53 protein-coding genes and 1 tRNA gene (1 of these 54 running past the window's edge) are annotated in these 57671 nt (G+C 36.9%); 28 read left to right on the top strand and 26 right to left on the bottom strand.

What is annotated here, in order from left to right:
- Positions 1-158: 158 nt before the first annotated feature.
- Together FFS26_RS19300 and FFS26_RS19305 are read left to right on the top strand one after the other, a co-directional pair.
- Positions 159-956 carry an SH3 domain-containing protein gene (locus tag FFS26_RS19300; RefSeq protein WP_137905853.1) on the top strand — a complete coding sequence of 266 codons (798 nt, stop codon included), beginning with the start codon at positions 159-161 and terminating at the stop codon, positions 954-956.
- 254 nt (positions 957-1210) lie between these two features.
- Positions 1211-2053 carry a prephenate dehydrogenase gene (locus FFS26_RS19305; RefSeq protein ID WP_137905854.1) on the top strand — a complete coding sequence of 281 codons (843 nt, stop codon included), beginning with the start codon at positions 1211-1213 and terminating at the stop codon, positions 2051-2053.
- 108 nt (positions 2054-2161) lie between these two features.
- Here the strand turns inward: FFS26_RS19305 and FFS26_RS19310 are convergent, their stop codons facing one another.
- The 7 genes from FFS26_RS19310 to FFS26_RS19340 all read right to left on the bottom strand — a co-directional run bounded on the left by FFS26_RS19310 (position 2162) and on the right by FFS26_RS19340 (position 9026).
- Positions 2162-3580, bottom strand: coding sequence for an L-serine ammonia-lyase (locus tag FFS26_RS19310; protein ID WP_110009219.1), 1419 nt, complete (start codon positions 3578-3580; stop codon positions 2162-2164).
- Between the two features lie 100 nt (positions 3581-3680).
- Complete coding sequence (locus FFS26_RS19315) at positions 3681-5024, bottom strand: ammonium transporter (protein ID WP_137905855.1); 1344 nt, start codon at positions 5022-5024, stop codon at positions 3681-3683.
- Positions 5025-5107: 83 nt separating this feature from the next.
- Positions 5108-5773 (bottom strand): alpha/beta hydrolase, encoded by a 666-nt coding sequence (locus FFS26_RS19320; protein WP_137905856.1) that lies wholly within the window; start codon positions 5771-5773, stop codon positions 5108-5110.
- 108 nt (positions 5774-5881) lie between these two features.
- Entirely contained in the window at positions 5882-6508 is a 627-nt protein-coding gene (locus tag FFS26_RS19325; protein ID WP_137905857.1) for a YceI family protein, read from the bottom strand.
- Positions 6509-6586: 78 nt separating this feature from the next.
- The gene (locus FFS26_RS19330) at positions 6587-7153 is read right to left on the bottom strand and encodes a YceI family protein (RefSeq protein ID WP_137905858.1); all 567 of its coding nucleotides are present in this window, start codon (positions 7151-7153) and stop codon (positions 6587-6589) included.
- 143 nt (positions 7154-7296) lie between these two features.
- Positions 7297-8346 (bottom strand): glucokinase, encoded by a 1050-nt coding sequence (locus FFS26_RS19335; RefSeq protein ID WP_110009214.1) that lies wholly within the window; start codon positions 8344-8346, stop codon positions 7297-7299.
- Positions 8347-8462: 116 nt separating this feature from the next.
- The gene (locus tag FFS26_RS19340; RefSeq protein WP_062671310.1) at positions 8463-9026 is read right to left on the bottom strand and encodes a hypothetical protein; all 564 of its coding nucleotides are present in this window, start codon (positions 9024-9026) and stop codon (positions 8463-8465) included.
- Between the two features lie 399 nt (positions 9027-9425).
- Here FFS26_RS19340 and FFS26_RS19345 point away from each other — a divergent pair, with 399 nt between their 5' ends.
- Positions 9426-10808 (top strand): DUF1800 family protein, encoded by a 1383-nt coding sequence (locus tag FFS26_RS19345; protein WP_137905859.1) that lies wholly within the window; start codon positions 9426-9428, stop codon positions 10806-10808.
- Between the two features lie 169 nt (positions 10809-10977).
- Positions 10978-12162 (top strand): DUF1501 domain-containing protein, encoded by a 1185-nt coding sequence (locus tag FFS26_RS19350; protein ID WP_110009212.1) that lies wholly within the window; start codon positions 10978-10980, stop codon positions 12160-12162.
- Positions 12163-12453: 291 nt separating this feature from the next.
- Here FFS26_RS19350 and FFS26_RS22625 read toward each other — a convergent pair whose 3' ends face one another.
- The 3 genes from FFS26_RS22625 to FFS26_RS19360 form a co-directional block, all read right to left on the bottom strand.
- Positions 12454-12591, bottom strand: coding sequence for a hypothetical protein (locus FFS26_RS22625; RefSeq protein ID WP_167348772.1), 138 nt, complete (start codon positions 12589-12591; stop codon positions 12454-12456).
- A 106-nt stretch (positions 12592-12697) separates the two neighbouring features.
- Entirely contained in the window at positions 12698-13717 is a 1020-nt protein-coding gene (locus FFS26_RS19355) for a helix-turn-helix transcriptional regulator (RefSeq protein WP_137905860.1), read from the bottom strand.
- Positions 13718-13781: 64 nt separating this feature from the next.
- On the bottom strand, positions 13782-14117 hold the full coding sequence (locus tag FFS26_RS19360; protein WP_137905861.1) for a HopJ type III effector protein: 336 nt from the start codon (positions 14115-14117) through the stop codon (positions 13782-13784).
- A gap of 156 nt (positions 14118-14273) precedes the next feature.
- Here FFS26_RS19360 and FFS26_RS19365 point away from each other — a divergent pair, with 156 nt between their 5' ends.
- Together FFS26_RS19365 and FFS26_RS19370 are read left to right on the top strand one after the other, a co-directional pair.
- Complete coding sequence (locus FFS26_RS19365) at positions 14274-15656, top strand: RtcB family protein (RefSeq protein WP_137905862.1); 1383 nt, start codon at positions 14274-14276, stop codon at positions 15654-15656.
- A gap of 294 nt (positions 15657-15950) precedes the next feature.
- Positions 15951-17705 (top strand): hypothetical protein, encoded by a 1755-nt coding sequence (locus FFS26_RS19370; RefSeq protein WP_137905863.1) that lies wholly within the window; start codon positions 15951-15953, stop codon positions 17703-17705.
- A 260-nt stretch (positions 17706-17965) separates the two neighbouring features.
- On the opposite strand, the gene FFS26_RS19375 is transcribed toward FFS26_RS19370, so the two are convergent.
- The 3 genes from FFS26_RS19375 to cobT are packed head-to-tail and all read right to left on the bottom strand — an operon-like array spanning position 17966 to position 20292.
- On the bottom strand, positions 17966-18520 hold the full coding sequence (locus FFS26_RS19375; protein ID WP_137905864.1) for a histidine phosphatase family protein: 555 nt from the start codon (positions 18518-18520) through the stop codon (positions 17966-17968).
- Positions 18505-19287: an adenosylcobinamide-GDP ribazoletransferase gene (locus FFS26_RS19380; RefSeq protein WP_137905865.1), complete on the bottom strand. Its 783-nt coding sequence runs from the start codon at positions 19285-19287 to the stop codon at positions 18505-18507. The genes FFS26_RS19375 and FFS26_RS19380 overlap by 16 nt, the downstream gene beginning before the upstream one ends.
- Positions 19288-20292 carry a nicotinate-nucleotide--dimethylbenzimidazole phosphoribosyltransferase gene (gene cobT, locus FFS26_RS19385; protein WP_137905866.1) on the bottom strand — a complete coding sequence of 335 codons (1005 nt, stop codon included), beginning with the start codon at positions 20290-20292 and terminating at the stop codon, positions 19288-19290.
- A gap of 277 nt (positions 20293-20569) precedes the next feature.
- Here cobT and FFS26_RS19390 point away from each other — a divergent pair, with 277 nt between their 5' ends.
- Both FFS26_RS19390 and FFS26_RS19395 read left to right on the top strand, forming a co-directional pair.
- Positions 20570-21322 carry a DNA polymerase beta superfamily protein gene (locus FFS26_RS19390; protein ID WP_137905867.1) on the top strand — a complete coding sequence of 251 codons (753 nt, stop codon included), beginning with the start codon at positions 20570-20572 and terminating at the stop codon, positions 21320-21322.
- A 113-nt stretch (positions 21323-21435) separates the two neighbouring features.
- Positions 21436-23886: a S8 family peptidase gene (locus FFS26_RS19395; RefSeq protein ID WP_137905868.1), complete on the top strand. Its 2451-nt coding sequence runs from the start codon at positions 21436-21438 to the stop codon at positions 23884-23886.
- Here the strand turns inward: FFS26_RS19395 and FFS26_RS19400 are convergent.
- On the bottom strand, positions 23883-24968 hold the full coding sequence (locus FFS26_RS19400) for an AAA family ATPase (protein ID WP_228449463.1): 1086 nt from the start codon (positions 24966-24968) through the stop codon (positions 23883-23885). The genes FFS26_RS19395 and FFS26_RS19400 overlap by 4 nt on opposite strands.
- A gap of 55 nt (positions 24969-25023) precedes the next feature.
- Here FFS26_RS19400 and FFS26_RS19405 point away from each other — a divergent pair, with 55 nt between their 5' ends.
- The gene (locus FFS26_RS19405; protein WP_137905869.1) at positions 25024-26121 is read left to right on the top strand and encodes a DNA polymerase beta superfamily protein; all 1098 of its coding nucleotides are present in this window, start codon (positions 25024-25026) and stop codon (positions 26119-26121) included.
- A 197-nt stretch (positions 26122-26318) separates the two neighbouring features.
- On the opposite strand, the gene FFS26_RS19410 is transcribed toward FFS26_RS19405, so the two are convergent.
- Positions 26319-26660, bottom strand: coding sequence for a TfoX/Sxy family protein (locus tag FFS26_RS19410; protein ID WP_137905870.1), 342 nt, complete (start codon positions 26658-26660; stop codon positions 26319-26321).
- Positions 26661-26996: 336 nt separating this feature from the next.
- Between FFS26_RS19410 and FFS26_RS19415 the strand changes: the two genes are divergently transcribed.
- The 6 genes from FFS26_RS19415 to FFS26_RS19440 all read left to right on the top strand — a co-directional run bounded on the left by FFS26_RS19415 (position 26997) and on the right by FFS26_RS19440 (position 35001).
- Complete coding sequence (locus FFS26_RS19415) at positions 26997-27512, top strand: DUF2975 domain-containing protein (RefSeq protein ID WP_137905871.1); 516 nt, start codon at positions 26997-26999, stop codon at positions 27510-27512.
- A 1-nt stretch (position 27513) separates the two neighbouring features.
- A complete protein-coding gene (locus FFS26_RS19420; protein ID WP_002980904.1) occupies positions 27514-27717 on the top strand; it encodes a helix-turn-helix domain-containing protein in 204 nt (67 codons plus the stop codon).
- A gap of 198 nt (positions 27718-27915) precedes the next feature.
- Positions 27916-28788 carry an ABC transporter ATP-binding protein gene (locus FFS26_RS19425; protein ID WP_137905872.1) on the top strand — a complete coding sequence of 291 codons (873 nt, stop codon included), beginning with the start codon at positions 27916-27918 and terminating at the stop codon, positions 28786-28788.
- A gap of 2 nt (positions 28789-28790) precedes the next feature.
- The gene (locus FFS26_RS19430) at positions 28791-32033 is read left to right on the top strand and encodes an ABC transporter permease/M1 family aminopeptidase (RefSeq protein WP_137905873.1); all 3243 of its coding nucleotides are present in this window, start codon (positions 28791-28793) and stop codon (positions 32031-32033) included.
- A gap of 103 nt (positions 32034-32136) precedes the next feature.
- A complete protein-coding gene (locus FFS26_RS19435; protein WP_137905874.1) occupies positions 32137-32577 on the top strand; it encodes a MarR family winged helix-turn-helix transcriptional regulator in 441 nt (146 codons plus the stop codon).
- A 6-nt stretch (positions 32578-32583) separates the two neighbouring features.
- A complete protein-coding gene (locus FFS26_RS19440; RefSeq protein ID WP_137905875.1) occupies positions 32584-35001 on the top strand; it encodes a TonB-dependent receptor in 2418 nt (805 codons plus the stop codon).
- A 318-nt stretch (positions 35002-35319) separates the two neighbouring features.
- Here FFS26_RS19440 and FFS26_RS19445 read toward each other — a convergent pair whose 3' ends face one another.
- Positions 35320-37575, bottom strand: coding sequence for a polyribonucleotide nucleotidyltransferase (locus FFS26_RS19445; protein ID WP_137905876.1), 2256 nt, complete (start codon positions 37573-37575; stop codon positions 35320-35322).
- A gap of 438 nt (positions 37576-38013) precedes the next feature.
- Here FFS26_RS19445 and FFS26_RS19450 point away from each other — a divergent pair, with 438 nt between their 5' ends.
- Together FFS26_RS19450 and FFS26_RS19455 are read left to right on the top strand one after the other, a co-directional pair.
- Complete coding sequence (locus FFS26_RS19450) at positions 38014-39435, top strand: sugar MFS transporter (RefSeq protein WP_137905877.1); 1422 nt, start codon at positions 38014-38016, stop codon at positions 39433-39435.
- Positions 39436-39559: 124 nt separating this feature from the next.
- The gene (locus FFS26_RS19455) at positions 39560-39919 is read left to right on the top strand and encodes a DUF4260 domain-containing protein (protein WP_137905878.1); all 360 of its coding nucleotides are present in this window, start codon (positions 39560-39562) and stop codon (positions 39917-39919) included.
- Between the two features lie 386 nt (positions 39920-40305).
- Here the strand turns inward: FFS26_RS19455 and rpsO are convergent, their stop codons facing one another.
- Positions 40306-40575, bottom strand: a complete 270-nt coding sequence (rpsO, locus tag FFS26_RS19460) for a 30S ribosomal protein S15 (RefSeq protein WP_034692246.1) — start codon at positions 40573-40575, stop codon at positions 40306-40308.
- Positions 40576-40748: 173 nt separating this feature from the next.
- Between rpsO and FFS26_RS19465 the strand changes: the two genes are divergently transcribed.
- From FFS26_RS19465 to FFS26_RS19480, 7 genes are all read left to right on the top strand, one after another.
- Positions 40749-41297: a pyruvate decarboxylase gene (locus FFS26_RS19465; protein ID WP_110009193.1), complete on the top strand. Its 549-nt coding sequence runs from the start codon at positions 40749-40751 to the stop codon at positions 41295-41297.
- Positions 41298-41637: 340 nt separating this feature from the next.
- The gene (locus tag FFS26_RS22630) at positions 41638-41778 is read left to right on the top strand and encodes a bacteriocin-like protein (protein WP_171006355.1); all 141 of its coding nucleotides are present in this window, start codon (positions 41638-41640) and stop codon (positions 41776-41778) included.
- Between the two features lie 34 nt (positions 41779-41812).
- Positions 41813-41959 carry a bacteriocin-like protein gene (locus FFS26_RS22635; RefSeq protein ID WP_171006356.1) on the top strand — a complete coding sequence of 49 codons (147 nt, stop codon included), beginning with the start codon at positions 41813-41815 and terminating at the stop codon, positions 41957-41959.
- 150 nt (positions 41960-42109) lie between these two features.
- Positions 42110-42259 carry a bacteriocin-like protein gene (locus FFS26_RS22640; protein ID WP_171006357.1) on the top strand — a complete coding sequence of 50 codons (150 nt, stop codon included), beginning with the start codon at positions 42110-42112 and terminating at the stop codon, positions 42257-42259.
- A 347-nt stretch (positions 42260-42606) separates the two neighbouring features.
- Positions 42607-43929: a magnesium transporter gene (gene mgtE / locus FFS26_RS19470; protein WP_110009192.1), complete on the top strand. Its 1323-nt coding sequence runs from the start codon at positions 42607-42609 to the stop codon at positions 43927-43929.
- Between the two features lie 26 nt (positions 43930-43955).
- Positions 43956-44696: an ABC transporter substrate-binding protein gene (locus FFS26_RS19475; RefSeq protein ID WP_137905879.1), complete on the top strand. Its 741-nt coding sequence runs from the start codon at positions 43956-43958 to the stop codon at positions 44694-44696.
- A 47-nt stretch (positions 44697-44743) separates the two neighbouring features.
- Positions 44744-45211, top strand: coding sequence for a cupin domain-containing protein (locus tag FFS26_RS19480; RefSeq protein ID WP_137905880.1), 468 nt, complete (start codon positions 44744-44746; stop codon positions 45209-45211).
- Positions 45212-45262: 51 nt separating this feature from the next.
- Here the strand turns inward: FFS26_RS19480 and FFS26_RS19485 are convergent, their stop codons facing one another.
- Positions 45263-45712 carry a GAF domain-containing protein gene (locus FFS26_RS19485; protein ID WP_137905881.1) on the bottom strand — a complete coding sequence of 150 codons (450 nt, stop codon included), beginning with the start codon at positions 45710-45712 and terminating at the stop codon, positions 45263-45265.
- A 13-nt stretch (positions 45713-45725) separates the two neighbouring features.
- A complete protein-coding gene (locus tag FFS26_RS19490) occupies positions 45726-47153 on the bottom strand; it encodes a nicotinate-nucleotide adenylyltransferase (protein ID WP_079240911.1) in 1428 nt (475 codons plus the stop codon).
- A 54-nt stretch (positions 47154-47207) separates the two neighbouring features.
- Between FFS26_RS19490 and FFS26_RS19495 the strand changes: the two genes are divergently transcribed.
- Both FFS26_RS19495 and FFS26_RS19500 read left to right on the top strand, forming a co-directional pair.
- Complete coding sequence (locus FFS26_RS19495) at positions 47208-47975, top strand: MBL fold metallo-hydrolase (RefSeq protein ID WP_137905882.1); 768 nt, start codon at positions 47208-47210, stop codon at positions 47973-47975.
- 92 nt (positions 47976-48067) lie between these two features.
- Positions 48068-48147 (top strand) — tRNA-Leu (locus FFS26_RS19500).
- Between the two features lie 265 nt (positions 48148-48412).
- Here the strand turns inward: FFS26_RS19500 and FFS26_RS19505 are convergent.
- From FFS26_RS19505 to FFS26_RS19525, 5 genes are all read right to left on the bottom strand, one after another.
- Positions 48413-49990 carry a Na+/H+ antiporter gene (locus tag FFS26_RS19505; protein WP_137905883.1) on the bottom strand — a complete coding sequence of 526 codons (1578 nt, stop codon included), beginning with the start codon at positions 49988-49990 and terminating at the stop codon, positions 48413-48415.
- A gap of 83 nt (positions 49991-50073) precedes the next feature.
- Entirely contained in the window at positions 50074-50607 is a 534-nt protein-coding gene (locus FFS26_RS19510; RefSeq protein ID WP_137905884.1) for a dihydrofolate reductase family protein, read from the bottom strand.
- A 71-nt stretch (positions 50608-50678) separates the two neighbouring features.
- Positions 50679-51413 (bottom strand): helix-turn-helix transcriptional regulator, encoded by a 735-nt coding sequence (locus FFS26_RS19515; RefSeq protein ID WP_137905885.1) that lies wholly within the window; start codon positions 51411-51413, stop codon positions 50679-50681.
- A gap of 272 nt (positions 51414-51685) precedes the next feature.
- Complete coding sequence (locus FFS26_RS19520; RefSeq protein WP_110009185.1) at positions 51686-53005, bottom strand: aspartate kinase; 1320 nt, start codon at positions 53003-53005, stop codon at positions 51686-51688.
- Positions 53006-53227: 222 nt separating this feature from the next.
- Complete coding sequence (locus tag FFS26_RS19525; RefSeq protein ID WP_137905886.1) at positions 53228-53923, bottom strand: VIT family protein; 696 nt, start codon at positions 53921-53923, stop codon at positions 53228-53230.
- 181 nt (positions 53924-54104) lie between these two features.
- On the opposite strand from FFS26_RS19525, the gene lgt reads away from it, so the two are divergent.
- On the top strand, positions 54105-54941 hold the full coding sequence (lgt, locus tag FFS26_RS19530) for a prolipoprotein diacylglyceryl transferase (RefSeq protein WP_137905887.1): 837 nt from the start codon (positions 54105-54107) through the stop codon (positions 54939-54941).
- Between the two features lie 79 nt (positions 54942-55020).
- Here lgt and FFS26_RS19535 read toward each other — a convergent pair whose 3' ends face one another.
- Complete coding sequence (locus FFS26_RS19535) at positions 55021-55776, bottom strand: SDR family oxidoreductase (RefSeq protein WP_137905888.1); 756 nt, start codon at positions 55774-55776, stop codon at positions 55021-55023.
- Positions 55777-56460: 684 nt separating this feature from the next.
- On the opposite strand from FFS26_RS19535, the gene FFS26_RS19540 reads away from it, so the two are divergent.
- Positions 56461-56889 carry a cold shock domain-containing protein gene (locus FFS26_RS19540; RefSeq protein WP_002981005.1) on the top strand — a complete coding sequence of 143 codons (429 nt, stop codon included), beginning with the start codon at positions 56461-56463 and terminating at the stop codon, positions 56887-56889.
- A gap of 226 nt (positions 56890-57115) precedes the next feature.
- Here the strand turns inward: FFS26_RS19540 and FFS26_RS19545 are convergent, their stop codons facing one another.
- Positions 57116-57671, bottom strand: partial view of a TolC family protein gene (locus tag FFS26_RS19545; protein ID WP_137905889.1) — the 3' portion only. The gene runs 896 nt beyond the window's last position; the window shows 556 of its 1452 coding nt (coding positions 897-1452); its start codon lies beyond the right edge, outside the window — the gene reads right to left on this strand; its stop codon occupies positions 57116-57118.

Raw genomic sequence — 57671 nt, forward strand, 5'->3', positions numbered from 1 at the left:
GAATAATTCTGAAAGCAAATGATGAAAAACTTATTCTGTAATTGCTGAAAAAAAACTAATATTAACCCAGACGGAAAACCCAATATAAATAGAGTTTATAGTATTGAATAAATAAAGAAATTAAGCCTACTGATTTTAAAACCTTCAAAGTAAATTTAATGAAAAATATATTCCTGTTTATTGCTTTAACACTCGGTTTCACCTGCTCTTCCCAACATAAAAACAAAGGTATTGTAAAGCTTCGACAGCCATCAGCTGAAACTAAAAGAAGCTCATTCGAAACCTACATCGATAATGAAGATTATTTCATAAAAACCTTTGATGTCAACAAGGATGGAATCTCTGACAAAATTGTAAGTAACAAACCTTATCAAGGAGAAAATTTATTTATCTTTTTGGGGGATAAGCAAGGTAAATATACATTAGCACTGGAAACAAGAAACTTCTCTGAGGATGGAGGTAATGTTATCAATGATATCCTTCCAATATCGGGAAATAAAGGGTTCACTATAAAAACATCCTTCCCTGACCGCGGATATTATGAAAAAGAATATCATATTATCCTAAATAATAACACCTGGCTTCTTAAAAATATTATCTATAAAACAATGTCAGATATTTCACAGGATGCAGTAAAATATATTTGCGATGTTCCCCAAAATATTGATATCCAGAAATCCGGATGGACTGATAAAATAATACCCATTCCTGAAGAAAATGTACGAGCAAAAAAATGTAGAGTAGAGAAAAGTCAAAATAAAACAGCCTTTTACATTCAGGATAGTGATGGTTTTACCAACTTAAGAAAGGAGAAAAACTCTTCTTCCCAAATCCTGCAAAAGATCAACACAGGTGAACAAGTTGAAGTTTTAGACCAAAACGGAGATTGGTGGTTAGTGGTTTTTAAAGAAGGTAAAAAGGGATATGTTCATAAAAGCAGGATAAAATCTGAATAATATACCTCTCAGATTTCCCCACAAAAGAACTTGCTAAAATATGAAGCTTACACAAACTATTAATCCCTATACAATTTAGAAAAGAAAATTTCGTCTCATTTAAAAAAATATTTATACCTTTGCTCTGTGATTTTTAACAACGGAACATATTATTATAGAATTTTTACCTCAGCTCTGGGATAGGGATTCTTATGAATATAATTTAAAACCTCGTCCTAGGGACGAGGTTTTTTTATTTTAAAAAATGTAAAAAGATGAAAATAAGTATTATTGGAGTAGGATTAATCGGAGGTTCGATGGCTTTGAAATTAAGAGAGAAAAACCTGGCCAGCTTCATCTACGGAATCGATAACAATACACAGCATATCAGTGACGCACTGGAACTTAAAATCATTGATGCGGGAGTAGATCTTGAACATGGAATTAAAAATTCGGATCTGATTATTCTTGCTATTCCTGTAGATGCTGCACGAAAACTGTTGCCTTCTGTTCTGGATCTTGTGTCTGACCAGCAGACGGTAATGGATGCAGGTTCCACCAAAGCAGGCATTGTACATGCGGTAAAAAACCATCCGAAACGTTCAAGATTTGTAGCGTTCCACCCGATGTGGGGAACGGAAAACAACGGTCCAAAATCCGCTATTGCTGAAAGTTTCTCGGGAAAAGCTGGTGTCATCTGCAACAAAGAAGAATCGGCCGACGATGCTCTGGCTACCGTTGAAAAAGTAGTCAATGCTCTCGATATGCACATGATTTATATGAATGCAGAAGATCATGATGTTCATACCGCTTATATTTCCCATATCTCCCATATTACATCTTACGCCCTTGCCAATACCGTATTGGAAAAAGAACGTGAAGAAGAAACGATTTTCCAGCTTGCCAGTTCCGGCTTTTCAAGTACTGTTCGTCTTGCCAAGTCGCATCCTGAAATGTGGGTTCCTATCTTTAAACAAAACAAAGAAAATGTGCTGGACGTTTTGAACGAACATATCACTCAGCTCAGAAAATTTAAATCTGCGCTTGAAAAAGAAAACTATGAATACCTTGAAGAGTTGATTTCCAACGCCAACAGAATCAGAGGAATTTTAAGATAAAAATCCTTATACGATACTAAAAGCCCGACGGTTTTTACTTTTATTTTATTAAGAAACCCTTAGTCATAGTGGCTAAGGGTTTTATATTTTGAAATAAAATGATTTCTATTAACATTCCGGAACGTTGACTGCAATGGCCAGTCCGCCTTCCGAAGTTTCTTTAAAACGGTCGCTCATCGACTGAGCGGTTTCCCACATGGTCAGAATCACTTCATCCAATGTTACTTTTGCCTTGGTGGGATCACTTTCCAGTGCAATATTGGCTGCTGTAATGGCTTTCATCGCGCCCATCGTATTCCTTTCAATACATGGAATCTGTACCAGTCCCTTAATTGGATCGCAGGTTAATCCAAGGTGATGTTCCATCGCAATTTCTGCCGCCATTAATACCTGTCCTACACTTCCTCCTAAGATTTCTGTAAGTCCGGCTGCTGCCATTGCAGAAGATACTCCGATTTCCGCCTGACATCCTCCCATTGCTGCAGAAATGGTTGCATTTTTCTTGAATAAGGTCCCGATTTCTCCCGCTACAAGCAAGAATCTTATAATATCCTCCTCACTCGTAAATGGGGTAAATGCCTGAGAGTACATCAATACCGCCGGAATAACTCCACTTGCGCCATTGGTAGGTGCGGTAATAATTCTTCCGAAGCTTGCATTCTCTTCATTCACTGCCAGTGCAAAGCAGGCAATCCATTTGTTGATATTTGTAAAGTTCTCTTCAGCGTCTACCACCTGCTGGAACCATTCGTCTTTGTTTTTATAGATTTTATCTCCGAGCAGCTTTCTGTTGATTCCTGCGGCTCTTCTGGAAACATTCAGTCCGCCAGGAAGAACTCCCTCCTTATTGACACCTTTGTAGATACATTCTTTGATCTGCTGCCAGATATAAAGTGCTTCCTGCCTAGTTTCATCCTGGGTTCTCCAGCTTTCTTCATTCATGAAAATCAAATCTGACATTTTATCAAATCCCAGCTTTTCACAGTATTTTGCAATATCTGAAGCTTTATGACACGGATACAGTGTACGTACACACTGCTTCTGAATAGAGTTTTTTTCCTGGCTGGCAATGAAACCACCTCCTACAGAATAAAAATCCTGCACAAGTTCTGTTCCGTCTTCGAAAACAGCTCTGAAGATCATTCCGTTCGGATGAAAATCAAGGCTCTTTTTCATGTTTAAAATCAAATGATGTCCGTAGATAAACGGAATTACCTTTTCACCACCAAGGTTAATGGTCTGAGTACTCTTGATATAATCTATCTTTTCATCAATTTTTGAAGTATTGATCGTTTTAAAATCCTCTCCATTCAACCCAAGCATTCCCGCAATATCAGTTCCGTGCCCGATTCCCGTTTTTGCGAGTGAGCCAAAGAATTCAAGAAAAACCTCTTTAACTTCTTCTATTGATCTTTCTCTTTTTATAATCCTGATAAATGCTGCTGCTGCGTTCCAGGGTCCCATCGTGTGTGAACTGGACGGACCTATTCCTACTTTAATAATTTCAAAAACCGATATTGATTCCATAAATGATTCGTCATTTTCCTCAGAAACAAAGATACATGATAAATCCTGAAATATACCTTCAAATTTTTAATGATATCAACATATCATCACAATATAAAAGCTATTGCAGGCATTCTTCATGCTGCGAAAGATCAAGCCCTTTATTTTCAGACTCTTCAGAAACTCTTAAGGTGATCATGGAATCTGTAAGTTTATATAAAATTAATGAACCTAAAAAAGTAAAAACAGAAACCAAAACAAGGGCTGCCATATGATGAAGAAAAACATCAATTCCACCATGAAGCAGACTTGCTTTTTCACCATGAGCAAAAATGGCGGTAAGAATCATTCCCATAATCCCTCCTACTCCATGGCAGGCAAAAACATCGAGGGTATCATCTACTTTCTTTAAAACCTTCCAGTTCACCATCAGATTGGACACGATTGCTGTGATAAATCCGATAAAAAGGCTTTCCTGAATGCTTACAAAACCGCACCCTGGAGTTATTGCCACCAATCCTACTACAGCTCCTATACAGGCTCCTAAAGCCGATACACTTCTCCCATTGATTCTGTCAAAAAAGATCCAGGTCATCATCGCTGAAGCAGACGCAATGGTAGTTGTTCCAAAAGCGGTAGCCGCAGATGCAGAAGCACTCAAAGCAGATCCGGCATTAAATCCGAACCATCCGAACCACAGCATTCCTGTTCCCAGAAGCACATACGGAATATTGGACGGCTCATGATGAGGATTCTTCCTGTTTCCTACCACCAAAGCTCCGGCAAGTGCAGCAAAACCAGCACTCATATGCACAACAGTTCCTCCTGCAAAGTCTTTTACCCCGAAATATTTGTTTAAAAGCCCCTCAGGATGCCACACCATATGACAAAGCGGCGTATAAATAAATATACTGAAAAGAACAATGAACAATAAATAAGATATAAAACGAACCCTTTCTGCAAAAGATCCGGTAATAATTGCCGGAGTAATAACAGCAAATTTCATCTGAAACAAGGCAAAAAGAATAAAAGGAATCGTGGGAGCCATCAGTTTATGAGGTAGATTTCCTACCCCGCTAAAAAAGGGATAACTGAGCGGATTTCCAATGATACCGTAATGCTTTCCGGCTATTGTAATCCCGATAGATTCACCGAAAGATAAAGAAAAGCCTACGACTACCCACACCATGGAGATAACGCCTAAGGCAATAAAACTCTGCAGCATGGTAGAAATTACATTTTTCCTTCCGACCATTCCTCCGTAAAAAAAGGAAAGTCCTGGCGTCATGAGCAAAACAAGTCCTGCCGCGGCCAGAATCCAGGCAACATCAGCGCCGACAATTTTATCTTCACTTAAAAATTCCCTTGTATCAGGAATATCGGCGGCCGGATTCCAGAATAAGCCACCAATGGCAACGATTGCGATAACAGAGAATGAAACGATCCATTTTAATCCTACTTTCATAAAATTTATATTTAACCCTATCAAATTTAAATATAAATTCCATAAAAACTACATTTTTAAATCAAACACCCCTAAAAAAATATTCAATCTGGAACTTTTTCAATTTTTTCAGAAAAAATCTCTGACAGTATTTTGGAAACTTCTTTGGATTTAGTGGCCGGAAAAAGATGTGTTCCTCCTTTTACCACATAATTCGGATTGGAATAGCGGATCGGAAAAACAATGTCTTTATCACCTAATATCTGAATGACATTGGGATTCTCTTCAAATTTCCATTCGGAAACTTTTTCTACGGACCATTTGAGGTAATAAGGATCTCTTACTTTAAAATATTGAAGGAGTTTCGGATTTTTAGGATCAAAAAGCTTTCGGATCACAGCATATACGTTGGCTGCTTTATCGTTGAATAAACCTACAGGAAGTATTCTTGGAATTTTTGTAACCTCGCCTGTCCTGATGAATCTGGATTTTTCCTTATCGGATTTTATACTTCCAAGGATCACCACCTTTTCTGCAGGTTTCAATTGATTAATTTCCTGAACAATGATTCCTCCGAAAGAATACCCCAACAGGCAGAATGGTTCTGAATCATCTACTTTCTCTGCCATTCTTTTGACATAGGCATCGAAAGGCTCATTTTTTTCGGGAATAAGCCAGTCTATAAAAATCAATTCACAGTGTTTGGGAAACTCTATTCTTTCAAGGACTTTAAAGTCTGCTCCCAGACCGCTTACGATATAAATTTTCATACCACTAATTTATAAAAAATACAGAAATAAAGGAATGCTCCCTTGATTTAACAGCATTAAAAAAGAGCAATTCTCACGAACTGCTCTTCTGTATCAATAGAATATATTTTACTTTTTCTTTTTCGGAATTCTATTCTCGTTATCCAGCATTTCTGTAGAAACTTTGAACTGAATATCCATTTCGTTTTTAATGAAATAATCTTTCAATGAAGACTGATAGAATACTTTAAAGTCTCTTCTGTTTAGGGAGAACTTCGCAGATTCAATAGATGTTGTGAACTGGGTAACGTAAACATTCGCTGGGAAAGAAATTGTTTTTCTTACTCCTTTAAGGGTAAGGTCACCGTACACTGTAGAATTGTATTCACTGTTTGCCAAAGGAATAATTTTAGTCAAATGGAATTTTGCAATGGGGAATTTTTTTACTTCAAAAAAGTTTGAGCTTTTCAGATCATTAGTAAGCTTGATCTGATCCTCATCAGAAACATCTCCCGCCATCATACTTCTCATATCTATTACAAACTCTCCATCCACCAGGACCGTATGGTCAAAGTTAAATTTTCCACTTTTCAGCTTTACTGTTCCTGAGTGGGAAGTTTCTTCAGTTTTTACCACTTTATACCCCCACCATCTGATCTCTGATGAAGTCACTTTTGACACTTTATCAAATTTCTTCTGGGCAGAAACAAATGACATGCTTGCGCACATCATAGCAAACAATAGTAATCTTTTCATTCTTTTTTATTTACAATTCAACAAAAATAAAAAAAAGTGTAGAACTTCTACACTTTTAATAATCTTTTTTTGATTAATTTATTGAGCAGTTACCTTTACAAGCATATCAATATCATCTTTCACAAAAACGTCCTGCATCGTAGACTTGTAAGCTACATCAAACTTCTGTCTGTCGAAAGAGAATTTGTTGGATACTAAACTTACCACTCCTTTGCTGTAAGAAATCTTCGCAGGGAAAGAGATTGGGCTGGTTTTTCCTTTTACAGTAAGGTTTCCTGTTACAAGAGAATTGTAGATTTTATCATTGTTTTTCTTTACTCCTGTAATTTTGAAAGTTGCTGTTGGGAATTTTTCAACTTCAAAGAAGTCACCATTCTTAAGATGTCCGTTTAATTTCTGCTGGTATTCTCCTGTAAGGTCAGTAGAAGTAATAGAAGTCATATCCAATACGAAGCTTCCGCCTACCAATTGGTTTCCTTTCATTACCATATCTCCGGATTTCACTTTTACAGTACCGTCGTGAGAGCTGGCCTCAGATTTTGCTACTTTGTATCCCCACCAGTGTACATCAGATGCTACTACTTTTTTTGACTGTCCGAAAGCTAAACCTCCGGCTAAAACTGCTAATAAAAATATTTTTTTCATTGAATAGAGTTGTTTACTTATTTAACAATACAAAGGTAGGTATCTTATTCAATAGATTTCATTGATGTATATCAATAAAATTTATAATTTTCATGAATAATATCATCCCATAAAAAAACTCCGAATTTCTTCGGAGCTTTGTTTTATACCTGATAGTAAGCCGTATAAAGTGCTATACCATTTAATGCAGTGTGGTTTTGCTTGACCAGATAGATTGGAATGTTTTTAAGCATTTCCTCCATTTTATCACTGATCTTGAATTTCTCATAGAATTTCCCCTTGTCGATATATTCTGCGATCATCTGTGGAATATCGCCGGCAATCAGTAATCCTCCGGTAGCTTTTAACTTTAATGTTAAGTTATTGGCCTCTCTAGCCAGGAACTCAAGGAAGGTATCCAAAGCGATTCTGCAGATCAGTACATTTTCCTCAACAGCCGCTTTATAAAGTTCTTCTACAAAATTCCCCTGCGCAAGACGTTCTCCTAACCATTCCGGTTCCGGATGTCTTTTCACATCTCTCAGGAATCTGTAAATATTGAATAGTCCTGACTTGGATAATACATTTTCCCAGCTTACAATACCATAGATATTATTTAAGAACTGGTAAAATTCAACTTCTACGTTGGTTCTTGGTGAAAATTCTGAATGCCCTCCCTCTGTTGCGAAAGGTCTCAGGTATTTTCCGTCAAAGAAATATCCGGCTTCTCCTAATCCGTTTCCGGGAGCCAGAACTGCTACATTTCCTTTTTCAAGGTGTCCGCTTGTATAGATCGCTTCAAGATGATTATCTTCAAGAAGAGCCATTCCATAAGCAGAAGCCTCCAGGTCATTCAGCATATCTACTCTTTCAAACCCGAAATCGCGGGTATATTCGGCAATATCTAAATGCCAACCTAGTCTTGCAGGACTGCTTTTCCCGTCCAATACAGGACCTGGCACAGCCATTCCCAGACGTTTTACATTTTCAAGCTGATTATCCTGAATAAACTTCTTTAAAATATCTGAAAAGGAAGCATATTCTTTGGTTGCATATGTATTTTCTACTTTTATCTCAAGACCTCCGTTCCCGGAAACAAAATAGCCTAAGATTGTTATATCTTCACGGAGACTTGCTCCAATGATAGAAACACTATCATTATTACTGTTCTCTACTCCTGGTAAATAAAGTGGAAATTTTGGATTCAGAATCATAACCTCAAATTTTACCAAATATAATAATTGTTTTTGTAAATCCTGCACAGAACAAAAAAACCTTTTCACTTTCGTGAAAAGGTTTTGGTTAATAATTGTTTATATATTAAATCTAACTACTTTCCTAATGGAATATTGTAACCGAATCCTACTCCGATATTCCCCACATTATAGTCCTGACCTGGCAAATCTCCCTTGGTTCCTACAAAAACCTTTTGGTATTGTACGAAGAAATTCCAGTCTCTGTTGTGGTATCCGATCTCCGGTTTAAGGTAGAACCCTCCGCCAGCTCTTTCAACATTGGTGTTTGACGCCACTGCTTTATCCCCCACAAGGAATCCGTATCCTAAGTCAGTTCCGAAATAGAAACCGGTTTGTTTTGGATAAATTCTGATTAAAGCTGCTACAGGAACTACTCCTACATCATTGTTTTTATATCCGTTGTTCTCTTTTCCAAAATAGTGAGTATATCCTGATGCAATACCTAATCCAAACCCTGGGGTAATCAGATTCTGGTACGCTACATCCACTCCTACTGCAGCGGAAAGATTATCTGCGGGAACTGCTAAACCAACATTTGCACCTACCTTGATCATATTGTTCATTTGAGCACTTTGGGCGCTTGCGATACCCGCTGTTAAAATACCAGCCAGTACTATTGCTTGTTTAAACATTTTCATAACTCTAATTTTTAAATTTTACTAAACAAGAGGATGTAAAAATCATGCCAAGCAAAGGTTTCTAATTGATTTTAACATTAATAAAATTTATAAAATAATGAATATCAATACTTTAATTTTAACAAAAATTAAATATTTGTTTAACAAAATTTATCAAAAACTGACCTCGAAAAGTGAATTATAGCAACAAGAAAGCAAACAAGAAGATGGAAGCCGGAAGTAATATATCCTTATATGAAAACTCACGTCTGTTATAATGAAAGTAAAGAGAAATTTCTCCGTCCTGTACACCATAACTTCCAGCTTCATTTCTTCCCGCCTAAAAAACAAAATTAACAATCCTTAACCCGTTATGAGTTTAACCTTTTTCCTGAAATTAGATCAAAAAATAAATTCTCCATGATGGCAGATTCATTAGTAAAAAACAAGCATCTTCTCTGGCGGGCAGGTTTTGGTGTTGGCGTTAATCAAATTGATGATTTGAAAAATAAAAACATTAAAACGTTGATGAATGAATTATTTAAAGAAGAAAGCTTCAGCGAGATCACTTATGATACTCTCGATCCGGTTTCGGCAGCAGATTATATGAACAGTATGGCTCCTGCGGAAAAGAAAAAAGAAATGCAGCGGATCAACAGGGAACAAAATAACGAACTGAACCTGAATTTTCTAAACTCCATCGTTAACAGCAAAGAGCAGATGAGGGAAAAGATGGCGTTTTTCTGGCATGGACATTTTGCTTCAAGAGTGATCAATCCAAAGTTCAACAAACAGCTTTTAAATACAATCAGGAAAAATGCACTCGGCAATTTCAGAGATCTGCTTTTTGAAGTAAGCCAGTCGCCTGCCATGTTGAATTTTCTGAATAATCAACAGAATAAAAAAGACCATCCTAATGAGAATTTTGCCCGTGAAGTGATGGAACTGTTTACCATGGGGAGAGGAAATTACACTGAAAAAGATGTAAGAGAAGGTGCCAGAGCTTTTACAGGATGGAGTTATGATAAAGAAGGGAATTTTAAAGAAAGAAAAAATCTCCATGATGAAGGCAGCAAAACTTTTTTAGGAAAAACAGGCAACTTTGACGGAAATGATGTGCTCAATATTATTCTGGAACAGAAAACTACAGCACAATTTATTACGACAAAGATTTATAAATTCTTCGTCAATGAAAAACCGGACCAGGAGATTGTTAATCAACTCAGCGCCAATTTCTACCATTCAGGATATGACATTAAAAAGCTGATGACTGAGATATTTTCAAGCACCTGGTTTTATGATCAGAAGAATATCGGAAACAGGATAAAATCACCTATAGAACTGATGGCAGGAATCATGCGAATCCTTCCAATGCATATTCAGAACCCTGAAAACCTCATCGTTTATCAGAAATTATTGGGACAAATGCTCCTTTATCCACCCAATGTATCGGGATGGCCGAATGGAAAGGCTTGGATTGACAGTTCTACTCTGATGCTTAGACTTCAGGTTCCACAGATCTGGTCCGGACTTCGTCCTTTGGAATACAGCCCGCGGCAGGATGACGATATCGATATGGGAATGAAATCCCGTGAAACAGCATTAAATAAAAGCTTTAAAAACCCTAATATCACCATCGACTGGGATCGTATTGAAAAGCTTTTCGCCTATAAAAACTGTGAAGATTATCTTCTGCAGAATACCCAAAGCCTCGATATGAACTCTGTAAGTAATTTTTCAGACAAGAGTATAAAAATGACTGTCATCAACCTGATGTCTACTCCGGAATATCAGTTATGTTAGGTAGGAGGTTTTAGGTTGCAGGCAGCAGGTAATAGCTGTCGCAGAATAACTTGGCTCCTCCCTGATTTAGTTTTCACTGCTATAAAAATAAAATGCGGTCCAGCCCTATAATTTACAACCTGCAACCTGTCATCTGCCACCTGCCATCTTAACCCCTAAAAACAAAATTATGCTAATCAAAAGAAGAGAATTCCTCAAAATAAGTTCCCTGGCTACTGCTTCTATGCTGATGCCTAATTTCTTAAAAGCGATGACGCTGGATGAAGCTTTGAATCCCAGTCAGAATATTCTGGTCGTTCTTCAGTTTACGGGTGGAAATGATGGTTTGAATACCATTATTCCGGCCAAAAACGATATTTATTTCAGGGAAAGGAAGACATTGGCTATTCATGACTCTATACCGCTTACAGATGAGGCTGGAATTAATCCGTCACTCTCCTATTTTAAAGAACTTTTTGATAACGGAGAGCTTTCTGTGATGAATAATGTAGGCTATCCCAACCCGGATAAGTCGCATTTCCGAAGCATGGATATCTGGCAGTCGGCAAGCAGAAGTGATCAGTTTCTGGAAACAGGCTGGCTGGGACGTTTTCTGGACGAAGAATGTTATCGCTGTGATCATCCGACGCAGGCACTGGAAGTAGATGATATGCTAAGTCTTGCTTTAAAAGGGGAAAATAATAAAGCATTTGCTTTTAAAGATCCTAAAAGACTTTATCAGACCAGCCAGGAAAAATATTTCAAATCTCTTTATGACCACCATCACGATGATGAAACGGTATCTTACCTTTATCAGACTTTAGGCTCTACCATCAACAATGCCGATTATATTTTTGAAAAAAGCAAAGCTAACAAGACAGAGCTGATCTATCCCAATTCTCAGCTGGGAAAAGATTTCAAGACGGTAGCTTCTTTAATAAAATCTGACATCAACACTCAGGTGTATTACCTTTCCGTGGGAAGTTTCGATACGCACGTCAACCAGAATGACCGGCAGAAAAAGTTATTCAATGATATTAATGAAGCAGTAAAATCATTTGTGGCCGATATGAAAAGTAATGGGCTCTTCAAAAATATCCTGCTAATGACATTCTCAGAGTTTGGTCGTCGTGTGGCACAGAATGCCAGCAACGGAACCGATCACGGAACTGCCAATCAAATGTTCTTTATCAGCGGAAACCTTAAGAAAAAAGGACTGTTAAATACACTTCCTGATCTGCAGAATCTGAATGATGGTGATCTTATTTATAAAGAGGATTTCAGAAAAGTATATGCAACAATTCTGAAAAACTGGCTTAAAGCGGACTCTTCCAAAGTATTGGGATGGAAAGATGGTATTTATGATTTTGTGTAGGGAAACCGGGATTCTACGGAACGACACAATTGGAACGGTGATGTATCCAAACAGCTTGTCATTCCTTAGGAATCCAGCCTTTGCTATAAGGAATACAAAAACAATCCTGTCCAATACACCAACTGAAGACGTAAAAATTCCCATCCTCCGGACGGGTGGCGAAAATTCAAAGAATTTTTGACGGGGTGGTTTTCAGTACTCATTAAAAAGATCCATTACCAACAAAAAAGAGACTGTACCTTGTTATGACAGTCTCTTTTCAATAATTTTAAATGTAAACTACTTTTACGTTTAAGCCGTAATCTGCTTTTTTTCGTTTTCTTTCTCTTCCTGTTTTTTATCTATTTTCTCAGATATTTTTTTTACGATATACTCTATCGCCAGCGGTGCTATGATTGCAATTAATGCTTTAAATATTCTTGATTTCATAATTAATTTGGTATTGTTAAGGTAATACTACAATTTCCAAGCCAAGATAAATTATGAAAATAAATTATCTTCAACAAAGCCCTGTGAATGGTACATTTAAACTAATTTAGTTTTCCTCAGGAACAATCAGATTCTGATAATTTTTACTGCCTGCCCTGAACTTTTCCTCCATTTTCAACCGTAGTTTTTTGGGCTTATGTACAATCAGAGAGTCTCCGAACCCAAGCAAGAGTCTTTCCAGCTCAAAATTGATCTGCACACATATTTTAAACAGCGTGCCGTCACGGTCTTCCTTTAGGATCTCCTGACTTTTATGCAGCGGTTTTGTTTTCACATAGGGAGCATTTCCCGAATCCACCCAAAAGACCACATTCCTGGGATCCATTGATTCTGAAACGGTGACCCCAACAATATCTTTGAAATATTCATCACCATCCAGTTCCTTGTCAATATATACCAGACTATCATCTGTTTCAATACTTTCCATTCTGTCCAGTGCCAGATTATACATTTTCTGTTTGTAAAGACAGATCAGAAACCAGCGGTTGTTGAATTCCTTCAGCAGCTGCGGATGTACTGTAAAAATATTGGATTCCCTTGCCGTAAAGCTTTTGTAAAGGATCTTCAACACTTTTTTATTAGCAATACTTTCATACAGAATATCAATATGTTCCAATCCTTTCAACTGTTCATTTTTATCCAGATGAATAATAGATTTCTGGCTGGTGGCATGAATAGAATCTTCCAGTTTCTGAATAACCCCATTCATTTCTTTGAACATAGAAAAGTCTTTAAATTGTTTTAAAATCTGAACTGCATTGTTCATTGCTTTCAGATCACTTTCATTCACAGAAATATTATGAATGCTGTACTCCGGATCACTGTAACGGTAGTATTTTCTTTCGTAAACTTCAATAGGAGCTTCATACCCGAATTTTTCACTCCGCATATTCTGAAGATCGAGCTGAACGGTCCTCTTACTTACATAAGATTCTTTTCCCTCAAATTCAAACAATGCTTCCGAACATTCATCAATGAGATCTTCCAGCGTGTATTTTCTGTATTTATTTTTAAGACATTTATCTAATGTTTTATACCTGATCAGAGCATTTTTATTGGATGACATACCTTAGTGTTTAATGATTGGGTGTTTTAAATAAAAAATTACTTTTTCTGCTCTTTTCTTATAATTATTTTTCTTTTAAAGCATTGGCATCAAAAGTAATTCCTTCCCAGCCGGTTTTCATAAAGTTCCGGATATTCTGATGATCAGTTCCTTCAGGATTTTTCAGGACATCGTCTCTGTAAAACTCACCAAACAGCCAAAGTGTCTCTTCTTTTGTCAGATCCTTAATGCTTGCAAAACTGAAGACCTTGCAAGAACCGTTGTTCTGTCCGGCCTGATTGGTTGTATCTCCGTTTTGAAAGGCAGTAGGAGTAAATTCATAATGTTCATCAATATGAGCGATCACATCATTAAACTGGATGGTTTCCGGGAAATGTTTTAATTGTTCTAATAATACCATGAGCCTTGTTTTTTTATTTTATACTATGTTTACGAGTCTGCCAATGTGCTTTTTCGTCCTTTTAATAAATTTTTGTAAAAATAATTAAAATTTCTTTATCTACGCAAAACTATTGCGCAATAATGATATTACTTTGCATCATCAAAATGAAACAATATGGAATTTAATGGAAATCATTTAATCGAATTAGGATATAGACCGGCAAAATGGTTTAAAGATGCCATTACCTATATCAACGAGAATAAGTTGGATGAAAATCAGATCGCAGAATATCTGGTACAGTTCAAACAGCCAGATCTTATTCCGCTTCATAAAACAGCTAAAGATTTTATAATCAATATACGTGCAGAACACGAAAGTGAAAATGATAATGTGGACAAAGTAATCAAAACCATGGAAGTTTTGATGAAAACTCCCACTCTGGTTGGCGGAGCTTTAATGCCGGACGCCTGCCCTACAGGTCCTGAAGGCCAGATTCCGGTGGGAGGAGTGGTCGTGGCTCAAAATGCCATTCACCCGGGATTCCATAGCGCCGATATCTGTTGTTCAGTAATGCTGACGGATTTTGGAAAGACAAATCCTAAAGAGGTTTTGGATGCAGCACATTCTGTAACCCACTTCGGATATGGAGGAAGACCAAGAGGTGAACAGATGCCGATGTCTCAGGAACTGATGGATGCTTTCAGAGAAAATGAGTTCTTAAATGATGAAAAACTAATCAGTATCGCCCGTTCTCATATGGGAACCCAGGGAGACGGAAACCATTTCCTTTTCGTTGGAATTTCCAAAAATACTGGAAACACAATGATGGTAACCCATCACGGATCAAGAGCTCCGGGTGCTGCCTTATATGATAAAGGAATGAAGACCGCCAACCGTTTCAGACAGGAAATCTCCCCTGAAACATTAAGAGAAAATGCCTGGATTCCTTATGATACAGATGAAGGTAAATCGTACTGGAAAGCCCTGCAATTAATAAGACAATGGACCAAAGAAAACCATACTTCCCTTCATGATGCCGTGCTGAATAAGCTGGAAATGGAGAAGGAAAACAGATATTGGAACGAACATAACTTCGTTTTCAAAGATGGAGACCTGTTCTACCATGCAAAAGGAGCAACTCCGCTGGATGATAAATTCATGCCTGATATTACAGGACCAAGACTGATTCCGTTGAATATGGCAGAACCGGTATTGATTGTCCAGGGAAAGACCAATGAAAGAAACTTAGGTTTTGCTCCGCACGGCGCAGGAAGAAATTTCAGCAGAAGCCAGCATAAGAGATCGTTGGCCCATAAAACGACCGAGGAGATCTTCAATGAGGAAACAGCAGGATTAGATATCCGTTTCTACTCTAATGAGATTGATATTTCTGAACTTCCAAGCGCTTATAAAAGTGCGAAGAATGTAAGAGCACAGATAGAAGAATACGGACTTTGTGAAGTTCTGGATGAAGTGATGCCTTACGGATGTATTATGGCCGGAGATGTTCAGAAGAATGCACCGTGGAAGAAAAAAAAGAAATTCAGAAAAGCATAATTTTAATAGTATGTTCAAACCTAACGGGTTTTAGAAACCCGTTAGGTTGAATAAAAACAATAAACCAAATTTCACAGCACTAAAAAGTTATTTTAAAAAAAATTCAAGGCAAAGAAAGTTCCTATATTTCCAGATTTACTTTCCGCCTTTTTACAAATTACAAGGCAAACGGAGTTCCTATATTTATTTTTTGGAAAAATACTCCCCGCTTTTTATAAACTATAGGTAAAAGGAGTTCCTATACCCTTCACTTTTAATGAATCTACTCCTCACTTATTTTTTAAACTTAAAACAATGAAAACACTACAATTATTCAATGCTGTACTGGCCAGAAAATCTGACGAAAAACCATTTGTTTCCAATGATGGTTTTATTATTGAACCAGATGCTTTATGGGCAAAAAATGAGATCATCTCTTTTTATGCAAAGGAAAAATTAAATGGAAATGATTTGAATAAGACCTTTCATAAATCCTGGGAGAAAATAAAAAACACTTCCAGAATTGACTTATTTTTTGAACAGATCACTCATTATATTTCAACCTATGGAAGCGATTTTCAAAGTGAAATCTATATTCCCAATGAAATTTTGAATGTTCCTGATATGAAGCTGGTTTTTAAAGTAATCAAAGCCTATTCTGTGGAACAAATGCAGGAAAAATGTCTTGCTCTTTTAAGATCGGGAATTGCTTTAAAAGAAGAAACCATTGATGATTTGCTTTCTATTTTACATACGGAGCTGGAATATGATTTTACAGGAAAAGAAAACATCAGAAATAAAGAAGCGATTATAAAAATTGCTGACTTATATGATATTTACCCTGAAAATCCTGTTGAATTCTTGCGTTATGTCATTTATAAAACGACGAACACCACGCTTTTAATCAAAAATGATGATTTGATTAATTTAATCAAGCAGAGTAATTTCAATCCGACATATCTGTTTGAAAGCTTTGGAATAGAAAAAATGGCGGAAATTTTCAACAGATTCAAACCATTATTTCTGGCTTATAAAAACAGAGCACCCAAAGCGATCAATAAAATATCAAAGTTATCTAAGGTTCATCATAAACCATTGGTTTCAAACCCATTGAATGATGCTACCAATACATTACTGGAAAACAGCGATTGGCACTGGCTGGAAAATGCGACACCGTTTGCATTATTCAAAGCATTGTCAGCATGTTACTCCAGAATGTACGGTCAGGATACATTTGTTTACAGAATCCGAAACGGAAAATCATGGACTAAAAAAGGTAAGGAAACTTACGTGAATCAGTTCAATTATGATTTTATTCTGGACTTTTTGAAACTGAAGTATGAAAACCTATCCGGCAAGAAATTCTATTTCCCTGAGAATATAGAATTTGCATTGCCAACTTCTGAAAAAATGTTTGTTGGAAATATTCCTACCGGAACCTGTTTTTATGCGGATAGGCTGGCTGTAGGTATTTATTGGGAAGATCAGTGGGGTGCCAATGACCTTGATCTTTCCGGATTGAACATCGCAGGAAAAATAGGTTGGAATGCCGCTTATAACCATGGTAACGGACAATTGATGTACTCCGGAGATATGACTTCTGCTCCTAATGGCGCTGTTGAATATCTTTATGCCAATAAAGGCCTTTGTGAGCCAACACTTGTCATGAACAACGTTTTCAGCGGAGATGCCAACTGTGGATATAAAATTGTGATCGGAAAAGGAGATGATATTTCCTACGATTATATGATGAATCCTAATCAACTCTTTGCTGAAGCCAGATGTAATTCTGTTCAGAAGCAAATGGTTCTGGGAATGCTTGTAGCGAAGAACGAAAAGCAATGTTTCGTACTGTTGAATTTCGGAGCCGGACATGCTCATGTTTCAGGAAATAGCCAGATTTCTGCAATGGCAACAAGTGCATTATACCAGCAATGGTATGAAGCGATGTCTTTCAATGAGCTTATCAAAGAGCTTGGCGGTGAGATTACCACAGAAAAAGCGGAAGCTGATTTTGATTTCTCACTGGAAAACCTGGAAAAAGATAGTTTTATCAGAATTTTTAAATAAATTCTATGACGTCATCTGATGATATCGGGTGGCGTTTTTTTGTGGCGGTTTGGTTGGGTAAACGTTGAGAACCACCCCGTCAAAAATTCTTTGAATTTTCGCCACCCCTCCGAGGGAGGGGAATTTTCACGTCTTCAGTTGGGAGAATGGTCGGGATTGTACTATTTCTGTGTATGTTTTTTACAGGAATTCGGCCTACAAACTAATCTTTACCAAACGGACTAAAATCCGTTCCTATTGAATAAAAGCCTTTATGGTAATTATACATTCACCTTTTTCACAGAAAAAACTTCTTCATTCACATGAATGATCACTTTCCTTCCATAATCAATCTGAATAGTAAACATATTCTCCAGTGGAAACTGAAGTACCGCCTGAAGGATCAGACGAATAACTCCGGCATGCGTAACTATAAGTGCTTTTTCCAGATCTTTTCTCTGAATAAATTCATTCCAGAAGCTGAGAACACGGGTTTGCATTTCGAGAAGATTTTCACCACCCAAGGCTTTTACACTGACAAAATCTTTGTACCACGGATTGATTTCTTCTTCTGGAATATCCATCCATTTTTTTAATTCCCAGTTCCCGAAATTCATTTCGCGAAGTCTTTCATCTGTTTGGTATTCAAATTTAAAATAACCAGCCAAAAAACGGCATCGCTCAGAAGGACTTGAAACAATTACATCATAATGACCATCAATATCCAACGATTTAAAATCTTCGATACACTCTTTCCGTAAAGACATTTCAGCAAAACCATAACACAGGTTTTCAGGATTGTCCACAGCAGTATGACGGATCAGATGAATTTCCATACGATGATTGTTCCTAAATAAAATAAAACTTCACAAACCTGCTGTACTGAACCCAGGCAATCACCTGTATACCCTCCGATATGTTTTTTAAAATACCAGCCCATATATATTTTTCCTAAATAAGCCAGAGCAAAAGCAAAAATCAAACGCCAGTCCTGAACCAGGGCAAAAGTGGCTAAAACACTGATGAAGCTTACCAGCAAAGCCATTCCATCCAATGGTTTATTGGCCAGAGGCTTTGACTTACTGACATCGATATCCGTAACATACTGGTGAGTATAGATCATCGTTCCTGCAATAAAACGGCTTACTGTATGCCCTAAAATAACAATGAGTAAAACTCCCACCGGATTACTCATTCCTAAGGTTTGAATACTATAAAATTTTAAAGCAAAAAGCAAAATGATCCCTATCGTTCCATATGCTCCTACCCGGCTGTCTTTCATAATCGTCAGGATTTTTTCCTTTCCATATCCGCCTCCAAAACTGTCGCACATGTCTGTGAAGCCATCTTCATGAAAAGCTCCGGTCAGCAAAACATTGGAAATCATCATTACAACAATCCCGATTTCAAGATTAAAAAGCAGTGTAGAAAGATAAAGAACCAAAGCGTTGATGAGCCCTACAATCAAACCTACCCAGGCAAAATATTTCTGAGATTTATTCATAATCTCGCTGGAGTACGGAATGGTAAACGGAACCGGAATTCTCGTGAAAAACATGAGTGCCGTTGCAAAGTAAATCAGTTCATTTTTTATAGCTTTCATTTAGTTTTTATTTGATACATCTGCATCTTCGAAACTTGACATTTCATTCAGAAAATTAACGGCACTTTGAATAATCGGATAAGCCAATGCACAGCCTGTTCCTTCACCAAGGCGCAGATTCAGATTGAGAATGGCCTGTTCTCTCATTAATCCCAACAGCTGAGGATGGGCATTTTCATTGCTTACATGGCAGAAGATACAGTTATTCAATACTTCAGGATTCTTTTTCCAGACCGTGGCTACAGCAACTGTTGCGATAAAACCATCTACCATGATCAGCATATTGTGGTGATAAGCTTCTTCTATGGCTCCAATCATTTGGGCAATTTCCAATCCCCCAAAGGTCTGGGCTATTTCATCCTCAGACATTTCAGCCGGGTATTTTTCAACAGCTTCTTTTAAAATACTGATCTTATTGTCAAGCTGATGATCATTCAGTCCCGTTCCACGTCCGATACAATGGATAATAGGAATGTCAAAGAGCTTGCTCATCATTAAAGAAGAGGCGGAAGTATTCCCGATTCCCATTTCTCCAAAGCCAATGATATTGCAGCCTTTTTTAGCAATATCATTCACCACTGCTTTTCCATTTTTAAGCGCCTGATGGTATTCTTCAGGAGTCATGGCAGGTTCTTCCAGAATATTACGGCTGGATTTTCTTACTTTTTTATCAATGAGATTCAGCCCTTCCGGGAAATCAAAATTCACTCCTGCATCTACAATTTTAATGTTGATACCATTCTGTCTGCAAAAAACATTAATGGCAGCACCTCCGCCAAGGAAGTTCATCACCATCTGATAGGTGACCTCCTGTGGATAGGCACTGACGCCTGCAGCAGCAATTCCATGATCGGCCGCAAAAACCACCATATGAGGGTTGAGTAATTGTGGTGAAGTAGTTTTCTGAACCATTCCGATTTTGTGGGCAATATGTTCAAGATGTCCTAATGCGCCTAACGGTTTTGTTTTAAAATCAATTTTATGCTGTAATTCTGATGATAACATGGATGTTTATAGTTACGTTAAATGGAAAAGTGCAATATTAGTAAAATTCAATGAGTCTTTTCTTTTGTCTTGACACAAAAGAAACAAAAGGTCAAGACCGTGAAAATTTTAGCCCTCAATATTCACTTACTCACAAACCCGAACCCCGCAACTCTCAAACTCTCCCACACTTAAACCCTAAAACCTATCCCCACGAAACCCGCACTTCGAAACTTAAAACAGCTACGCTAGTACATTGCGCACTTCATCTTTTACTTTGCACCATCAATCAATACCAATGACACCAAAAATACTTGAAAAAATAAAAGAAATAGAAGCAGCACGGGGTGTGGAAGTCCTTCTTGCTGTAGAATCAGGGAGCAGAGCCTGGGGTTTTGCGTCTCCTGACAGTGATTTTGATATACGTTTTATATACCGTCACGACAAAGACTGGTATCTTTCTCCCTGGGATAAGGATGAAACGATAGAATTTATGACAGAAGATGATCTGGATGGTTCCGGTTGGGATCTGCGAAAGACGTTTCATCTGTTGTTAAAGTCAAACGCGGCTTTGCTGAGCTGGTTCTATTCTCCTATCGTTTATAAAGCGGATGAAAAGTTTGTAGAAATCTTTAAACCCTTGGCAGATGCCTGCTTTTCTCCGGTTGCAGTTTCTTACCATTATCTGAGTATGAGCAAGAAATATCTGGAAGCCTGCAGAACTGATGAAGTAAAATTAAAAAGTTATTTTTATTGTTTACGAACCACATTAACAGGAAAATGGATCATAGAAAAAGGAACGGTTCCTCCTGTACTGTTCAATGACCTGCTTGTTTTAACGGATGAAGCCACCAAAAGAAAAATAGAAGATCTTGTCATCTTAAAAGCAACCAAAGGAGAATCTTACTACCATCCGAACGATTGGGAACTGTTTGATTTTCTGGAGAAAACAATCGCTGAGAATGAAGAGAAATCGAAAAGTTTATCTGGAGGAAAAGCGGATAAAGGTGAGATGGAGAGGGTTTTTAGGGAGATATTGGAGAAATGTTAGAGATTACGGGAAGCCGTAGTCTTTTTTTATGATTTATTAATATATTTAAATTTTGAAAAATTATTTAATAAATTAGAAGAAATATCCATGAAACCAAATTAACCTTATAAAATATGAAAAATCATTTATATTTTAAGAATCCACAAGAAGGAGTTACTACTTTCAAACAAAAATCGAGATACGGAGGAAATTCTGAAGAATCTGAAGAAAATAAAGATTTTGAAGTTAATTATGACTATAAAAAATCTGATTTTGCGAGATCGTTAAATTCCTTTAGAACAAATCTCAAAAAAAGAAAAGAAAGAAAATCTATAGAGGTTCCAAATGAAATTAATCTAATTTGGATAAAATTTCATAATGTATTTGATTCGTCTAAATTTGAACAAGAATATTATAGAGACTTTGGGTTAGAAATAGTAACATACTCAAATTGGAATACTGAAGCAATTTTTGCTATTGTTAATGTGAATTTATTTAGAAAATTTATTTCCAAATTAGACTCTTTTGTAAATAATGATAACCAAGGGTTATTTAATCCAAATATTATCTTTATTCAAGAATTTGATTTTCTCTCAACTGAAAGAAGATTTAGTTCAAATAGTATACATGAAAATATTTTTCTTAATTTAACTAATCTTAATAATTTGCTAAATGAGTCTGAAAACATTTTACAAAGTTTACTGTCATATTTAGATCAAAAAAATATAGAATACAATTACTCTGAAAATGGAAATTATATAGAGATATTTAATAATAAGAAAATCATCAAAGAAATTGTTGATAATTTTGACATTATACATATCGTAAATTCCTATGCTTCTGGAATAGTTGAACCCAATCTGTACAATCAACCACAAAAAGGATTTGGCTTTGATGTTATTAGTAGCGAAGAACTTCCAATAATTGGAATTATTGATACTGGAGTCGAAAATACAACCCCATTAGCTCCTATTTTAATCAAGGATGATTCATTTAATATTACTGATACTACACCATTTATAGATGAAATAGATCATGGAACAGCTGTTGCTGCTATTGCTGCTTTAGGTAACAAACTATACCCAGATCATTTAGGTACACATATCGCAGATGCTTTCCTATTAAGTATTAAAGTAATGAACGAAAATCAAGGTTCTCTTTTTAAAGATAATGTTATTGATTTAATTAGAAAAGCAAATAATAAGTATGGAGTTCAGATTTTCACGTTAACATTAGGATATAAAAATTATAAGAAGTATCACGAAAAAGTTTCTGAATATAGTATTGCATTAGATAAATTATCTCATGAATTAAATATTTTAATTTTTATTTCAATTGGCAACAATCGTGATCTTTTGCCCATAGTAGGCCCTATTATAAATTTCCCCGAATTATATAATTTAGAAAATTCAAATCTTTGTTCCCCTGCCGAAAGCATGAATAATATCACTGTCGGAGCTTACAGCGATAATTTTGAAAATAATTCAATTAAGCGAATTTCACATATTGGAACTACACCAGCAATTTACAGTAGAACATTTCACTATAATTGGAATTTAGATATATTTAAAGATAAAAATGGAAAAATCAATCCTTTTAGAATTAATAACTTATTATTTAAACCAGATATTATTTGTCACGGAGGTGATTTTGATACAGTATTAGACCCCTCAACAACAGGAATAAAAATACTATCTGCTCAAAAAGGCATATTTTTTAATAAAGATGCGGGAACTAGTTATTCCGCCCCTTTTGCTGCAAATTTATGTGCAAGAATTATAAATAAGTATCCGGCATTGAAAAACAATATGCAAATTGTAAAATCACTTATAATTAATTCATCGAGCATAACTGAACCTAATGAAAATTTTAATAAGATTTCTAATCATACCATTGGAAATGGCATTCCAAACGAAAATATTACATTAAATTCAAATGATGATTATCTAACTTTAATTTTAGATGATGACATTTATCCAGAAAGTTTAAAATGTTATTCTTTAAAACTTCCTGGCTACTTAATTCACCTCGAACAGACAACCCAAAATATTATAAACATATCTTCAACTTTATGTTTCAGTTTTGAACCTAATTCAAAAAGTGAGTTTACATACTGCCCTATACATATGGCTTTTTTATTAACAGATAATTTAGAATTAGAGGATTATGAATATGATAGAAACGGAAAAATGATCGCCTCAAATGGTATAAATAATAATAAAATTTCAAATATAAAACTGAAAAATAGTTGGTCTCAAGATTACTATTTTAAATCGAAACCGCTTAGTAATGTTCAGAAAACAACTCAAAAACTAACAAAAAAGAATTTAATCAAAAACCTTGATAGCGATGGTAACATCCAAGTAAAATTGGCTATAAACTGTAAACTTCACAAGCTTTTAAACGATATTGATAAAAACAAATTAAAAAACACTCCTGTAAGATATTCATTAGTTATGTCAATTGAAGAATTACCTTATAAAAATAAAACTTCTGGAAAACTTTACAGTGAATTATCTTTGTTAAATAATTTAGAAAGTATTATCAAATCCGAAATAGATAATGAATTAGAAGCCGAAAATTAAATTCCTATAGATTCTTTTTCAATATCAATTAATTTCTGCCATATTAAAGTATCAATTTTGGCAGAAATTATATTTTCTGGATTATTTATCGCAAACAAACTTCTTTTTATAGCTGTAACTAGCGTCTTTTGAATACTATAATAGGAAAGTCCAATAGAATTCTTAACTACTTTATTAGCTTTTGCCTTATTATCAAAAGAGAAATTACCATTTTTGAGAGTTAGCAATACTAATTCTTTTATTTCTTTTTCTGTTGGCAAATTGAATCCAATTGAAAAGTCAAACCTTCTAAGTAATGCTTCATCTAACATTTCTTTTTGATTTGTGGCAGCAATAACAATACTATTCTGCGGAAGATAGTCAAATAGTTGCAAAATAGTATTAACAACTCTTTTCATTTCACCATGGTCTTGAGAATAATCTCTAACCTTTCCCAAAGAGTCAAACTCATCAATAAAAATAATACAATCTTCAGAAGCAGCTTTTCTAAATATTTTAGATAAATTTTTACTTGTTTCTCCTAATTTCGATGAAACAATTGCTCCTAAGTTCACTACAACCATCATCTTATCTAACTCTCCTGCAACAACATATGATGCTAAAGTTTTACCACAGCCAGAAGGACCATGCAGTAATAATTTATTTGCTATGGGTAAGTCAAATTTTCTAAGTAAGTCAGCTTTTTGATGCTCTTCAATAAAATATTGTAAACTATGAATCACAGAATTATCAGCAACTATATTATCAAGTCTATAATTAGAAGTTAATTTTTCTAATATTAATTCTCCAACCTCTTTATCTTCAATTCTATTAAAATAAGATTCAGATCCAACTTTAGTTAATGAATTATTTCTTTGTTGTTTCAGTGAATCTTTTAGAATTGACTGTAACTGTATAGCAAAATTTAACTTTTTGGTATTTTTAGAGTGTTCAATTAAATCATTTAATACAGACAATAACTTTTCCTGGTCATTTTCAAGACCATATTTCGCTATATCTTTTATGTAATCAAACTGACTCATTATACTTGCAAAAGTAATGATTTTTTTATAGCCGATTGACTTTTTAATTAATAAATTCACCTACGTAAAATCATTACGTACTCTTATTATTATTTTGTAGTCAAAAGAATTTAAAATGACCATCCAAGACCTAAAAAACAAAAACCTCCTCCTCTTCGAGGCCATTTCCGGAAGCCGGGCTTTTGGGCTGGCGACGGAGAATTCCGATACAGATATCCGCGGGGTGTATTATCTGCCGAGGGAAGATTTCTTTGGGCTTAATTATATTCCGCAGATTTCCAATGAAACGAATGATATCACGTATTATGAAATCGGGAGGTTTGTAGAACTGCTGCAGAAAAACAATCCTAATATTCTGGAAATTCTGGCAAGTCCGAAAGATTGTATTCAGTACAAACATCCGCTGATGGATCTGCTGAAAACGGAGGATTTCCTATCCAAACTATGCAAAGACACTTTTGCAGGCTATGCTGTTTCGCAGATTAAAAAGGCAAAAGGTCTCAATAAAAAGATTGTCAATCCGATTGATAAAGAAAGAAAATCGATCCTGGATTTCTGTTTTATTTTGGATGGACAAGGTTCTGTCCCATTGAAAAAATGGCTGGATGAATTCCCATCCTCCGGAGGGGTGTCCACAGGACGGGGTGGTCTCTCACAGGAAAAATGCGGATTGATAAACATTGATCATACCAAAGGAATGTTCGCTTTATTTTATGATGAATCGGGGACATTGGGATATAAAGGAGTTATACAGAATGAAGAAGCGAATCAGGTTTCTGTATCCTCTGTTCCTAAAGATGAAAAACCGGTTGCTTATCTGTTTTGCAATCTGGATGCCTATTCTGTGTATTGTAAAGACTACAGGGAATACTGGAAATGGGTGGCTGAGCGTAATGAAGACCGTTATAATGTCAATCAGACCCACGGACAGAATTACGACAGCAAAAACATGATGCACACCATCCGGCTGCTTCAGTCCTGTGAACAGATTTTTAAAACCGGGTCACTGACAATCCGTGTAGATAACCGTGACGAACTGTTAGATATCAAAGCAGGAAACCAGTCGTATGAAAACGTCATGCAAAAGGCAGAAAACCTGATAGAATCCATAGAAAGTCATTATTCTACCACCACTCTACCCGACTCTCCGAACCTAGAGAAAACCACAAAAATATTAATTCAGATCAGAGAAAAACTGTATAATCATGAATGATAAATGATGAGTGATGAATGGTGGGATTGGTGAACTTCATCACTCCCGCTCTCAAACACTCTCACCCCGTACCCCCGCAACCGCAACCCGCAAAACTCTCATCCACACAATCAAACCCCGAAACTCGCACCCCGTACCTCTCCACACACTCACTTACCCGAAAACTCTCCCACTCTCAAACACTCAAACCCGAAAACTCACTTCTTAGACGCCTTCGCCACGGGATTATAATCCAAACATATTTTAATCCAATACTCAAAGTCATCAGGTTTTTGAAAACCTATGGGTTCTACATAGCAATAGCCATTTAACTGTTTCCCTTTCATGATCATTGGGAGAAAGCCTTTCTTTTCCGAAACCTCACCTTCCAGTTCGGGATTGTAGCGGCACATCAGATTATCATGACTGATGTTGATGCACATCTTTCCGTTCACCAGAAAAGACAGTCCGCTGAACATTTTCTTTTCCTCGACCTCTATATTATTTTCCATTGAAAGCCGTTCTCGTACGCGGTCGGCAAGTTCTGTACTATAAGCCATGATTTCAATTTTTTGATTTATCCCTTTTAATAATAATGGCTTCGACAAGCTCAGCCTGTAAACGCTTCAAAATTTCGGCTGGTATTCCAGTTGCCACCCTGTGCCTGTCGAAGGGTATCAATAAGAAAACCTTTGTTAATCATTAAGCTCGAGTATTAATTAAAGGGATAAGTTGATCAACTTTTTATTATTAAAATTAATTAAAAACTGTGATTAACACGTTATTTTTTTAATATTATTGATGATCTCAGAATTAAAAATTAAAATTTTATTTAAATAAATTATTGCTTTACGATAATTAATTATACATTTGCAATAGTAATTACAATTCATACCATGAACCAGACCAAAATTATTTCAAGGATTTTATTTTATATCTGCGCCCTACTTTCGGCCGGATATTTAGTCACTTTTGGGTATTCCTTATTCTGTCTGATGAGCGGATTTGCGGTCACGCCTTATAAAGAAGGACAGTTCCTTCACATCAATTATCCGTTTACAGAACAACCGTTTCTGAATATCGAAAACAATTATTCTTATATGATCTTTTCCTTTATGTTGGTGCTTATCACTTATGGAATCTTTTTCTGGTTATCTGCCAGGGTTTTCAAAGTGTTTTTCCAACAAAAACTGTTTACTCAGGAAAATATCATTCAGCTTAAGAGATTTTACCTGTACAATGTTTTCATTCCGCTTCCTCTGGTTATTATCGCGAGTTTCTTTGTGGAAGTAGAAAGTATCATATGGGGACTGGTGTTTATTCACTTTATGCTTGGAATTTTCTGTCTGTTTCTTGCGAATATCTTTAAGCAAGGACTACATTTGCAAAACGAACAAGACCTATTTATTTAAAATGCCAATTATAGTCAACTTAGATGTGATGCTTGCCAAACGAAAAATGCAGAGTAAAGAATTGGCAGAAAAACTGGGTATCACGCCCGTAAACCTCTCTATCCTGAAAACCGGCAAAGCCAAAGGTGTCCGCTTCGATACCCTTGAAGCCATCTGTAAAATCCTGGAATGCCAGCCGGGAGATATTCTTGAATTTAAAGAGTAAACGAGTTGCGGGATGCGAGGAGTTGCGAGATGCGGGCTTTGAGTTGGAGAGTTTGAGGGTGAGAGCGTTTGAGAATGATCTGTAAAACTTCCACTTCTAACTTCTAGTATCCAGCATCTAGCTTCCAGCCACTAAATTTCAACTTCTAAACCAGCTGCCGTATGGCCGCCTGTCCTTCTATTCCCCAAACACAACGTTATGAACACATTAATCATCAACAATCTTAGTCTCACCTATAAAAATGGATTTCAGGCTATTAAAGACATTTCACTCGACATCAAAAACGGTATGTTCGGGCTTCTTGGTCCGAACGGAGCCGGAAAATCTTCTTTGATGAAAACTATTGTCGGACTTCAGAAACCGACCTCCGGAACAATACTTTTCAACGGAGTGGACATCGCCAAAAACCCTGATTATATTAAACAGAATCTTGGATTTCTGCCTCAGGATTTCGGAGTTTATCCGAAAGTTTCTGCATACGATCTATTGGAACATATTGCCGTACTGAAAGGGATTACCGACAAAAGCGAACGTAAAAAACAAATTCTGGGTCTGCTGGAAAAAGTCAACCTTTCTGATTTTGCTAAAAAAGAAGTTCATACCTTTTCTGGGGGAATGAAACAGCGATTCGGTGTTGCCCAGGCCTTATTGGGAGATCCGAAAATTATTATTGTAGATGAGCCCACTGCTGGGCTGGATCCTGAGGAACGCAACCGCTTTAATACACTGCTCAATGATATCAGCCAGGATGTGATCGTCATTCTGTCTACCCATCTCGTTGAGGATGTCAGAAACCTTTGCTCAGAAATGGCAGTGATGAACCATGGGCAAATCCTTCGAAAAGGAAATCCGGGAAAACTCATTGCAGAGCTGGACAATAGAATCTGGTCAAAACCCATTGACAAAAATGAACTGGAAAGCTACCATTCCAGCTATGAAATCATCAGCAGACAGCTTCTGGAAAGAGAACTTTATATCACTGTATTTTCTGAAGAATCTCCTAAAGACTTCAGTCCGGTAACCCCATTGCTGGAGCACGTTTACTTCCATACACTCACCCAAAAACCTTAATCATGAATACGATATTTTTATTTGAAGCCGGACGCTCTTCCAAGCACTGGCTCACCTATCTTGTGGCCTTACTTTTAATAGGAATGGGCATCTTTTGTGGAAACCAGTTCAATCTTTCAGTGGGAGAAGGGATTTATTTAAACTCTCCCTACACCATTGGTTTTATGACCGGAATGCTGAGCCTTGCCGTGATTTTTTTCGCTACGGTTTATGCCTTACAGCTGCTTTTTAAAGATCAGGATTCAAAATTTGACAGTATTCTGTTTTCATTCCCATTATCAAAACTTACTTACCTGAAAGGGAAATTCTATGCTTATTTTTTACAGACGTTTTTAAGTTTTTGTTTCCTAATGACAGGATTTATCATAGGTCAGATGATGCGGACGGGAAGTGAAATGCAGGAAGGTTTTAACATTGTCCATTATCTATATCCTATATTCATATTCGGTTTTATCAACAGTTTGTTTGTCTGCAGTTTTCTTTTTCTCATTGCATTTATTGTCAGGAAAAAACTGCTGGTTGTAGTAGGCGGACTGCTTCTGTATGTTTTTTACATGATTATCCTGCTGTTTTCCAATTCACCCTTTATGGCGGGAAGTCTTCCTCAGTCACTGGAAACACAACAGTTTTCGGCTTTAATAGATCCTTTTGGATTATCCGCTTATTTTATGGAAGCCCGTAATTTGACTGCTCTTCAGAAAAATATTCAACTGGTACCATTCTCTGGTTATCTTTTGTTTAACAGAATTTTATTCTCTTTTATATCTGTTGGAATTCTTCTGCTTTCACTCAGATTATTTTCTTTCTCCAATACCTCAGGAAAGAAAGTAAAAACATCAGGAAATACTCTTATATTTTCGGAAACAAATGGAGCTGAATACTCCACTGTTACACCCAGATTCAATGGATGGAGTTCTTTCCGGTCCGTATTGTCCTTTACAAAAACCGATCTTACCTATTTGTTTAAAAGCATTGCCGTTCCTGCTGTATCTATTCTTTTATTATTCTCTGTGGGAATGGAAATGTATGCCGAAATTGAAAAGGGCATCCGCCTTCCACAGAAATATGCAGGTTCCGGACTTATGGCAGCAACCATTTCGGAAAATTTTCATCTGCTGGGTCTTCTGATTTCTGTTTATTTTCTGAATGATATTTATTGGAGAAGCCAGTCTTCGGGGTTTTATCTGATTGAAAACAGTACTTATTTATCAAAAAACCGGTTAACCGGACATTTTATCTCCATCAGTTTTCTGCTGTTCTTCTTCACCGGAATTGTAATTATTCAGGGCATTATTTTTCAGGCGGCTTATCAGTATTTTCATATTGATTGGAATGCTTATATCGGTGTTTTTATTTTCAATACTTTCCCTTTGATCCTCTTTTCAGGATTGATTCTTTTGATGAATGACAGGACTCCTAATAAATTCATAGCCCTTGGAGTTTCCATTCTTGCCGTTTTTATAGTAGCGGGTCCGCTTTCGGGGAAATTGATACCCTACCCTCTTTTCAGAATATTCTCAGATTTTAAAGGGACTTACAGTGAGTTTAACGGCTATGGAATTTATGAAAAAGCTTTTCTACAAAGACTTTTATTTGGAACGGGGATTATCAGTATTTTATGGATGCTCAACAGCATTATAAAAATTAAAAAAGTTCCTGTACTTGCATCTGGCTTCAGTATCATTCTGCTCATCTCAGGAATCTTTGCCGGGGTATTGTTTATGAAAGGATATATTCCAAAAAATGAAGATCAGGCTATTCTAAGCTCAGCAGCATATGAAAAAAACTATCGAAAGTATGAAAAACTTCCACAGCCGGATATCACCGATATTGCTACAGAAATTAAACTATATCCTTCCAACAATGCTTATCAGATTGTTGGAAAATATATCCTTAAAAATCAAACCAATCAACCTATCAATAAGGTTCTGATCAATTTTAATAAAGTTTTAAAATTGGAATCTGCTGTGATAAAGTGTGGTACTGAAATCTCGAAAATAAATAACCATATTACAGAAGTCTCATTACAAAAACCTCTTCAACCGGGCAAGACTGCTTCTCTTGATTTTACATTATCTTATCAATGGTTTGCGGTCAACGGACACCAGTCTTTCAATGCCATTATTGAAAACGGATCTTTTATGAGAATCAGCAGGTATTATCCAACAATTGGATATCAGAAGGATAATGAAATTCAGAATGAAAAACAACGAAGCCGATTCAGCCTTGGAAAACTTGGTGAACTGAAAAAACCGGAAGCTCCTGAAGTTTCAAAAAAGGATTTTATCAATCTTACTATGATGATTTCCACCGAAAAGAAACAGACAGCCATAGGAACAGGAGATCTTGTCAGAAAATGGTCGCAGGCCGGGCGCAACTATTTCAAGTATAAAGCAGATCAGATTCCTTTCCGGTTTGCCGTTTCTTCTGCAGAATACGAGGTAAAAAGCATACATTATAAAGGAATTGACATCAATCTCTTTTATCATCAGAAACACTTTGAGAATGTGAATCACCTTCTTGAAAATGCAAAGCTTACTTTAGATTATTGTCAGCAAAACTTTGGTCCATATCCTTTTAAAACCATCAATTTTGCGGAGATTTCTTCTTTTACCAGAGGTTTTGCCGCTACAGCCTATCCTTCTGCTGTTTTTATGCCTGAGGATATGGTTTTCCACGCCAATATTCTGGCGGATAAGAAACAGGATGTCATCAATGAGCTGGCAGGTCATGAACTTTCCCATCTCTGGTGGGGCAGCAGCCAGATCGACCCTGATGACAGAGAAGGTTCTGTGATGCTTACTGAAACCCTCGCCATGTATACTGAGATGATGCTCTACAAAAAAATGCATGGCAAAGAAAAAATGATGGAAAGAATCAAAATACATCAACAGATTTACGATAATGAAAAAGGACTGTCTGAAAATGTACCGATCTACAAAGCAACCGGAGACGTACCTCATATTTCATATTCCAAAGGGGCTGCCGCAATGGTACAGTTGAGTAACTTAATCGGTGAAGATAAAGTGAACCTGGCTTTGAAAAATTTTCTCAACAACAATCAATATCCCAAAAAACCTGGTTCATTGAATCTGATCAATGAGTTTTACAACATTGCTCCGGATATTTGCACCAGAAAGCAAATCGACAGATTATTCAAAACCACAGAAAATATAACTTTTACTTCAGGATCTAAAACTGCTTCTGTAAAAGCAAAATCCAAAGAAACCGGTAACAGCTTTTAATTTTTTTTGAAAAAATTTTGTCAGGAATTGTAACAAAGTAAAATGATGATTTACTAATTAATTAACATATCAATAATTGATACATCATTTTAAATCTGAAAATATGGAAAAGTTAAATTCAATCATATTCTACAACATAGACAAAGCGATCAGATCTTACAGAAACTATGCTCAACGCCAGCTGAAAGCGCATGGTTACACGATCACTATTGATCAATGGCTTATCATCAAAGCAATTCTGGAAAACCCGGGAATTACCCAGAATGAAATTGGTGATCTGGTTTTTAAGGACAATGCTTCTGTCACGAGAATGATTGATTTAATGGTAAAATCCGAATACATTACCAGAAATGTTCATCCTGAAGACCGAAGAAAAACCCAACTGGAAGTGACAGATTCCGGGGTAAAAGTAATTAAAGAGGTTCAGAATATCGTAGAAAAGAACCGTAAAACTGCTTTAAAGGGCATCAGCAATGAAGAACTGGAAGTGATGTATTCAGCTTTACTGAAAATTTCAGAAAACTGTCTCAACCCTAAAAAGTAAAACGCTATGACCAGAATATTCTCACTTATTATTGTCTGTATGCTGATGCTGTTCAACAGCAGGATCTCTGCCCAGCAGGCAATGCAGAGTTTGACTTTGTCAGGAAACATAAAATCCGACAAAGCAGAGCAGATGGAGATCAATCTCTTTGATGCTGATCAGAAATTGATCAAAACAGAAATTGCTGATAACAGCGGTAAGTTCAATTTTAATGATTTAAAAGAAGGAACTTATCAGGTAAAAATTAATAAAAACGGTACTGAGGTTTATCACTCGGAAAATATTTCATTAACCGAAAATAAGACCCTCAATCCCATTGACCTGAATGTAAAATCGATCGAAGGAGTAACGATCACCAAAACCAAGCCTCTCATTGAAAGACAGGATGGAAAGATGATCATGAACGTTGAAAACAGTATTGCCAGCACCGGAAATTCCGCTTTTGAAGTCCTCGAAAAGGCTCCGGGAGTGAATATTGACAATAACGACAATATCAGTCTTCGCGGAAAAGGAAACCTTCTGATCCAAATCGATGGTAAAAATACTCCCATGACGGGAACGGATCTTGCCAATTATCTGAAGGGAATCCCCTCTTCCACCATTGAAAAGATAGAGTTCATCACCAATCCTTCTTCAAAATATGATGCAGCAGGATCTGCCATCATTAATATTAAACTTAAAAAGGAACAGAGAAAAGGAACTAACGGAACTATTTCAAGCTCTCTGGGATCGGGTAAATATGTAAAAAACAACAACAGTTTCAGCATCAACCACAGAAATAAAAACATCAATATTTTCGGAAATTACAGCTTTGCATACAGGGAAGCTTACAACGGACTGGTTCTCGACAGAAATTTCTATGAAGCCAATACCTTTAAGAAAGCGTATGTGCAGGATAATTATCTGAAATTCAAATTCAACAGCCATGTGGCCAAAGCGGGAATGGATTATTATCTGAACGACAAGAATGTGCTTGGATTCTCTGTGGGACTTGTTTCCAACAAATTCAACATCAACGGGGACAATTCCAACGTCACACTGGGCAGCAGCTACCTTCCTGAAAGTACTTTTACAACAGTCAACAGATCGAATGACCGCTGGACCAATGTTTCATTCAACCTTAATCATAAATATACGATTGATTCGCTGGGTTCTGATATTTCTACCGATTTTGACTACATCAATTACGCCAACTCATCTTTGCAGAGCTTTGATACCAGAACACATGATATTTCCAGCGGTACAGACAACCTTGACATTATTAAAGGTGATATGGACGGAAAACTGAATATCTACTCTTTAAAATCTGATCTTACAAAAAACTTCAGCAACGACTGGAAACTGGAAAGCGGAGTGAAAACGAGTTTTGTAAAGACAGACAATGATTTGAAATTTTTCAACGCCAGTTCTGGTATTCCGATTCCGGATCTTGGAAAAACCAATCATTTTATTTATGAGGAAAACATCAATGCAGTGTACGGAAATGTGTCCAAAAAATGGGAAAAATTCAAAGCTACAGCAGGTTTAAGAGTTGAAAATACCAATGTAAAAGGAACTCAGATTACCACCCATCAAATCAATAAAAGAAATTATACCCAACTGTTCCCAAGCGCTGTTCTGAGTTATGATCTGACAGAGAAAAGCAACCTTGAAATCAATCTCAGCAGGAGAATTACAAGACCAAGCTACAACCAGCTGAATCCTTTCAAATTCTATCTTGACCCTACCACAATGAAAGCCGGAAATCCTGATCTGAACCCTCAAATCACGATGAATTATGAATTAACCTACAGTCTGAGTAATAAATACTTTGCCACTTTAAGCTACAGCAGGAATTCTGATAATATTACGGACATCCTAAAACCTGTCATAGAAAACGGGCAAATAGTAACCGTACAGACCATTGAAAACCTGAATTCTGCTTCTTATTTCGGATTAAACCTGATCGCTCCGGTGAAGGTGACCCAATGGTGGGATATGAATAACAGTGCCAATTTCTATTATGGTTCCTACACAGGAAATGTCTCCGGAACCCAGATCAATAATAAAGGGAATTTTACATTCAGCATCAACAGTATTAATTCCTTTAAGCTGGGAAATGGTTTCACTGCTGAACTTACAGGAAATTACAAAGCCAGAGAAATCTATGCTTATCTGAATGTGAGTCCGAACTGGTATCTGAATATCGGAGCGCAGAAGAAGTTTAAAAACAACAGTGTTCTGAAGCTTTCCTTCACTGATGTCTTCTTTACCAGCAATATCAAAGGGCAAACGGTGTATAATGATTATTTAGAAAACTTCGCGGTGAAAAGAGATACCCGTGTCGCAACCCTCTCCTATACTTACAATTTTGGTTCTTCCAAAAACGGACAGCCTAGAAAAACAGGCGGTGCTGAGGACCTCAAGCAGAGAGTGGGAAGCTAATTGTAAGAAGTTGGAAAACGCAAAGACGCCAAGAAGGAGAAATAAAATACGGTCTTTAAGACTCGAAGATTTTATCTTCGATAAAATTGAGCACCCAATTGCTATACCTGTATTTTAGTCCCTCACACGATTAGGCAGGCAAAGCAAATGCAAAAAATAAAACAATATGCTTGCTGAAAATCTTCGATTTTCTTGCGCCCTAATGAATATAAAATTAAAATTCCTTTGCGCCTTTGCGTTTTCCAACTTATAACTTATGGTATGCAAAGCAAAAATCCCTCAAATTGAGGGATTTTTTATATTTAAGAATGAATCTTATTAAGCTTCGTTAGAAGGATTCTGATTTTCCACTGGTTTTTCGCTTTGCGGCCTTTCTCCTTGTGGTTTCTGTCCTTCTGGTCTTCTTTGTCCTTCAGGTCTTTTCTGTCCTTCAGGTCTACCTTGTCCTTCAGGTCTTGGAGGTCTTGGTAAAAGAACTTTACGGGAAAGTTTCATTTTCTTACGGTCATCGTAACCCATGAACTTCACTTCTACCTCATCACCTTCTGCATAAGGAACTTTATCTAAACGAGCCCATTCAATTTCAGAAATGTGAAGAAGTCCTTCTGTTCCTTTAGCAATTGCTACGAATGCACCAAAGTCCATTACTTTCACTACTTTACCTTTGTAAACTTCGCCTACAACCGGTACGAAAGTAATTTCATTGATCTTAGCAATAGCAGCATTGATTTTTTCTCTGTCTGTTCCAGCAATTTCGATACGTCCGATTTCTCCCATCTCTTCGATAGCAATAACCGTATCTGTATCTTTCTGTAACTGTTGAATAATTTTTCCACCAGGCCCGATTACAGCTCCAATGAAATCTTTTGGAATCTCCATTACCACCATTTTCGGAGCGTGAGGCTTCACGTCTGCTCTTGGCTGGGAAATCGTTTCCGTGATTTTATTAAGGATGTGTAATCTTCCGTCTTTAGCCTGCATCAAAGCTTTCTCCATGATATCCATAGAAAGTCCCTGGATTTTGATATCCATCTGACAAGCTGTGATACCGTCTGCAGTACCTGTTACTTTGAAGTCCATATCTCCAAGGTGATCTTCATCTCCCAAGATATCAGAAAGTACAGTAAATTTACCTGATTTTGTATCGGTGATCAGACCCATTGCAATTCCTGAAACAGGTTTTGTGATCTGAACCCCTGCGTCCATCAATGCCAGTGTACCGGCACAAACTGTTGCCATTGAAGAAGAACCGTTAGATTCAAGGATATCGGAAACAATTCTGATTGTATATGGATTTTCTGCCGGAATTACTGCTGTTAAAGCTCTTTGAGCTAAGTTCCCGTGTCCTACTTCTCTTCTTGAAGTACCTCTTAAAGGTCTTGCTTCACCTGTAGAGAATGGAGGGAAGTTATAGTGTAGGAAGAATCTTTCGTCGTGCTGCGTGATTACGCTGTCGATCATGTTGGCATCTTTTACAGAACCCAGAGTTACCGCAGTCAGAGACTGAGTTTCTCCTCTTGTAAAGATTGCAGAACCGTGAGCTCCCGGAAGGTAATCAATTTCTGACCAGATTGGACGGATTGTCTGAGGATCACGACCATCAAGACGGATATTGTCTTCAAGGATCATCTGACGCATTGCTTCTTTCTCTACGTCATGGTAATATACTTTAACGAAAGGAGTTACTCTTGCCAGTTCTTCTTCATTTTCAGCATATTGTGCTAAAAACTCTTCAAGAACAGCTTTGAATTTTTCTCCTCTTTCTTCTTTATTAGATGGAGTCTTCGCTACTTCATATACTTTGTTATAGCACTCTTTCCATACTTTTTCACGAATTTCTTCGTCGTGATCTTCGTGGCTGTATTCTCTTTTAGGGAAAGATTTTCCTACTTTTTCAGCTAATCTCTCCTGAGCTTCAATCTGTTTTCTGATCTCAGCGTGAGCGAAGTTGATGGCTTCAAGCATTTCCTGCTCAGAAATCTCCTTCATTTCTCCTTCTACCATTACGATGGAGTCTTTAGTAGCTCCCACCATAATGTCGATATCTGATTTTAATAAATTTTCATAGCTTGGATTCACAGACAATTGTCCGTCAATTCTTACTACTCTTGCTTCAGACATTGGCCCGTTGAAAGGGATATCTGTAATCGCAATAGCTGCAGAAGCTGCCAGACCCGCCAATGCTTCAGGCATTACTTCTTTATCGTAAGAAATCAATGAAATCATCACCTGTACTTCCGCATGGAAATCTTCAGGGAAAAGAGGACGTAATACTCTGTCCACCAATCTCATTGTAAGCACTTCATCATCAGATGGTTTTGCTTCTCTACGGAAGAAATTTCCAGGAATTCTTCCACCTGCGTAGAATTTTTCTCTGTAATCTACCGTTAATGGTAAAAAGTCTACACCAGGATTGGCTTCTTTATTGGCTACAACAGTTGCTAAAAGCATTGTTCCACCACATTTCACTACTACAGATCCGTCAGCCTGCTTAGCCAGCTTCCCCGTTTCAATAGTGATTTCCCTGCCGTCTGCAAGGGTAATCGTTTCTGTAAACGCTTGAGGTATACTCATAAATTTGCTTCTTTATACTCCGTATTGAGTATGATTAATATTTAAACTCTTTAAATTTTCGTTTGCAAAGGTACTATATAATAATGATATATTAAATTTTTCGATTGCTTTAATAGGCGTTTAAAATACAAAAAATTGGCTTTCAATTGATGAAAGACTGAAAATTTACATGAGTAATATGAACTTATACACCATTTATGAAAATAAAAAAGTGTTTTTTTGAGGATAATGTATTGAAAAATCCGGTCGTTTTTGTATTATTGTCTCAAAAAATGAAAATAATACAATCCTCTGAAAAAAGTATCTGTTTCATTCTAAAAATTAGTAAAAATATTGCAAACCAATAGGCTGATCCCTATATTTGCCCTACTTCACCAATTACAATGCTGTAGGCTAAAAAAGTTAAGGAACTATCCTTATCCAGATAAATAAATGTTTATGATTAATAAAGAAGTACAATCTCAAAGCAGGAATTATACGGTTCCGTTGATTACCATTACCCTGCTGTTTTTTATGTGGGGATTCATCACCTGTATGAATGATATCCTGATCCCGTATCTGAAACAACTTTTCAATCTTACCTTTTTCGAATCCATGCTGGTACAGTTCTGTTTTTTCGGAGCTTACTTTATCGGATCGCTGATTTATTTTATGATTTCCATTACGAAAGGAGATCCTATCAATAAATTAGGCTATAAGAAAGGAATCCTGTTCGGAATTTTTCTGGCCGCATTCGGCTGCGTTCTGTTTTATCCGGCAGCTACATTCTCATATTATCCGCTGTTTCTGGGTGCTTTGTTTATTTTAGGATTGGGCTTTACGGTACTTCAGATTACTGCCAATGCCTATGTTTCGCTATTAGGAAGTGAAGAATCTGCTTCCAGCCGGCTGAACATGACTCAGGCATTCAATGCTTTCGGAACAACGATTGCCCCGGTACTTGGAGGTCACCTTATTTTTGAATTCTTCTCTTCTCCGGACGGATCATTCAGTGCGGTAGCGACAAGAATTCCTTATCTTATTTTTGCAGGAATCCTTTTGCTGGTTGCTCTATTGATTTCCAGAGTGAAGCTTCCTTCCTTCCAGATGGGTGAAGAAGAAGTGGTAAAAGGCTGGGGAGCTCTTGAATTCAGTCACCTGAAATTCGGTGTATTCGCTATGTTCTGCTATGTAGGCGGAGAAGTTGCTGTAGGAAGTTTTATCATCAGTTTCCTTGAGCAGCCGCAGATTATGGGCTTTAATGAGATCATCAGTAAAAATTACCTTTCCTTATATTGGGGAGGAGCGATGATCGGTCGTTTTCTGGGAGCCATCTCTTTAAATCAATCCATAAGCCAAAGCAAAAAAGCTCTATATATGCTGGGAGCAGCGGCAGCAGTTTTCCTTGTGATTTTCAGCATTGTCAATCTTACGTTCAGTCAGATCAGCTTTTTCATTGTGTTTATCATCCTTAATTTTATTGCCTTTTTCGTGGGTAAAGCAGCTCCGGCAAGAACATTATCCATTTTTGCAGCGATCAATGTTGCCTTGTTGATTTCTGCGATGGTAAATCATGGTGAGCTGGCGATGTACAGTATTTTAGGAATAGGAATTTTCAATTCTATTATGTTCTCTAATATTTACACACTGGCTATTTCAGGATTAGGTAAATACACCAGCCAGGGATCTTCATTAGTGGTAATGGCTATTCTGGGAGGCGCTATTGTTCCTATTTTCCAGGGATATCTTGCCGATCAGTTTGGAGTACAGCATTCATTTATTATTCCTGTATTCTGTTATCTGGTTATTCTGATATTCGGAGCGTACTGTACCAAATATCTGGGTCATGTAGAAAGTACCGAAGCAAAGTCCGGTCATTAAAATCAAATTCAAATCAAAATGTATAAGGCGGAATATCTCAAAGGTATTCCGCTTCTTTTTCCAATCCTAAATGTAACTTTCATATGAAAAAATTGACTTATTTTAAAGATCAGTACAATAAATTATGAAAATACAGTTAAAGCTTGAATACGCAGCCTTTCTTATATTAGGAATCTATGCCTTTGCACAAACAGGATATTCCTGGTGGTGGTTCGCCGGCCTTTTCCTTGCACCGGATATTTCTATGCTGGGATATACGGTTAATAATAAAGCGGGCGCTTTTTGTTATAATCTCTTCCATCATTTAGGAGTAGCCATTATCGTTTATTTTGCCGGAACAGCCTTGTCTCTGCCCTATTTACAAATGATCGGAGCTGTTATGTTTTCTCACTCTGCGTTTGACAGAATTCTGGGGTACGGTTTAAAGTATCCTGATAGTTTTCAGAATACGCATTTGGGGAAGATTGGGAAGAAGGCTGAATAGTGATGTTAAAGCCACCCCGTCAAAATTCTTTGAATTTTCGCCACTCCTCCGAGGGAGGGGAATTATAACGTCTTTAGTTATGACGTTGGTCAGGATTGGAGTTTTTGTTGAGGCTTTTCTTGTTGGTTTAATACGGCTGGATTCCTACGGAATGACACAATTGGCGTATTGGTGTATCCATACAGTTTGCCATTCCGTAGGAATCTAAATACTCTTTTATCATCACATGAAATTCTAAGGCTTTAAGAAATTTAAGTGTTCTTCTCAACCATTTCGTATTTTCTAAAAAAACTTTTGTGGCTTTTGTGGTTAAAAATCCCCTGTTACGTAAAAACAAAAAAGCAACCTCTTTCGAAGTTGCTTTTTATTTTGAAAATCTTTATAGATTATTTTCTTAAACCTAATTCAGCAATAATTGCTCTATATCTTGCGATATCTTTGTTTTTAAGGTAATCTAATAAACTTTTTCTCTTACCTACCAATTTTACTAGAGATCTCTCTGTGTTGAAATCGTGACGGTTAGCCTTTAGGTGTTGAGATAAGTGATTGATTCTGAAAGTGAAAAGAGCGATTTGTCCTTCAGCACTTCCTGTGTCTTGTGCAGATTTCCCGTGTTTTGCGAAAATTTCCTGCTTTTTGTCTGTTGTTAAGTACATTCCAATATTGTTTAATGATTATTATGTAACGGGTGCAAAATTACGACTATTTTTTGATTCTGCAAACATTATTGATTTCATATATCAAATTTGATAGAAAAAAATGTTAAAAATTTCTTAATAATTTGTATGCCATCCAACGAAAAGGCAGTAATTTTGCATTCGAATTACAAATGAAAAAAATTATATTCTTTACAGCGGTTACTACTTTTTTATTCATCGGATTTACAACGGTAAAAGCCCAGAAAAATGCCGATGATAAAATAAAAAAAGTTCTTTACTTCAATCCCGAGGTAGAGCCTGATATTGACGAAATAAAAGACCCTACCAACAATGCTTTCTTTGATGCCGTAACCGACAATTTCAGCGGCAGAAAAAATAAAATGCTCCGTGCAGAAGTTCAGGTTCCCTATGACAGCATTGATAAACAGACTATCGTAGATTACTGTCTCAACAATGATGCAGATTTTGCCATTGTTTCTAAAGTGAGGTATTTCAAAGTTGGGTTTGGAAAGTATGTTTTCTCCAATCAGGTGGTGGTAAGTATGAAGCTTTTTGGTGCTGACGGCAATCTTGTCACCGAAAGCGATCACGATACCTACCGGAAAAACATGCGCCTGCTGGGATCCACAACCAATTCTGTCAAAATAGGTACTGAAGGTGCCATAAAAGGAATCATCAAAAAACTGAGAAAGCTTAAGCCAACGGAAGCGGAACTTTAAGGTTCAATGTTTATTCCTGGTTTAAGGTTGGAATATACAGCCTTATATCATCAATGGTCAATTTTGCTTCGCAAGTCAATGGTGAATTTTGTCAGGAAGGTTCTTGGGCTTACCGGACATGTTTATCATTTATTATTTATCCTTATATTTTCATAAAGTATTTCTCTGCCCTGCATTATAAATATTTTCACATACATAAAGCACTTGTTATCTCTTACGAACAGGTGCTTTTTGTTTAAAAAACACTATAAACAACTGATTAACAATTAAATATTTTCACTAAATAAGGATTTATTAAATATTTTTTACTATTTTAGACCAACATTAAAACCAAAATCTTATGAAAAATCTAAAGAAACTCAGCAGAGAAAAAGCAAAACAAATTAATGGAGGGTCTATGGAAAGATGCAGCGAAACCAATCCTTGTACTGTCGGATGGTGCTGTTTCGGAATCTGTTCTCCCTTCATCTGTATTGAATAAAGAATAAAACTAAATCATTTAAAAATCAAATCTCATGAAAAATCTAAAAAAACTCAGCAGACAAGTGCAAAAGGAAATTAAAGGCAGCGGACCTTTCAAAAGATGTACAGAACATTATGAATGTCCGGGCGGGTCATGTTGTCACAACACCTGTGTTATCGATCCATGTCCTCTGGAGTAAATATGATCATTACAAACACCTGCATTCGTAGGTGTTTTTATTTAACATATCAACAAAACCCTGATTCGTAATAAAATATTTTCACCTGCAAATGAATAATATAGAAATATTTACTATTTTAGTCTTACATTAAATCTAAACTATAACGCTATGAAAAATCTAAAAAAACTCAGCAGAGAAGCTGCCAAGCAAATTAATGGCGGTTTGGGACCGTTCAGATGCAGTATAACAAGACCATGTTCTTTGGGATATTGCTGCAATGGAGAATGTCTTGATCATGACTGTCCGATAGAGCCTTAATCTTAACTATATTTGATCACCATGAAGAATTCAAATCTTAAGAGGCTGAACAGGCTGGAGCAAAAAAATATTAAAGGCAGCGGAATAAAAAAGTGTGGTGACAATTCAGATTGCGGACCATACCAATGCTGTACAAATGCTGTCTGCATCTACATTCCCACCTCAGAATGCGAACCAATGTAAAGAATATTGGAATTTAAAATTTAATTTTTGCACATCCGCTTCGGCGGGTGTTTTTTTTGCTCTTATCCTGAAGCCATAAACTTTAATTAATCCTTAATTTTGCCAGTTTATTGCTCAGTCTTAAAAATTTGAATTATTTTTGCATATCCAAAAAATTTCACGTTTTGAATTCTAGAGACGAACTTATCTTCAACCCTGCCGATATTGCTGAAACTCTCAGCGAACTTCCTGCTGATGAGAGGCTGCTCGCGTTTCTGAAGGTTCCGAAAGAATACAAAGCAGAAGTATTTTCACACCTTGATCCTGATTTCCAGGAAGAAACCATCAGAAGTATCGGAAGCGATGAAGTGTCTGAAATTCTGAATGCCATGACTCCGGATGACAGAACGTCCCTTTTCGAGGATTTCCCGGATGAGCTGATCAAGTATTCCATCAACCATCTTAATCCGCAGGAAAGAAGGATTGCCTTAAAGCTTCTTGGCTACAATTCGGATTCGATTGCCCGTCTGATGACCCCTTATTATATACAGATCCGTAAGGAATGGACGGTAAAAAGATGTCTTCAGCAGATCAAAAAGGTAGGAAAAAGAGTGGAAACCATGAACTACCTGTACGTGGTAGACGAAAGAAACCGCCTGATTGATGACCTCGCCATCGGAACTTTACTTCTGGAAGAGGAAGACACTCTGGTTTCTGATATCACCGATAACCATTTTGTAGCCATTACAACGACAACTTCCAAAGAGGATGCCGTAACCTACTTCGAAAAGTATGACCGTGGTGCTCTTCCTATTATTACAGAAGCAGGTGTTCTGGTAGGAATTGTGACTATTGATGACATTCTCGATCAGATTGAACAGCAGAATACGGAAGATATCCAGAAATTCGGAGGATTGGAAGCATTGGATCTTCCCTACACCCAGACTTCATGGACTGAGATGATCAAGAAAAGAGCCACCTGGCTGATCATTCTGTTTGTTTCGGAAATGCTGACTGCCTCTGCAATGGGATATTTTGACAAGGAAATTGAAAAAGCCGTTGTTCTTGCTCTATTTGTACCACTGATCATTTCCAGTGGAGGAAACTCGGGATCCCAGGCAGCTACTCTGATTATCCGTGCTATGGCTCTTCAGGAAATCAATCTGAAGGATTGGTGGTATGTCATGAAAAAGGAAATTATCTCCGGATTATGTCTTGGAGCCATCTTGGGAATTATTGGGTTTATACGAATCATGCTCTGGCAGCAAATTGGGTTGTTTGATTATGGCCAGTATTGGGTATATGTAGGATTAAGTGTTTCAGTCTCCCTGATTGCTATTGTATTATGGGGAACTTTATCAGGTTCTATGATTCCGTTTGTTTTAAAGAAATTAAATCTTGACCCTGCTACTTCTTCTGCACCGTTTGTAGCAACATTAGTGGATGTAACCGGGCTTATTATCTATTTTACCGTAGCCGGACTTTTCTTAACCGGAAAACTTTTGTAATTTTAGGCATCATCTAACATGCCAATATGAAAATCGTTTCACTTGTACCTTCTATTACTGAGGCTTTATTTGACCTTGGACTGACCGAAAATGAAGTGGTAGGAAGAACAAAATTCTGTATCCATCCTCAGGATAAAATAAAAAATGTACCCATAATCGGCGGAACTAAAAATATTAATATTGAAAAAATTAAAGCATTACAGCCGGATCTTATTCTTGCCAATAAGGAAGAGAATGTAAAAGATCAGGTGGAAGCTCTGATGGATGAGCACAAGGTAATGGTCACCAATATTGATACTATTGAGGATAATTATTACCTGCTTAAAAACCTCGGAAAACTTTTTGGAAAGGAAGACAGAGCGCAGCTTTTCAATCTTAAAATTTATGATGTTCTGAATCAGGCAAAACTGGATGTTCCCGTAAAAACGGCTTATCTTATCTGGAAGAACCCTTATATGACCATTGGATCAGATACTTTTATTCACAGGATTTTATCTGAAATTGGTTTTGAAAATATTTTTAAAGATAAAACCCGTTATCCCCAGATCACTACTGAAGATCTGGCAGAAGCTGATGTTATTATGCTTTCATCTGAACCTTTTCCGTTTAAAGAAAAACATATTGAAGAACTGCAGGTTTTCTATCCGGATAAAAAGATTATGATTGTAGATGGTGAAGCCTTTTCATGGTATGGAACCCATATTGCCAAATGTGAAAATTATTTCAAAGAATTGCTGGCCGAAATTCACCTCATGCAGCAAAGCTAATTCTTCACCATCAACTTTAACCCAAAACTTTAAACATTGAACTTTATATGCCCGGTACAATTATATTATCTGAAGGAGCAGAATTTGATCACGTAATACAGGAAGTTTCAAAATATATTCATTTGTATGTAATGGCGTTTGAAAAAGAGGAAAGAACCATTACACGACTGGAAAAACGTGAAAACATGTATGGAGGAAACGGAACTGTATATATGATACAAATGTTCGATCAGAAAGAATTAGCCAACAATCGTCTGGCTGCCTATATGGTTTTATTGAATAAAGGGGATGAATCCGGATTTCATACTCACAATCTGAGAAATGAACAGGAGCTGTACGTTGTGGTGCACGGAACCGGAGAATATCGTGAAAGAACCGGAACAGAAGGACCCATACGTAAGAAATTACTTCAAAAAGGCGATATTACAGCGATCAGTTCTATAGGCTATCATTCTATTGAAAACACGGGAGATGAGCCTTTAATTATGTTTGTGATCACCACCAACAATCCATAAAAAACTCCGGCTGAAATGGCCGGAGTTTATATTTTATATAGTAAGTTTTGATTATAAAATCTTAGAAACCTCATTACAAAGCCATTCTAATAATTCACGGTCTTCCTGCGTGAAAGGATCAATGGTATGAGAATCAATATCAATCTGTCCGATATTTTTTCCATCCTTAAAAATAGGAACTACAATTTCTGCTTTCGTATCAATGGAGCAGCTTAAATAATTGCTTTCCTCATGCACATCAGGAACAATAAATGTTTCATTGGAAACGGCAACCTGACCGCAGATTCCTTTACCGTAAGGAATAATAGTATGGTCGGTAGGTGCTCCTACATAAGGACCTAAAATCAATTCATCCTTATCTCCGTTTTTGAAATAGAACCCTGTCCAGTTGAAGTAAGGAATTTCCTGATCCAACAGGTGGCATACTTTTTCAAGTTTTTCTTCTGTGTTATGCTTAGGACTTTCAAGAATTGAGGAAAGTCTTTTCTTTAATTCTGACATTGTATTTATATTTTTAAGAGAATTGTTTTAGGGAAAGCTCTTCTTTATATCCGAACATTCCACGCTCTTTAATCATTTCTGCTACGCCTTCCGGTACCTGAGTTTCCCAGCCTTTCACACAACATGCAATTTTTCTCAGTATTTCTCTGGAATAAATTTCCAAAAACTCAGGATTATAATTGGTAATATCTACGATACGATTGTTGTGTTTGAAGTATTTGTATAGTTCTTTCAGGTTTTCTTCCACTTTCAGGTTGGAAGAATCCAATAACTGATGAGTTTCCGGATCTTTATAAGGATACAGATATACTCTCATTCCATTTCTGAAAAACTTACCGAATGCTTCAAGAATTCCTCCTGAAAGGTTTTTATAATATTTCTCGTCAAATACCATCAGCATGTTATTTACCCCCATAGCAACTCCGATGTCTCCACTTGTATACGATGCGAAGTAATCAATCAGCCTGTAATATTCAGAGAAGTTTGAAATAATAACGGTGTAACCAAGTTTTCCAAGAATATCTACTCTATCCAGGAAATCCCTTTCGTCGATATCTCCGTCTGCTCTCAGATTGGAAATGGTGATTTCAATAAGAACTTCTGTTTCTTCATGAGTACAGGTAGCATCTTTGAAGAACATATCCATCCCGTTTTTAAGCATGTCAATGTTCACTTTCGTTACCGGCCTGAAACTTCCTCTTACCGCGAAAATATTTTTCTTGTACAATACATCTGCCGGAAGCATATTACTCCCCTGGGAATTGAAGATTACCGCATCGGTCATTCCATTCTTTACCAATTGAAGGGACATCAGTCTGTTATCAACGTAGGCAAAAGCAGGTCCGCTGAAGTCGATCATATCAATTTCCAGATTATCTTTAGCAATATCATCGTAAAGAGACTCTACTAAAGTTCTTGGATTGTCGAAATAATGAAAGGCTCCAAAAATAAGGTTTACGCCCAGGTTTCCTAAAGTTTCCTGCTGAAGAGTAGCATCATTTTCTTTGAATTTGACATGGATTACAATTTCGTTGTAATCTTCATTTTCTTTAGTCTGAAAACGGATTCCCACCCAGCCGTGGCCTTTTACAGTTTTGTCAAAATTGATGGTTGTTACCGTATTGGCATAAGAAAAGAATTTTCTATCCGGATTATTATCTCTTGAAATTCTCTCTTCAATCAAAGCTACTTCATATCGAAGCATTTTGCGAAGCCTGTTCTGGGTAACGTACCTGTTTTTTACTTCTTTTCCGTAGATGGCATCACTAAAATCTTTGTCATAAGCAGACATTGCCTTAGCAATCGTACCGGAAGCTCCCCCTGCTCTAAAAAAGTGGCGAACAGTCTCCTGCCCTGCTCCAATTTCTGCGAAAGTACCATAAATAGTAGGATCTAGATTAATTGTTAATGCTTTTTGTTTAGGAGTTAGTTTCTGATACATTAGGACATGAAATTTTTTGTAAATTTACCAAAATTAAACCAACCTCAAAACAAAATGAAGTTGAAATTTTTAGGAACCGGTACTTCTCAAGGTGTACCCGTTATAGGCTGTACATGTGAAGTGTGTACTTCAGAAAATCCCAAAGACAAACGTTTACGTTCTTCCGTGATGGTTACCACGGACGAAAATAAAAAAATTCTGATCGACTGCGGACCGGATTTCAGGCAGCAAATGCTTACCAACCATGAACATACTGTAGACATTGCTCTGATTACCCATGAACATAATGACCACGTGATCGGGCTGGATGATATGCGGCCCCTGATATTTAAAAGTGGAAAAGATGTTCCGTTGTACTGCTATTCAAGGGTGGCTCATGAGATAAAAAACAGATTTCCTTATGCTTTTGCGGATGTAAGATATCCCGGCGCACCCGCTTTTGAGCTACACGAAATAGAAAATAAGCCTTTTGAGGTATTGGACACAGAAATCACTCCTGTGGAGGTGATTCACTATAAAATTACCGTTTTCGGATATAAGTTTAAACAACTGGCTTACATTACGGATGCCGGCTTTATTTCTGAAACGGAAAAGCAAAAACTGAAGGATCTTGATGTCCTGATCTTAAACTGCATCAGAAAATTTGATCCCCATCCTGCCCATTTTATCCTTCCGGATGTTATTAAATTATTTGAAGAGCTAAAACCTAAAAAGTTATTTTTAACCCACATCAGTCATCATCTGGGACTGCATGACATTGAAGATAAGGAGCTTCCGGCCGGAATACACCTTGCCTACGATGGTTTGGAACTTAATTTTTAAAAAAATTCTTCAAAAAGCTTTTGAACATTGAAAAAAGTTCATATATTTGCACACCAATTTGAAACAAACATCACGTTTGAACTCAACATCAAGCCCAGGTGGCGGAATTGGTAGACGCGCTGGTCTCAAACACCAGTTCTTAGGAGTACCGGTTCGATCCCGGTCCTGGGTACAAAAAGCCTCTGAAATCATTTGATTTTCAGAGGTTTTTATTTAAGTATTATATCATTGTAATTTCCCCTGAACCGAATACATTAGGTACCTAAACGTAACACTTTGAGAAAAACAAAGAAAATCTTTTTTCAACAAGAATTGATGGAGTGTGAGAACGCTTTACCTTAAGTATTTCGGTGAAATGAGATAAAAACATAAAAAGAATCCGTTTCACAAGTTGTAAGACGGGTTCTTTTTTAACTTACGCTATGAAGTAAACAGTATTATCCTTTCATATTCAATCTTTCCTCCTGCAAATCCAATAGTCTCAGATGTTTTCTGATAATATTTTCATCCAGTAACAGTTCCTCACGGTTTTTATGGATAAGCCAGCTTCTTTGGGTGTCGAGAATGTCAATATAAATATGTCTGTATTCTTCGTAATTTAAAATAATTTCAGAACTGCTCAACTGGTTTTCATATTTCTGTAACTGATCTTTCAAGGCAGGAAAACTGTCTATTTTATCAGCATAGTCGCTCCGGATTTTATCAAGCGCTACTTTTGCCAGACTGTTCTGAATGTCGTAATCGATCTCTTTTGCACTTCTTACGAAATCACGGTCGACCGGCGGAAATTTCTTAAGTAAAAAAGGAAGCGTAAGTCCTTGTAAAAGCAGTGTTACCAGAATCACAATAAATGTAATAAACAGGATCATATTTCTTTGTGGAAACGGAGATCCATCATCTAAAGTCATAGGAATGGAAAGTGCTGCTGCCAGGGAAACTACTCCCCTCATGCCGGTCCACCCAATAATCAGGGGAGTTTGCCAGCCTGGCGACTGTGGATCCGCAACGGTAATAAAATTTCTCATAATTAAGGTAGTAACCAGTGCTCCATATCCTGCTAAAATCCTGACAATAATCAAGACTATAGTGACTGCAATTCCATAGCCTATCGCAGTATAAATATCTGTGTTACCTAAACCTGAAACAATTTCCGGCAAATCTAACCCGATAAGCATAAAAACAATTCCGTTTAACAGAAAGCAAAGACTTTCCCAAACTGTTACCGTACGTATCCGCGACGCACTGCTGAGAAAATCATGGCTCCGATAGGAAAGAAACAGCCCTCCGGTTACCACTGCCAGGACTCCTGATGCATGCAGTTGTTCTGCAGCCAGATACATAGAAAACGGAGCAATAAAAGTCAGCAGAATATCTATATTTGAATCGGTAGGTAACATCTTATGTATTTTCAGAAAGACGTACGCTATTACAAGTCCGATCCCCACACCTCCGAAGCACATCCATACAAAACTTCCGGCTGCTTCATGCCACACAAACTGTCCGGTTGCAGCAGCAATCATAGCAAACCTGAAAATAATCAGAGAAGAAGCATCATTCAGCAGACTTTCACCTTCCAGAATGGAAGAAAGCCTTTTCGGAACCTTTACAAATTTCAGAATTGCTCCGGCACTCACGGCATCAGGTGGAGAAACAATCCCACCCAATAGAAAACCAAGAGCCAGAGAAAACCCGGGAATAAAATAATTGGCAAAAGCTGCAACGGACAATGCAGTAAAGAAAACCACTACAAAAGCAAAGCTGAAAATAATCCTGCGCCATCTCCAAAGTTCTTTCCATGAGGTTGACCACGCAGCTTCGTATAGCAAAGGAGGTAAAAAGATGATAAATAGTAATTCAGGTTCTATTTTAACAGGCGGCACTCCGGGAATAAAACTGATGACGAGTCCGGCCAATACCAGCAAAACCGGATATGCTACTTTAATTTTATTAGCCAGCATGATCAGCATCGTAATTAAGAAAACGAGGAACAGATAAAATTCAAAGTCTTTAAGCATAGGAAAAATTTAGACACTTAAATATATATTAAATTTTTAAAAACCATACCCATTTTACTTAGCGCAGTTTTATCGGAAAACTATTACTTTTTTCTATTATAATGCAGCTGTATCAATCCGGTTTCAAATGTTTTTGAAGTAATATATTCAAGTGCCTGCCCGGGGCGGTCATCTTTAAAAAGCTTTGTTCCGCCGCCTAATAAGACAGGAATCACAGAAATAATAAATTCGTCTATCAGATCATACTTCAATAATTCATTGATTAGTTCAGCACCACCGTCACAATATATATTTTTTCCTTCCCTGGATTTTAAATGGTTAACCAATTCTGATATATCTCCTGTATAGAAAGTCGTTCTGCCCTCTTTCGGCCTTGTTGTTCCTGTGATTACGTAAACATCCCGCTGGCCGTTGTCATAATGAGACGGGCCAATTTCTTTCATCACATAATCATAGGTTTTCCTACCTACAATTACAGTGTCAATCTGGGCAGTAAAGTCTGAATACCCATAGTCTTCACCTTCTTTTTCCACTATTTTCAGAAAGCTCAGGTCGTTATTGGGTTGGGCTATGTAGCCATCTAAGCTCATAGCAATAAAAAGTGATAGTTTTCGCATTGATTTTGATTTTAATATAGCAGCAAATTTACTTCTACACAACGATCTGCACTTTGTAAAAATGCGACAAATTAAAGCAATGAAGGGGCAAGTCCCGTATTTCGTTTGATTTCGTTGGTAAGATGTGAATGATCATAATAGCCGCATTCAAACGCAATTTCCAATAAGCTCCGGTTTTGATCTGAACTTTTAATCAAACTCATAGCATACTGAAACCGGATAATATTTGAATATTCCCTGGGTGATAATCCGATGAGTTTTTTAAAATTCCGTTCCAGCTGTCTTACAGTCGTACAATGTATTTTGGCCAGCTCGTTAATACTTACTTTTCCGTTTGTTGAATGTATATGATTAAGAACTTCCTGCAGCCGGATATTTTTGTTTTTTAGTCTATCGGAAAAAAACTGGTCAAAATAATGGAAAGGGTTGTCTAATGTTTTCTCAACATTAAACGACTTGCCCTTTTCAAATTCAACAGTAGCATTTGTCAATTCATTTTGTGAGGCATAGCTGTAAAAATTTGAAAAAGTGGCAGGTTTCAGGCACACGCCTGCTAAATGGGTTTCGCTGTCAATAAAACTATCCTTGAAAGAATTCATGGCCCCGACCACATAAGTCTTTCCTGATTCCATTGAGAAAAGGCCATTATCGGTTAAACATTTATTTCCCAAATTTATCAGTATACCTGCGCAGCCATCCGGGAAAACCCTTTCCCATTGTTTTTCTATCAGATTTTCTTTCAATTCCCAATAGAAATGAATAAAAGGTTCTAATTCTTTACAAGGTTTTATTTTTTTGTACTGCATGGTTTATACTATTCGTTCTTTAGGTTATCTGTAAGTATTAGTTAATATTTTTAATAGTATATAATTAAATATACAAAAATATCCCTTTGCAGATGATTCTAAGCCCAATCTTATTCTCCGTTACGGTTTATGTCTTTCATGTCATGGTGACTTCATTTCATAATAAATCCCAGCCTGTAGCCTGGGATTCATTGCTTAAAAACATTCACATGAAATAACCATGGGATGTAGTCTGGGTTATTTCAATTATTTAAATCATACTTACTTAATTCTTAAAACAATCTGTTATGAAGGGATCTCAAGGCTTCTATCTTATACGCAGATGAAACAAGCAGTGAAATATTATTTTCACTTCCTCCGTAAGAAATCATTCTGATCGGAATATGTTTTACCGCCTCGGAAACAATCGTAGCATATCCGTTGTTGTTTTTTCTGAAATCACCTACGATACAAACGATAGACTGTTCGTTATCAATCTCAACGGCTGAGAAAGATTCCAGTTCTTTCACAATTTCAGAAAGATAATCGGTTTGGTCTATGGTAAGTGAAACAGCTACTTCAGAAGTAGTAATCATATCAATAGGAGTTTTGTAGCGTTCGAAAACTTCGAAAACCTTTCTTAAAAATCCGTAAGCCATCAACATTCGGGAAGACTGAATACGGATTGCCGTAATATTATCCTTTGCTGCTATAGCCACAATCTGATTTTGATTGGTAGCTTCCCCGGAGATCAAAGTTCCGGACGCACTTAAATTCATCGTATCCAGCAATCTTACGGGAACATTATATTTTCTTGCCGGAAAAACACTTTGCGGATGAAGAATTTTAGCTCCAAAATAGGATAATTCGGCAGCTTCGTCAAAGCTAAGTCTGGCAATAGATTTTGTATTTTGAACATATCTCGGATCATTATTATGGAATCCGTCAATATCTGTCCAGATCTGGATTTCTTCAACCTGCAGTGCTGCCCCTAGTAATGAAGCGGTATAATCTGAACCTCCTCTTTGTAAATTATCAATTTCACCCTCAGCATTTCTGCAGATGTACCCCTGGGTGATAAATAAGGTTTCCTCCGGGAATTCTGCAATTTTACGCTCTGCATGTTCTCTGATGTAATCGATATTCGGTTCTTTATCTTCATCAATCAGCATGAAATCAAGCGCTGACAATAATACTGACGGAACTTCAATTTCTTTTAAATGTAAATGGAAAAGCGTTGTTGAAATAATTTCTCCCTGAGCCAGAATAACACGCTCTGCACTGGAGTTAAAGTTTTTATTTTTAAACTGATAAAACAGATCAAATATTTTGTCAATGAATAGTAATGCTTCTGAAATACCTTCTTCAGTTTTAAATAGCTCATTGACAAATTTTTTGTATTTGTCGTACAGTACATCAATATGTTGGTAAGCGGCTTCAATATCTTTGTTCTCATACAGCTCCGATAATTTTACCAAATCGTTTGTAGTTCCGGAAACAGCTGATAAAACAACAAGGTGTTTATCTGCTGCCTGAGATCTGATGATCGGTAATAACTGTTCGATTCTCTCCGGACTTCCTACTGAAGTTCCTCCAAATTTTAATACTTTCATAATAGATATAAATTGTTAAATATTTTCCAAAAAAAAAGAGCTTGTCGTGATGACAAGCTCCTGATATATTTTAGTTTCTAACCAAAGGAAAATGACTCACGACGTTCGACGTAAGTTCTGTTTCTTTGCTTTTTTAAGGTTAGATAAGTTCATTTTCTTTTTTTGCTCGGCAAATATACGGATTTTTATTAATCTCACAACAAAAATCATTTTATCTGACATTTATGCCACATTAACTCCGAAAATATGCCCCACCAATGCTGTAATTCCCATCGCAACGGTTCCCCAGAAACAGATTCTTAATACCGCTATCTTAATGCTGGAACCTCCGGCTCTGGCAGAAATTGCCCCCAAAAGCATTAAAAAGATGATTGAAAAACCATATTGGAAATACACCATTTGTTTGAGTGGCGCCAAAAGAGAAACGGTAAAAGGCAGTAAAGCTCCCACAGCAAATGAACCGAATGAAGCCATTGCTGCCAGCAATGGCTTGGCCTGTGTTATTTCATTAATTCCCAGTTCGTCACGGGCATGTGCTCCAAGCGCATCGTGTTCTGTAAGTTCAATAGCTACCTGCATTGCCGTTTCCTGGGTACAGCCTCTTTTTTCATACACTTTGGCCAGTTCTCTAAGCTCTATTTCCGGCATCTCTTCAAGTTCCCGCTTCTCGCGTAGCAAATCTGCTCTTTCTGTATCTTCCTGGGAACTTACAGAAACATATTCACCGGCAGCCATAGACATTGCCCCGGCAATCATACCTGCTAATGCAGCAAGGATAATGATATGACGTTCCGGTTCTGCCGCCGCAACTCCAATGACAATACTTGTGGTGGATAACAATCCGTCATTTGCTCCCAATACAGCTGCCCTAAGCCAGCCTACCCTGTTTACATAATGTTTTTCCAGCTGATGATGCATAAATTTTCTTTTTGGTGGCAGGCTAAAGTTACCCAATATTTCGTCAAGAATCATTTTAAATTATATTCATTCTTATAGGGAAGGCTCCCCAATACAGCATTAATACACTATAAATCAAAACATAACATTACAAAACAGCATCATTCTGTTCAGAAAATCCTATTTTCTTATCTTTGCAGCAATGAATTTATTATATATCAACTGGGATATTAATCCCGAAATCGTCAATATCTTAGGACTTCCCATAAAATATTACGGATTATTATTTCTTACGGGACTTGTTTTATCACTTAATATTTTAAAAAGAATTTATAAAAAAGAAGGCCTTAGTTCACAAGCCCATGAGGCTTTATTCTCCTACGCCCTGATCGGAATTCTGGTGGGTGCAAGACTGGGGCACTGCTTTTTTTACGATTTTGATTATTATTCACAACATCCGCTTGAAATATTTTTACCTATTCAAAAAGGACCGGATGGGGTTTATCATTTCACCGGATTTGCAGGTCTTGCCAGCCATGGCGGCGGTATTGGTCTGGTGATTATGCTTCTCATTTATGCAAGAAAATATTCTATCCCATTCATGACCGTTCTGGACGCCATAGCGATTGTACTTCCGCTGGGTGGTACTTTCATCAGGCTGGCCAATCTCATGAATTCTGAAATTATAGGAATTCCTACTGATGTTCCATGGGCTTTTATCTTCCGTCAGGTTGATGATCTTCCGAGACATCCGGCCCAGCTTTACGAGGCCATCTCTTATTTTATCATTTTCCTCTCTGTTTATTTTATCTACAGGAAGAATATCTTTAAAATCGGAAAAGGGTTTTATTTCGGAATAAGCATTCTGCTGATCTTTATTATGAGAATCCTGATTGAATTTATCAAGGTGGATCAGGTAGAATTCGAACATGGAATGAGCTTAAATATGGGACAGCTTCTGAGTATTCCGTTTGTTCTTCTCGGATTATTCTTTATGATCAAAAGTATACTGGAGAAAGGAAAGGTTAAAACCACTTAATTTCCTTATTCTTTTACCATAAAAGAACTCACTGAAAGTTGTTTTCAGTGAGTTCTTTTTTTTAATGGATTTACAAATACTATCTTGTTGTATATCCGCCGTTGGCAAATATGGTCTGCCCCGTAATCCACCAGCCTTCTGTTACCAGGAATTCCACCAGCGGAGCAATATCCTTAATATCGGTAAGCCCTCCCAATGCGGATGCAGACTTATGATAAGCGACAGCATCGTCAGTTTCCTGTCCGTAGAAGAAAGGAGTATCCATCGGACCAGGTGCTACTGCCGTTACAGAGATACCTCTTGCCCCAAATTCTTTCGAAGCCGCTCTTGTAAAATGCTCTACCGGTGCTTTTGCTCCTGCATACGTGGAATACAATCCGGTGTACGCTGCCAGCAATGAAGTAACAATCGTACAGATTTTTCCGTGATCGTTTAGTTTTTTACCCGCTTCCTGTAAAAAGAAATACGCAGATTTCGAGTTTACATTGAACATGGTGTCATATTCAGCTTCCGTCGTTTCAGAAAATGGCTTTTTCAATACCATCCCAACAGTATTGATGGCAATATTCACTCCTCCGAAACGGGAAATAGTTTCATCGAAAAACTTCGTGATATTGTCTACTTTGGTAAGGTCTCCCTGAAATAAGAATGCTTCTGCTCCTAATGCCTGTACCTCAGCCAATGTTTTTTCACTTTCAGCTCTTGAGCTTTCGCTGTTGTAGTGGATAGCCAGCTTTGCTCCTTTTGAGGCAAAATCTCTGCTTAATAATCCTCCTAAGTTTTTACCTCCTCCGGCAATTAAAACCACTTTTCCCTGTACATTTTGTGTTGACATGTTTTTATATTTAAATGTTAATAAAACAAAGGTCAATAATAAAAATGGCCTCAACATGGTGAAATTTTCGGGAATTTTTATTTATTCATTTAAACCGAATAAAAAATGTTTATTATTTTATGTAAACAATAGTTTTTAATAGAATGCTATTTACCAACCAGATACACTTCGGAACACGTCATTTCAGTTAAACACTCCTATATAATTCCCAAACCAACCTCCATTTTAGGCATAACATTTGATACCTTCCTCCCGTATCACGCACCACCACTTCATTTTTAATATATTTTTTTATAATCCTCAGACTTCTGAGGATTTTTTTATACTATTATTGCAATTTTATGTAACGCTTCATACAGAACACAAGCATCAATTAAAACCATTTCTGATAATCAATCATTTAAAACCTGATTATTCATTTTATTGTTGTATATTTGCATATTAATAAACCAAGTCATTACTTTGTTTTCTGTAACGACCCGAATATTTTTTATTCAGTCTTTGCCTTTTGAGCAGCCATCTTTTTAACTTTTATTCTTCTATTAAAGAACAATACTTGTCGGAATTTTAAAGCTCTGTATGATTGGAAATATCCAAGACAGGAAACATCGGCAGGCTTTATAGGTCTGATGCAGACCAGATTGAACCAATTAATTTATAGAAACTAAATACTAAAAATAATTTATGGCAGATTCTTTTTCTAAAAAGGAAAATTTCAAGAAAAAAATTCAAAAGCAAAAAGAAAAGGCGCTAAGACGCGAAGAACGTAAAACGAACAACAACAAAGGGAAGGACATGGAGGATGTATTCATGTACGTGGATGAATTCGGAAGATTAACATCTACTCCCCCTGAACAAAGACAGGAAGTAAATCTTGATGATATTCAGTTGGGTGCAGCACCTATTATTGAAGAAGATCCAAGAAAAACAGGAATTGTTACTTTCCTGAGCGAAAAAGGATATGGTTTCATTACGGAAGATAATTCCAAAGAAAACATCTTCTTCCACAATAACAACTGTGCAGAACCTGTAAAAAAAGGAAACAAAGTATCTTTCGAAAAGGAGAAATCTCCTAAAGGATTTTCTGCTGTTGAAATTCAGCTTGTTAAATAATATGTACTAAAAGTGATTTTGTTCTGACAACAGATTCATTTTAAACCATACACAAAGAGACTGCCCGTTAGGACAGTCTCTTTTTTTAGGGACATATAAAAAAAGTTAACTTATAAAAAGTTAGATTGTAACGCAATATGCCGGAATTATCTCAATGATCATTACGGGAATCCGTAAAAGAAGCTGCCTGAAAAGACAGCTTCCTTCATCGTAAAAAAAGTAAAAATTAATCCAGTTTCCCTCCTAGTGCTTTAAACAGCAGGACGTTATTTCTGGTATTCTGATGCTGGAACTGCAGTAAATCCAGTTCAGCAGTTAATTTGCTCTTCTGTGAATTGATCAGTTCAAAATAGTTGGCGTATCCTGTAAGGTACAGATCATTGGAAACCTCAACACCACGGTCGAGAAAGCCTACTTCTTCTGATTTCAGTTTCAGAACACGTTCATATATCTTGGTCTGTTTCAAAATCGACTGCAGTTCATTAAAAGCTGTTGTGATACTTTTCTGATAGTTTAAAAAGGCAATTTCCTGCTCTTTGCTCGCTACCTTAAATTCATATTTCAGCTGCCCTTTATTGAAAACAGGAACCATTAATCCTCCCAACAATTGTCCGGCCAGTGAACTTGGTTTAAACAGGGTTTCAACGGAAAAAGAATTCAGTCCGAAACCGGCCCCCAGATCAATCTTGGGATAAAAAGCAGCTCTTGCAGCCTTTGCATCAGCCTGAGAAGCTTCTAAAACATAATAATTGGCAGCTACATCCGGTCTGGAATGGATCACA

The organism is Chryseobacterium sp. 2VB (genome assembly GCF_005503635.1).
In the GTDB taxonomy this organism is placed as follows: Bacteria; Bacteroidota; Bacteroidia; order Flavobacteriales; family Weeksellaceae; genus Chryseobacterium; species Chryseobacterium cupriresistens.

Bases quoted from the DNA above. Each gene is read 5' to 3' on its own strand.
- FFS26_RS19455 (WP_137905878.1), top strand. From the start codon at position 39,560: ATGAAAATACAGTTAAAGCTTGAATACGCAGCCTTTCTTATATTAGGA.
- FFS26_RS19520 (WP_110009185.1), bottom strand. From the start codon at position 53,005: ATGAAAGTATTAAAATTTGGAGGAACTTCAGTAGGAAGTCCGGAGAGA.
- FFS26_RS19510 (WP_137905884.1), bottom strand. From the start codon at position 50,607: ATGCGAAAACTATCACTTTTTATTGCTATGAGCTTAGATGGCTACATA.
- FFS26_RS19440 (WP_137905875.1), top strand. From the start codon at position 32,584: ATGACCAGAATATTCTCACTTATTATTGTCTGTATGCTGATGCTGTTC.
- FFS26_RS19325 (WP_137905857.1), bottom strand. From the start codon at position 6,508: ATGAAAAGATTACTATTGTTTGCTATGATGTGCGCAAGCATGTCATTT.
- lgt (WP_137905887.1), top strand. From the start codon at position 54,105: ATGAATTTATTATATATCAACTGGGATATTAATCCCGAAATCGTCAAT.
- FFS26_RS19540 (WP_002981005.1), top strand. From the start codon at position 56,461: ATGGCAGATTCTTTTTCTAAAAAGGAAAATTTCAAGAAAAAAATTCAA.
- FFS26_RS19430 (WP_137905873.1), top strand. From the start codon at position 28,791: ATGAATACGATATTTTTATTTGAAGCCGGACGCTCTTCCAAGCACTGG.
- FFS26_RS19525 (WP_137905886.1), bottom strand. From the start codon at position 53,923: ATGCATCATCAGCTGGAAAAACATTATGTAAACAGGGTAGGCTGGCTT.
- FFS26_RS19535 (WP_137905888.1), bottom strand. From the start codon at position 55,776: ATGTCAACACAAAATGTACAGGGAAAAGTGGTTTTAATTGCCGGAGGA.
- FFS26_RS19375 (WP_137905864.1), bottom strand. From the start codon at position 18,520: ATGGAAATTCATCTGATCCGTCATACTGCTGTGGACAATCCTGAAAAC.
- FFS26_RS19360 (WP_137905861.1), bottom strand. From the start codon at position 14,117: ATGGTATTATTAGAACAATTAAAACATTTCCCGGAAACCATCCAGTTT.
- FFS26_RS19435 (WP_137905874.1), top strand. From the start codon at position 32,137: ATGGAAAAGTTAAATTCAATCATATTCTACAACATAGACAAAGCGATC.
- FFS26_RS22640 (WP_171006357.1), top strand. From the start codon at position 42,110: ATGAAAAATCTAAAAAAACTCAGCAGAGAAGCTGCCAAGCAAATTAAT.
- FFS26_RS19480 (WP_137905880.1), top strand. From the start codon at position 44,744: ATGCCCGGTACAATTATATTATCTGAAGGAGCAGAATTTGATCACGTA.
- FFS26_RS19335 (WP_110009214.1), bottom strand. From the start codon at position 8,346: ATGATTCTGAATCCAAAATTTCCACTTTATTTACCAGGAGTAGAGAAC.
- FFS26_RS19350 (WP_110009212.1), top strand. From the start codon at position 10,978: ATGCTAATCAAAAGAAGAGAATTCCTCAAAATAAGTTCCCTGGCTACT.
- cobT (WP_137905866.1), bottom strand. From the start codon at position 20,292: ATGTTATCATCAGAATTACAGCATAAAATTGATTTTAAAACAAAACCG.
- FFS26_RS19450 (WP_137905877.1), top strand. From the start codon at position 38,014: ATGATTAATAAAGAAGTACAATCTCAAAGCAGGAATTATACGGTTCCG.
- FFS26_RS19490 (WP_079240911.1), bottom strand. From the start codon at position 47,153: ATGTATCAGAAACTAACTCCTAAACAAAAAGCATTAACAATTAATCTA.
- FFS26_RS19415 (WP_137905871.1), top strand. From the start codon at position 26,997: ATGAACCAGACCAAAATTATTTCAAGGATTTTATTTTATATCTGCGCC.
- FFS26_RS19330 (WP_137905858.1), bottom strand. From the start codon at position 7,153: ATGAAAAAAATATTTTTATTAGCAGTTTTAGCCGGAGGTTTAGCTTTC.
- FFS26_RS19485 (WP_137905881.1), bottom strand. From the start codon at position 45,712: ATGTCAGAATTAAAGAAAAGACTTTCCTCAATTCTTGAAAGTCCTAAG.
- FFS26_RS19320 (WP_137905856.1), bottom strand. From the start codon at position 5,773: ATGAAAATTTATATCGTAAGCGGTCTGGGAGCAGACTTTAAAGTCCTT.
- FFS26_RS19445 (WP_137905876.1), bottom strand. From the start codon at position 37,575: ATGAGTATACCTCAAGCGTTTACAGAAACGATTACCCTTGCAGACGGC.
- FFS26_RS19395 (WP_137905868.1), top strand. From the start codon at position 21,436: ATGAAAAATCATTTATATTTTAAGAATCCACAAGAAGGAGTTACTACT.
- FFS26_RS19425 (WP_137905872.1), top strand. From the start codon at position 27,916: ATGAACACATTAATCATCAACAATCTTAGTCTCACCTATAAAAATGGA.
- FFS26_RS19515 (WP_137905885.1), bottom strand. From the start codon at position 51,413: ATGCAGTACAAAAAAATAAAACCTTGTAAAGAATTAGAACCTTTTATT.
- FFS26_RS19310 (WP_110009219.1), bottom strand. From the start codon at position 3,580: ATGGAATCAATATCGGTTTTTGAAATTATTAAAGTAGGAATAGGTCCG.
- FFS26_RS19420 (WP_002980904.1), top strand. From the start codon at position 27,514: ATGCCAATTATAGTCAACTTAGATGTGATGCTTGCCAAACGAAAAATG.
- FFS26_RS19340 (WP_062671310.1), bottom strand. From the start codon at position 9,026: ATGAAAATGTTTAAACAAGCAATAGTACTGGCTGGTATTTTAACAGCG.
- FFS26_RS19315 (WP_137905855.1), bottom strand. From the start codon at position 5,024: ATGAAAGTAGGATTAAAATGGATCGTTTCATTCTCTGTTATCGCAATC.
- FFS26_RS19305 (WP_137905854.1), top strand. From the start codon at position 1,211: ATGAAAATAAGTATTATTGGAGTAGGATTAATCGGAGGTTCGATGGCT.
- rpsO (WP_034692246.1), bottom strand. From the start codon at position 40,575: ATGTACTTAACAACAGACAAAAAGCAGGAAATTTTCGCAAAACACGGG.
- FFS26_RS19370 (WP_137905863.1), top strand. From the start codon at position 15,951: ATGAAAACACTACAATTATTCAATGCTGTACTGGCCAGAAAATCTGAC.
- FFS26_RS19390 (WP_137905867.1), top strand. From the start codon at position 20,570: ATGACACCAAAAATACTTGAAAAAATAAAAGAAATAGAAGCAGCACGG.
- FFS26_RS19495 (WP_137905882.1), top strand. From the start codon at position 47,208: ATGAAGTTGAAATTTTTAGGAACCGGTACTTCTCAAGGTGTACCCGTT.
- FFS26_RS22625 (WP_167348772.1), bottom strand. From the start codon at position 12,591: ATGAAATCAAGAATATTTAAAGCATTAATTGCAATCATAGCACCGCTG.
- FFS26_RS19300 (WP_137905853.1), top strand. From the start codon at position 159: ATGAAAAATATATTCCTGTTTATTGCTTTAACACTCGGTTTCACCTGC.
- FFS26_RS22630 (WP_171006355.1), top strand. From the start codon at position 41,638: ATGAAAAATCTAAAGAAACTCAGCAGAGAAAAAGCAAAACAAATTAAT.
- FFS26_RS19380 (WP_137905865.1), bottom strand. From the start codon at position 19,287: ATGAAAGCTATAAAAAATGAACTGATTTACTTTGCAACGGCACTCATG.
- FFS26_RS19365 (WP_137905862.1), top strand. From the start codon at position 14,274: ATGGAATTTAATGGAAATCATTTAATCGAATTAGGATATAGACCGGCA.
- FFS26_RS19465 (WP_110009193.1), top strand. From the start codon at position 40,749: ATGAAAAAAATTATATTCTTTACAGCGGTTACTACTTTTTTATTCATC.
- FFS26_RS19505 (WP_137905883.1), bottom strand. From the start codon at position 49,990: ATGCTTAAAGACTTTGAATTTTATCTGTTCCTCGTTTTCTTAATTACG.
- FFS26_RS19410 (WP_137905870.1), bottom strand. From the start codon at position 26,660: ATGGCTTATAGTACAGAACTTGCCGACCGCGTACGAGAACGGCTTTCA.
- FFS26_RS19405 (WP_137905869.1), top strand. From the start codon at position 25,024: ATGACCATCCAAGACCTAAAAAACAAAAACCTCCTCCTCTTCGAGGCC.
- FFS26_RS22635 (WP_171006356.1), top strand. From the start codon at position 41,813: ATGAAAAATCTAAAAAAACTCAGCAGACAAGTGCAAAAGGAAATTAAA.
- FFS26_RS19355 (WP_137905860.1), bottom strand. From the start codon at position 13,717: ATGTCATCCAATAAAAATGCTCTGATCAGGTATAAAACATTAGATAAA.
- FFS26_RS19475 (WP_137905879.1), top strand. From the start codon at position 43,956: ATGAAAATCGTTTCACTTGTACCTTCTATTACTGAGGCTTTATTTGAC.
- FFS26_RS19345 (WP_137905859.1), top strand. From the start codon at position 9,426: ATGATGGCAGATTCATTAGTAAAAAACAAGCATCTTCTCTGGCGGGCA.